The sequence below is a fragment of the Clostridium sp. DL1XJH146 genome, from assembly GCF_054819755.1.
Genome location: NZ_JBTVVN010000006.1, coordinates 57,672 through 115,342 on the forward strand (window position 1 = coordinate 57,672; position 57,671 = coordinate 115,342).

Consider the following 57,671-nt stretch of genomic DNA (forward strand, 5'->3'; position numbering starts at 1 on the left):
AATATTACAAGGAATTCACCTTTTTTTACATTTAAGTCTACACCATTAACTGCAATTTTTTCAACTACTTCATCTTTCATATACTTAAAAACCACATTTTGACACTCTACCATATAACCTGCCATATTTACCCCTCAATTTCTAATTATATAATAATAGGGACTAAGCTATAATTAATTAATCCCTATTGCTTATATTTTATAAAAATCTAAACTAATTCTAATATTACTACTTCCGCTCCATCGCCTCTTCTAGGTCCTTTTCTGATAATTCTAGTGTATCCACCGTTTCTATCAGCATATTTTGGTCCTATATTAGAAAATAGTTCTTCAACTACTTCTTTTTCAGTAATAAAAGCAAGAGCCTGTCTTCTAGAATGAAGATCTCCCGCTTTAGCAAGAGTAATCATTTTATCAGCTAAAACTCTAGTTTCCTTCGCTCTTGTAATAGTAGTTTCAATTCTACCACTCTTCAAAAAGCTAGTTGTTAGATTTCTTAGCATAGCTCTTCTTTGGTCAGTTGGAAGACCCAACTTACGTTGCTTAGCCATTTTTGCAGCCTCCTTTACTCATCGGATTTCTTAAGTCCTAAGGTTAAAGCCTCTAGTTTTTGTTGTACTTCTTCTAATGACTTCTTACCTAAGTTTCTAACCTTCATCATATCGTCCATAGACTTCTCAGTTAGCTCTTGAACTGTATTTATTCCAGCTCTTTTTAAACAATTATAACTTCTTACAGAAAGATCTAGTTCCTCTATTGTCATCTCTAAAACTTTTTCTTTCTGATCGTCTTCTTTTTCTATCATAATTTCAACATCATTTGCATTATCAGTTAAAGTCATGAATAACTTAAAGTGCTCTATAAGTATTTTTGCAGATAAACTAATTGTTTCTTCAGGCAGCATAGTCCCATTAGTCCATACTTCTAAAGTCAGTTTATCATAGTCAGTTATCTGACCTACTCTTGTGTTCTCAACCGTAAAATTAACTTTTTTAACAGGTGTATAAATAGAATCTACAGCGATAGTTCCTATTGACATATCATCTTTTTTGTTCTTAGTCTGGGAAACATAACCTCTTCCTTTGGAAACGTTAAGTTCCATATATAACTTTCCATCGTCATCTATAGTTGCAATATGTAGATCCTTATTAATAACTTCTACAGTTCCATCAGTAGTTATGTCACCTGCTGTAACTACTTTTGGCCCTTGCACATCTATATATACAGTGGTAGATCCTTCTTCAGACATTTTCATAGATAAGCCTTTAATGTTTAGTATTATTTCACTAACATCTTCTTTAACACCTTTTACAGTTGAAAACTCGTGTAGAACACCGTCTATTTTTATTGAATTGGCAGCCGCTCCAGGTAAAGAAGATAAAAGTATTCTTCTAAGAGCATTTCCTAAAGTAATACCATATCCTCTTTCTAATGGTTCTATGATAAATTTACCATATATTCCATCTTCTGTAGCTTCAACTAATTCAATTTTGGGTTTTTCTATTTCTAACATACGAACCCTCCCTTATAGATTATTCTAATACTTAAGGGCAGCTGTTTCCATCCTATTACCTATTATTTACTATATAACTCAACAATTAATGTTTCGTTAACTGGTACATCTATATCGCTTCTTTGAGGTTCAGTAACTACTTTACCTTCAAAAGTTGCAACGTCTCCTGCTAACCAGTTTGGTAATGTTTTTGGATTATCAGCAAATACCTTGAATTTTTCTAATGATCTACTTTTATCACGAACTGAGACAACATCACCCATTTTTACTTGGTAAGATGCAATATCAACTTTCTTTCCGTTTACAAGGAAATGTCCATGATTAACTAATTGTCTAGCTTCTGTTCTAGATGCTCCGTAACCAAGTCTATAAGCTACGTTATCTAATCTCATTTCTAAAAGTCTAAGTAGGTTTTCACCTGTTATACCTTTCATTTTCTCAGCATTTCCATAGTATTTTCTAAATTGCTTTTCTAAAACACCATAAATTCTTCTTGCTTTTTGTTTTTCTCTTAATTGAACACCATAGTTAGAAACTTTTTTTCTACCTTGACCGTGTTGGCCTGGTGCGTATCCTCTTCTTGCAAATGCACATTTATCTGTATAGCATCTATCTCCTTTAAGAAATAGTTTTAATCCTTCTCTTCTGCACTGTCTGCATTTTGCGCCAGTATCTCTAGCCATTAAGTAACACCTCCTGCTTCTATAAAATTATACTCTTCTTCTCTTTGGTGGTCTGCAACCATTATGAGGAATTGGAGTAACATCTTTAATTAATGTTATTTCAAGTCCTGCTGCTTGTAAAGATCTTATTGCAGCTTCTCTACCTGCACCTGGTCCTTTAACATATACGTCAACACTTTTTAGGCCATGTTCCATTGCTGCTGCTGCTGCTGTTTCAGCTGCCATTTGTGCTGCAAATGGAGTGCTTTTTCTAGACCCTCTAAAGCCTAAAGCACCTGCACTCGACCAAGCTAACGCGTTTCCATTAGGATCAGTTAAAGTTACAATAGAGTTATTAAAAGTTGATTTGATGTGTGCAGCACCATGTTCAACATTTTTTTTCTCTTTTCTTCTTCTGCCTCTTTTAACTTTTTTAGCTTTCGCCATTGATCATCCCTCCTTATTTCTTCTTGTTAGCCATTGTTTTTTTAGGACCTTTTCTTGTTCTTGCATTAGTTTTAGTCTTTTGTCCTCTTACAGGAAGACCTTTTCTATGTCTTATCCCTCTATAACAACCAATTTCCTTAAGTCTCTTTATATCAAGAGCAATTTTTCTTCTTAAGTCACCTTCAACTGTCATACTCTTTGTTATTGCACTTCTTAAAGCCCCAACTTCTTCTTCTGTTAAGTCTTTTACTCTAGTATCAGGGTTAACTCCTGTTTCTTTTAATATTTTACGAGAACTAGACATTCCAATTCCGTAAATATAAGTTAAACCTACTTCTACTCTTTTGCCTTTTGGCAGGTCTGTACCAGCTATTCTAGCCATTAGATATTGCACCTCCTGTTAAATAGACTATTTATATATAGCAGCCGCTGTTATTTCCTTTTTACCCTATATATCATATTTCAAATAAGCTAAATTATCAATAACAATCACTAATTAGCCTTGTTTTTGCTTATGTTTCGGATTTTCACAAATAACCATAACTTTGCCTTTTCTTTTAATTACTTTACATTTTTCACACATAGGTTTTACTGATGGTCTTACTTTCATGGTAACCCTCCTTATTATTTAGATCTCCATGTTATTCTACCTCTTGTTAAATCATAAGGAGATAGTTCAACTGTTACTTTATCACCAGGTAGAATTCTTATATAGTTCATTCTTAATTTTCCTGAAACATGGGCTAAAATTGTCTGCCCACTCTCTAGTTGAACTTGGAACATGGCATTAGGTAAAGCTTCTAAAACTGAACCTTGCATTTCAATTACATCGTCTTTTGACATAAGGCTCTATTCCTCCTTATTAACATCTCTATTTTTAAAATATTTCTTGATTTTTGCATTGTTTATCTTTTCTCCACACATAAGTGACCGTTTTATTTCTTCAGCGTACTCATCTGTCAATTCTAAATGTTTTAGTTTTTTCTTCTTAGGGTTTTCTAGTTTTCTTATATCGCCATCTGCAATATACACGTAACTTTCATTTTGTACATCTACTATTAGAAATTGTTTACCTTCATCTCTACCTGCTATAGAATTTACAACCCTACCTATTAATTTGTCATTGTTCAAAAATGTCACCTCAATAAATATTTTTACAGTCTGTATGTGTAAATAGATTCAAATAATCACCTATTAATCATTATAGCCATTATTCTCAATCCATATTCCTACAAATTTCCTCAAATACTTTTTCAATTTGTCTATTTCCATCAACTTTTAATAAAGTTTCTTCATTAAGATAATAATTAACCAAAGGAGCTGTTTGCTTTTCATAAACATCCAATCTATCTTTAACTGTTTCTTCATTATCATCTTTTCTCTGAATGATTTCAGAACCACACAAATCGCATTTGCCTTGTACTTTTGTAGGATTAAACTTCACATGATAACTTGCACCGCAGTTAGGACATACTCTTCTACCAGTCATCCTATCAACAATCAAATCCATTGGTACATCGATCAATAATGCAAAATCTATTTTATTTTGTTTATTCTTTAAATACTTATCTAAAGCTTCAGCTTGATCTACAGTTCTAGGAAAACCATCTAAAAGAAATCCATCGACACAATCATCATTAGATAATCGATCTTCCACAATTTTAATTGTTAGTTCGTCAGGAACAAGTAGTCCTTTATCTAAGTAATTTTTTGCTTCTACACCTAATTGTGTTTTCTCTTTAATGTTTTTTCTAAATATATCCCCTGTTGAAATATGCGGGATAGAATATCTTTTGCTTATTAATTTTGCTTGAGTTCCTTTTCCAGCTCCTGGAGGACCTAATAAAATTATATTCACTCAAATCATCTCCATATATTATTATTTTAAGAAGCCTTTATAGTGTCTCATAACAAGTTGAGACTCTATTGTTCTCATAAAATCTAACGCAACTCCAACTTCAATTAACAAAGCAGTTCCTCCGAATGAAATACTCGTAAAAGGAGTAAAATTTTGAACTGCCATAGGTGTTAAAGCTATGAACGCAGCAAAAATACCTCCTAATATAGAAACTTTTAGTAAAACTTTTTCTATAAATTTAGCTGTAGGTTCTCCCGGTCTTATGCCAGGTATAAAACCTGCAGATTTATGTATATTCTCTGCCATTTCATCTGGTTTAAATGTAACTTCAGTGTAAAACCAAGTAAAGAATATAACTAGAAAACAATATACTGCTACATAAAGCCAAGACCCATATTTAAACGGACTAAAAGAACTCATTTCTATCCATTTAGAAACTGCACTATCAGGGAAAAACGAACTAATAGTTGCTGGAGCTTGCATTACTGACATAGCAAATATTATTGCTATAATTGCAGATGAATTCATATTGATAGGTATATGAGTTGATCTACCTCCATACCCACCACCATTTGAACCTCTTGCTGCATATTGTATTGGAATTCTTCGTTCAGCTAGTGTTGCAACTATAACCATTAAGAAAACAAGTAATGAAAATCCAACAAGCAAAGCAATATTTACAATATTAACTTGCCCTGTTTCTTGAAGATTGAATATATTCAGTACTGTTTGAGGCAATCTTGAAATTATATTAACAAAAATAATTAATGATATCCCGTTCCCAATGCCTTTAACTGTAATTTGGTCACCAAGCCAAATTAAAAACACAGTTGAAGTAGTCAAAGTAAGCATAATTAAAAATATATCCATTTTTGTTGTGTATGGAACAGCCCCTGTACTACTAATTAAAGCATAAGTACCAAAAGATTGAGCTACTGCAATAATTACCGCAGCGTATCTTGTATATTTAGATATCTTTTTCCTACCTTCTTCCCCTTCTTTAGATAATTGCTCTAAATAAGGGATAGCAATAGTTAATAAATTAAAAATAATCGATGCATTAATATATGGAATTACTCCCATAGCAAAAATACTAAAATTACTTAAAGCTCCACCGGACATTAAATCATAAAAAGAGAATAATGTTCCTTCCTGTGAAAGATTAACTAATGACTTGGCATCCACACCAGGTACAGGAATATGATTTCCTAACCTGATTATGGCTACCATAAATATAGTGAATAGAATTCTATTTCTAAGTTCCGGTACCTTCCATGCATTGCGTAAGGTTGACATCATAATTAAATCACCTCTACTTTTCCTCCAGCAGCCTCGATTTTTTCAACGGCTCCCTTTGTAAATTTAGTAGCTTTAATAGTTAATTTTCTCTCTATTTCTCCGTTACCTAGTATCTTAACACCATCTTTAAGCTTACTTACAACACCAGTTTCTTTTAAAAGTTGTGGTGTAACTTCAGTACCATCTTCAAAGATGTTTAATCTATTTACATTAACTTCAACAAATTGCTTTGCAAAAATGTTAGTGAATCCTCTTTTAGGAAGTCTTCTATATAAAGGCATTTGACCACCCTCAAATCCAGGTCTAACTCCGCCACCTGATCTAGAATTTTGTCCATCTTGACCTTTTCCAGCAGTTTTACCTAAACCTGAACCTGTTCCTCTACCAACTCTTTTTTTAGCTTTTCTTGATCCTGTAGCAGGTTTTAATTCATGAAGTTTCATAAGTCATTTCACCTCCTCTTACTCTTCTACTTCTTCCACTTGTACCATATAGCAAACTTTGTTTATCATTCCTCTTATCTGTGGAGTATCAGTATGAACAACTGATCCGCCTATCTTTCTTAATCCAAGAGCTTTAATTGTCGCTACGTGGTCTTTCTTTCTACCTATAGTACTCTTTGTTTGAGTAACTTTTAGCTTAGCCAAGGTGATCCCTCCTAACCTAATATCTCTTCTATTGATTTTCCTCTTAATTTAGCTATATCTTCTATAGTTCTTAATTCACTTAATCCATTGATTGTTGCACTTACCATATTCTTAGGATTATTTGATCCTAGAGATTTAGCTCTAACATCTTTAACCCCCGCAAGTTCAAGCACTGCTCTAACAGGACCACCTGCGATAACTCCAGTACCTTCTGGTGCTGGCATAATTAATATATCTGATTTGCTAAATTTACCATGTATTCTATGTGGAACTGTATTTTCAACCATAGCAACTGATACTAGGTGTTTTTTAGCATCTTCAATACCTTTTCTTATAGCTTCAGGTATTTCTGCAGCTTTTCCAGTTCCAACTCCAACGTGTCCGTCTTCGTCTCCTACAACTACAAGCGCTGTAAATCTAAAGTTTCTACCGCCTTTAACAACTTTAGCAACTCTGTTTATATAAACAACTTTTTCTTTTAGATTCAGCGTGTTAGGATCTATTCTCATTGTCTTTCCTCCTTCTATTAGAATTGTAGACCAGCTTCTCTAGCACCTTCTGCAAGTTCTTGTATTCTACCGTGATATACGTATCCACCTCTGTCAAATACAACTGTGTCAATCCCTTTTTCTAGTGCTTTTTTAGCAACAGCAGTACCTACAATTTTAGCAGCTGCTTTATTGCTTCCTACTCCTTCAAATCCTTTTTCAACTGAAGAAGCTGCTACTAATGTTGTTCCGTTTACATCATCTATAACTTGTGCATAAATGTTTTTTTCACTTCTATAAACAGCTAGTCTTGGTCTCTCAGGAGTTCCAGTGATTTTCTTACGAACTCTTAAATGACGTTTTTTTCTAGACTTGTTTTTATCAGCTTTCTTAAACAATTGAATCACTCCTTTCTACGAGGCTTTATTACTTACCAGTTTTTCCTTCTTTACGTCTGATATGTTCACCTTGATATCTAATTCCTTTTCCTTTATAAGGTTCAGGTTTTCTCCAAACTCTTATATTAGCAGCTACAGAACCAACCAATTCTTTATCTATACCTTTAACGATAATTTTTGTTGTTTCTGGAACTTCAAACTGAATGCCTTCTACAGCTTTCACTTCTACTGGATGAGAATAACCAAGGCTAAGTCCTAAATCTTTTCCTTTAAGTTGTGCTCTATAACCAACTCCAACTAATTCTAGAACTTTTTCATATCCTTTAGATACTCCTGTAACCATATTGAACAAAAGTGCTCTTGTTAATCCGTGTAACGCTCTATGTTCTTTTACATCACTAGGTCTCTTAATTAGAACTTCTTTTTCATTTAATTCTATTATCATATCTTCATGCATTTTCTTTACAAGTTGGCCTTTAGGCCCTTTAACTGTAACAACGTTGTCTGGTGTTACATCAACTGTTACACCAGCAGGTATTTCTATTGGAAGTCTACCTACTCTTGACATTCTTACACCTCCTATTCGTCTTAATTACCATACGTAACAGATAACTTCTCCACCTAATGTAAGGTTTCTTGCTTCTTTATCTGTAACAATACCTTTTGAAGTAGATATCACTGCAATTCCTAGTCCATTTAATACGTGTGGTATATTATCCTTTTTGCAGTAAACTCTTAGTCCAGGTTTTGAAATTCTTTTAAGCCCTGTAATTACTCTATCATTCTCGCTTGTATATTTCATTGTAAGTCTTAACATACTTACAGATCCATCTTGATACTCTTGTATGTTTTTGATATATCCTTCTTTTAAAAGAATGTCTGCGATTGCCTTTTTAACGTTCGAAGACGGTAATTCAACAACCTCATGTTTCACAACATTTGCATTTCTGATACGAGTTAGCATATCCGCGATAGGGTCAGTCATAACCATTTATTGTGCCTCCTTTCAACTCTATATTACCAACTTGCTTTTCTACAGCCTGGTATTTCACCTTTATAAGCTAGATTTCTAAAGCAAATTCTGCATATTCCATATTTTTTAAGTACAGAGTGTGGTCTTCCACAAATTCTGCATCTAGTATAAGCTCTTGTCTTATATTTTGGTTCTTTACTCCATTTTTCAATCATTGCTTTACGAGCCACTTAACATTCCCTCCTTATTTCTGAGCAAACGGCATTCCAAGGTATCTTAATAATTCTCTTGCCTCTTCATCAGTTTGAGCAGTAGTTACAAAAATAACGTCCATACCTCTAACTTTATCCACCTTATCATATTCTATCTCAGGGAATATGATTTGCTCTTTTAAACCTAATGCATAGTTTCCTCTTCCGTCAAAAGCTTTTGCAGAAACTCCTCTGAAGTCTCTAACTCTTGGAAGGGCAACGTTCATTAATCTATCAGCAAATTCATACATTTTTACTTTTCTCAATGTAACTTTCATTCCAATTGGCATACCTTCTCTTAACTTGAAGTTAGCAACTGATTTTTTTGCTCTAGTTAATATTGGTTTTTGACCTGCAATGATTATTAAATCATTCATAGCAGTTTCAAGTACTTTTGAATTATCTTTAGCTTCGCCTACACCCATATTAATAACTATTTTTTCTAGCTTAGGCACTTGCATAATGTTTTTATATTCAAACTTCTCCATTAAAGCTGGAACTACTTCTTTTTCGTACTTTTCTTGTAGTCTTGATATCATCTAGCATCCTCCTTTCAACAAAAGTTTATAGAATTTCGCCGCACTTTTTACATACTCTAACTTTTGTACCGTCTTCTAGCAATTTCTTGCTAATTCTTGTTGCACTTTTACATTTATTACAATATAACATAACTTTTGAACTATTAATCGCAGCCTCTTGTTTAACAATTCCACCTTGCATATTATCCTTGCTAGGCTTAACATGCTTTGTTACTATACTAACTCCTTCTACAAGCACTTTACTTGCATTTGGATATACTTTTAAGACTTTGCCAGTTTTCCCAGAATCTTTTCCAGAAACAACTATAACAGTGTCATCTTTTTTTACGTGAATCTTAGCCAATGCAGCCACCTCCCTCTAAAGAACTTCTGGTGCCAATGATAATATTTTATTGAATTCTTTATCTTTTTCTCTTAATTCTCTAGCTATTGGCCCAAAGATACGAGTACCTCTTGGTTGTTTATCTGGTTTTATGATAACAGCTGCGTTATCATCAAACTTTATATATGAACCATCTTTTCTTCTTACGCCTCTTTTGGATCTAACGATAACAGCTTTAATTACTTCACCTTTCTTAACAACTCCGCCTGGTGTTGCACTTTTAACTGAAGCAACTATTGTATCTCCGATGTTACCATACTTTCGCTTAGATCCACCTAAAACTCTAATACACATAATTTCTTTAGCGCCTGAATTATCTGCAACTCTTAAACGAGTTTGTGGTTGAATCATTCAAATGACCTCCTTCCAATCATATAACTATTTAGCTTTCTCAAGTACTTTTACAAGTCTCCATCTTTTATCTTTAGATATAGGTCTTGTTTCCATAATTTGAACAATGTCGTTGATACCAGCTTCGTTGTTTTCATCATGAGCCTTATATTTTTTTGATTTATTCATTGTTTTTCCATATAATGGATGTCTAACCTTATCTTCAACAAGAACAACTACAGACTTTTCCATTTTATCTGAAACAACTTTTCCAATTCTAACTTTTCTGTTTCCTCTCTCCACAGGTAAACCTCCTTCCGCATACTACTATTGATTAATCTTTAACTCTTGTTCACGTAGTATTGTTTTTACTTGTGCTATAGATACTTTAACTTGTTTAATTCTCATTGGATTTTCCAATTGACCGGTAGCAAGTTGAAATCTTAAGTTAAATAACTCAGCTTTCAAATCATTCATTTTAACTTGAAGCTCTTGAGGTGAACTTTGTCTTAATTCTTTTACTTCATTAGTTCTCATTTGCTTCACCACCCATTTCTTCAAAGTCTTTTCTTGTAACAAACTTCGTCTTCATAGGAAGTTTGTGTTGCGCAAGTCTCATTGCTTCTCTTGCTACTTCTTCAGGAACTCCAGACAATTCAAATAACACTCTGCCTGGTTTAACAACAGCCACCCAGTATTCTGGTGAACCTTTACCAGAACCCATACGAGTTTCTGCTGGTTTTTTTGTTACTGGTTTATCAGGGAAAATTTTTATCCAAAGTTTTCCCCCTCTTTTGATATATCTATTTATTGCTATTCTGGCAGCTTCTATTTGGTTACTTGTAACCCATGCTGGCTCCATAGCTTGAATAGCATAATCACCGTAAGCTATAAAGTTACCTCTAGTAGCTTTACCCTTCATTCTACCACGTGATACTTTACGACGTTTAACTCTTTTTGGCATTAACATAGCTAGTAGTTCCTCCTTCCCTTTGGCTAATAACTATTGGTTCACTTGTTCTTTAACTACTTTTCTAGTTGGAAGAACTTCTCCGTTATATACCCAAACTTTTACACCTATTTTACCGTAAGTAGTATTTGCTTCTGCAAATCCATAATCAATATCTGCTCTTAAAGTTTGCAGAGGTATTGTACCTTCATTGTAAGATTCAGTTCTTGCTATTTCAGCTCCACCAATTCTTCCAGCACAAGCAGTTTTAACACCTAGTGCTCCTGCTCTCATTCCTCTTTGTATAGTTTGTTTCATAGCTCTTCTAAAAGAAATTCTTTTTTCTAATTGTTGGGCTATACTTTCAGCCATTAATTGAGCGTTAGCTTCTGGCTTTTTAACTTCTACTATGTTGATAATAACATTTTTATCTTTAACAACATTTGTAGATATTTTTTGTTTTAATTCTTCTATCCCTTTTCCACCTTTACCAATTACCATACCAGGTTTAGCAGTGTGGATATTAAGCTTAATTCTCTTTGGTGTTCTTTCTATTTCAATTTTAGAAATACCAGCAGCATAAGAATTTTTCTTTACGAATTTTCTAATTCTGTTGTCTTCTACAAGATTGTCTGCAAATTTGTCTTTGTTAGCGTACCATTTTGCATCCCAACCTTTAATAACTCCAACTCTCAAGCCGTGCGGATGTACTTTTTGTCCCACTATATTTACCTCCTTTATGCTCTTTCTTTAACTACTACTGTTATGTGACTTGATCTCTTCAATATCTGATATGCTCTGCCTTGCGCACGAGGTCTCCATCTTTTTAGTGTAGGTCCTTGGTTAGCATATGCTTCACTAACATACAACTTACTTAGATCAAGATTAGCATTATTTTCTGCATTAGCTACAGCTGATTTCAAAACCTTACCCACTTCAACAGCAGCTGTTTTTGGAGTGTATTTCAATATAGCAATAGCTTCACTTGCACTTTTTCCTCTAATTAACTCAAGAACAACCCCAACTTTTCTTGAAGACATTCTCACGTATTTAGCTGTTGCTCTAGCTTCCATATATGGTCCTCCTTCCTTGCTATCTTACTTTTGATTTTTTCTCTGATTTTACGTGTCCTTTAAAAGTTCTTGTCAAAACGAATTCGCCTAATTTGTGTCCAACCATATCTTCTGTTATATAAACCGGAAGATGTCTTCTTCCATCATGTACTGCAATTGTATGCCCTAACATTTGTGGAAAAATAGTTGAGCTTCTTGACCAACTTTTAATAACTTTCTTTTCTTTGTTCGCATTCATAGCTTCAATCTTTTTCATTAAAGACTCCGCAACGTAAGGTCCTTTTTTAAGTGATCTACCCACTAGTTAGTCCTCCTTTCAATACTTTTGTATTTTTTATAAATACTTAAGCTTGTTATCTTAATTATTTCTTATTTCTCTTTTTGACAATCATCTTGTCAGAATATTTTTTATTCTTTCTAGTCTTGTATCCAAGTGCAGGTTTACCCCATGGTGTAACAGGACCTGGACGACCTATTGGAGATTTACCTTCACCACCACCATGTGGGTGATCGTTAGGGTTCATTACAGAACCTCTGACTGTTGGTCTGAAACCCATATGTCTAGTTCTTCCAGCTTTACCAATTTTGATAATGTCATTTGTTAAGTTTGATACAGTTCCTATTGTAGCTCTACATTCAAGTCTAACATATCTCATTTCTCCACTTGGTAATCTTAAAGTAGCATAACTTCCTTCTTTAGCCATAAGCTGTGCTGAAGTACCTGCCGCTCTTACTAACTGTCCACCTTTACCAGCTTGTAACTCTATATTATGAATTACTGTACCTACTGGTATATTCTTGATTGGTAATGCATTACCAATTTTAATGTCTGCATCTGGACCTGATACTATCTCAGTACCAACTGTTAATCCTACTGGTGCTAGTATGTATCTCTTTTCTCCATCTGCGTATGATAAAAGTGCAATGTATGCTGTTCTATTTGGGTCATACTCTATAGTAGCAACTTTTGCTGGCACTCCATCTTTATTTCTTTTGAAATCAATAATTCTATATTTCCTCTTAGCACCGCCGCCTCTGTGACGTACAGTGATTTTACCTTGTGAGTTTCTACCTGCTTTACTCTTTAGTGCAACTAACAAGGATTTTTCTGGCTTATCTGTTGTTATTTCTTCGAACGTAGCCATCGTCATATTTCTTCTAGATGGTGTAGTCGGTCTAAACTTTTTAACTGCCATTTTAAATTCCCTCCTTCGTCAAGCTTTTCTGGCACACAACCAATATCTGCTCTTATTACATTCCTTCGAAGAATTCGATAGATTTGCTGTCCGCTGTTAATTTAACTATTGCTTTTTTATAATCAGCTTTCTTACCTATATGAACTCCAACTCTTTTCATTTTTCCTTGTGTTCTAACTGTGTTGACTTTATCAACTTTAACTTCAAATATCTCTTCTACAGCTTTTTTAACCTGGTCTTTTCTAGCATGGATATCAACGATAAAGGTGTATTTCTTGTCAGCCATGTCATTCATAGACTTTTCAGTTATAACTGGTCTTCTAATAATATCGTAATTAGAAAATTTCATTATGCATACACCTCCTCAATTTTTTCAATCGCTTCTTTAGTTACGATTAGATTTTCACACTTTAAAATATCATAAACATTTATGTTGTTTACTGGTATTATATCTGCACCTTGAATGTTTCTTACAGATTTATAAACATTCTCGTTTGATTCAGCAACAACTATTAAAGGTTTTTTCACTTTTAACGCCTCTATCATAGCTATCATTTCTTTAGTCTTTGGAATTTCAACTGTTAATTCATCTAATACTACCATTAAGTTATCTGCAACTTTGCTAGATAACACTGACTTCATAGCTGTCCTTCTCATTGACTTTGGAGTTACTGTTCTGTAACTTCTTGGTTTTGGTGCAAATACAATTCCACCATGTATCCATTGTGGTGCTCTTGTAGAACCTTGTCTTGCTCTACCAGTTCCTTTTTGTCTCCAAGGCTTCTTTCCACCTCCAGAAACTTCAGATCTAGTTTTAGTTGATTGATTTCCTTGTCTTTTATTTGCTAATTGAGCAACTACCACTTGATGTACAGCGTGTTCTTTTATTTCAGCTGCAAATACAGTTTCATTTAACTCAACTTCACCAACTTTACTTCCTTGTTTGTTTAGTAAATCTAATACTGGCATCGTATGTCCTCCTTTCTAAAGAATCTCTAAGCTTTTACAGAATCTCTTATAACAACGTAACCTCTTTTAGGTCCAGGTATTCCGCCTTTAATTAGAATTAAGTTCTTTTCAGGCATAACTTTAACTACTTCTAAATTTAATACAGTTGTATTTCTTGCGCCCATATGTCCTGGCATTCTTTTGTTCTTAAATGTTCTTGATGGATCAGATGCAGCACCTGCTGATCCTACTACTCTGTGAGATTTCGAACCGTGAGACATAGGTCCTCTTTGCATATTCCATCTTTTAATTGTTCCTTGGAAGCCTTTTCCCTTAGATACTCCAGAAACATCAATTTTATCTCCAGCTACAAAAACATCAGCTTTAATTTCACTGCCTATTTCATAAGAATCAACTTCATCGAATTTGAATTCTTTAATGATTCTTTTAGGTGAAACGCCTGCTTTGTCAAATTGACCTTTAACTGGTTTAGTAACTAACTTTTCTCTAATATCTTCGTATCCTACTTTAACTGAGTTATATCCATCGTTATCTACTGATTTTTTCTGGATAATTGAGCAAGGACCTGCTGACACTACAGTAACAGGTACTACTTTACCTTCTTCAGTAAATATTTGAGTCATACCTAGTTTTCTACCTATGATTGCTTTTTTCAATGTTGCACCTCCCTATTTATTAGCGGACCATAATTATGATCATAACAAACATTTTACATTAATTATAGTTTGATTTCTATATCTACCCCTGCAGGTAAATCAAGTCTCATCAATGCATCTACAGTCTTTGGTGAAGGACTTAAGATATCGATAAGTCTTTTGTGTGTTCTGATTTCAAACTGTTCCCTAGAATCTTTATATTTGTGTGTAGCTCTTAAGATTGTAATAACATCTTTTTCAGTTGGTAACGGTACTGGACCAGCAACTTTCGCTCCAGTGTTTTTAGCAGTTTCTACAATTTTTTCAGCTGAACGATCTAAAATATTATGATCAAACGCCTTTAATCTAATTCTGATTTTTTGACTTGCCATTGATTATTCCCTCCTTTTCGTACTCTTCTAAAATATCTAATTCGGTACTCATGTAAACTCAACCGGGTGTTTCTTATTTAAAACACACCAACATCTTGTTTGTACCGATCGCTTGATTTAAAATCAAACTTGCTCAACAAGAATTACCGGGTAATCCCGCAACCTCTTGTATCTACGCCATTCCATATCACAACTCTTATATTGTAATACATTTTAACTTTCATTGCAAGAGAAATTTATTTTTTTTTTAATAATTTATAATTGTTTCATTTTAATAAAAAAAGCTATATATAATTCTATTTTTAATCCATAATTAAAATGAGATTTCTTTAGTAAACAACTCTTAAAAATACATGTTCAATTTCCTATTCAAATTACTTTTCTTTTCACACTTCACACTATTACAATGTAACTTAAATCCATAAAAAAAGACCAGGCAACCGCCTAGTCTTTATTTATTATTTCAATATTATTCTATAATAGTAGTAACAACACCAGAACCTACAGTTCTTCCACCTTCTCTGATGGCAAATCTTAAGTTATCTTCCATTGCTACTGGCATTATTAATTCTACTGTCATATCAATATGGTCACCAGGCATTACCATTTCTACGCCTTCTGGTAAGTTGATTGATCCTGTTACGTCTGTTGTTCTGAAGTAAAATTGTGGTCTGTATCCGTTAAAAAATGGTGTGTGTCTTCCACCTTCTTCTTTTTTAAGTACATATACTTGACCTACAAATTTCTTGTGTGGTGTTACTGTTCCTGGCTTAGAAATTACTTGGCCTCTTTCTATGTCAGCTCTTTGTACTCCTCTTAATAATGCTCCGATGTTATCTCCTGCCATTGCTTCATCTAACATCTTTCTGAACATTTCTACTCCAGTACATGTAGTTTTTCTTGTTTCTTCATGAATTCCTACGATTTCTACTTCGTCTCCTACGTGCAACACGCCTCTTTCTAATCTTCCTGTTGCAACTGTTCCTCTACCTGTAATTGTGAATACATCCTCTACTGGCATTAAGAATGGTTGGTCTGTAGCTCTTTCTGGTGTTGGTATGAATTCATCTACTGCATCCATTAATTGTCCTATGCATTTAGTTTTTTCTGGATTATCTAAGTTTTCTATTACTTCTAAAGCTGATCCAGTTATTACTGGGCATTCATCTCCATCAAATCCATATTCACTTAGTAATTCCCTTACTTCCATTTCTACTAACTCAAGTAATTCTTCATCATCTACTTGGTCTGATTTGTTCAAGAATACTACTATGTGGTTAACACCTACTCTTGATGCCAATAGTATGTGTTCTCTTGTTTGTGGCATTGGACCATCTGCTGCTGATACAACTAAGATAGCTCCATCCATTTGTGCTGCTCCTGTAATCATGTTCTTTACATAATCAGCGTGTCCAGGACAATCAACATGCGCATAGTGTCTTGCATCTGTTTCGTACTCTACGTGTGCTGTATTGATTGTAATTCCTCTTTCTTTTTCTTCTGGTGCTTTGTCAATTTGATCGTATTTTTGTGCTGTTGCTTTTCCATCTTTTGCAAGCACCAATGTGATTGCCGCTGTTAATGTTGTCTTACCATGGTCAACGTGACCTATTGTTCCGATGTTTACATGTGGTTTTGTTCTTTCAAACTTTGCTCTTGCCATAATAATATCCTCCTAACTTTCCTATAAAGTTTATTTTTTATTTTATTAATATTTTATTTTTCTTTTAATACTTTTTCTTGAATACTCTTTGGAACTTCTTCATAATTTGCAAATTCCATTGAATAAACTCCTCTTCCTTGAGTTCTTGATCTTAATGTTGTAGCATAACCAAACATTTCAGATAAAGGTACATAAGATTTAATTACTTGAGCTCCTGATTGTGCTTCCATTCCTTCAATTCTACCTCTTCTTGAATTAATGTCTCCTATAACGTCACCCATATATTCTTCTGGAACAACTACTTCAACTTTCATAACAGGCTCTAATAAAACTGGGTCAGCTTTTGCCATACCATTTTTAAATGCCATAGAACCTGCAACTTTGAAGGCCATTTCAGATGAATCGACATCATGGTAAGAACCATCAAAACATTTAACTTTAAAGTTTATAACCGGATATCCTCCAATTATACCACTTTGACATGCTTGTTTTATTCCATTATCAACAGCTGGAACATATTCTCTTGGAATAGATCCACCAACAGTCGCATTTTCAAACTCATATTCACCTACATGAGGTATAAGTTCAATCCAACAGTGTCCATATTGTCCACGTCCACCAGATTGTCTTACAAACTTACCTTCAGCTGTAACTTGTTTTCTAATACTTTCTTTGTATGCAACTTGTGGCTTACCAACATTACATTCAACTTTAAATTCTCTTTGTAATCTATCAACGATGATTTCTAAGTGAAGCTCACCCATACCTTCAATGATAGTTTGACCTGTATCTTGGTCTGTGAAAGTTCTAAATGTTGGATCCTCTTCAGCAAGTTTAGCTAAAGCGATACCCATCTTTTCTTGACCAGCTTTTGTTTTTGGCTCAATAGCAACAGAAATAACCGGCTCTGGGAAATCCATACTCTCTAATATTACTTGGTTATCTGAATCACACAAAGTATCTCCAGTAGTTGTATTTTTAAGACCTATAATAGCTCCTAACTCACCAGCATAAAGTTCTTCTACTTCTTCTCTGTGATTAGAGTGCATTTTAACAAGTCTTCCAATTCTCTCTTTCTTACCTTTAGTAGAGTTTACTACATAACTACCACTTTTCATAATACCAGAGTAAATTCTTGTAAATGCAAGTTTACCAACAAATGGGTCAGTAGCAATTTTAAATGCTAGCGCTGCCATTGGTTGATCATCATCAGCTATTCTTTCTGTTTCTTCACCATCAAGAGTTACCCCTTTAATTGCTGGTATATCGAGTGGTGATGGCATATAGTCAACAACAGCATCAAGTAATTGTTGAACCCCTTTATTCTTGTAAGCTGTTCCACATAATACAGGTACTACGTGGTTTGCTATAGTTGCAGCTCTTAAAGCAACTTTTAATTCTTCTTGTGTTATTTCTTCACCTTCAAGGTATTTCATCATTAATTCTTCATCATTCTCTACAATAGCCTCTACCATAGCTGCTCTATATTCTTCAGCTTGGTCAACTAAGTCAGCAGGAATTTCAGTTTCATGATACTCTGTTCCTAATTTATCATCAAAAAGTATTGCTTTATTTGTAATCAAATCAACATGTCCTTGATAATAATCTTCTTTACCGATAGGTATTGCTATTGGTACTGCATTAGCTTTCAATCTTTCTCTCATCATTCCAACAGCTCTGAAGAAATCAGCGCCTATAATGTCCATTTTGTTAACGAAAGCCATTCTAGGTACTCCGTACTTGTCTGCCTGTCTCCAAACTGTTTCAGATTGAGGTTCAACCCCACCCTTAGCACAGAAAACTGCAACTGATCCATCAAGAACTCTAAGCGATCTTTCAACCTCCACTGTAAAGTCTACGTGTCCAGGTGTATCTATAATGTTTATTTGATGATCTTTCCAAATACATGTTGTTGCTGCAGAAGTAATTGTAATACCTCTTTCTTGTTCTTGAACCATCCAGTCCATAGTTGCTGCACCTTCATGAACTTCACCTATTTTGTGAGTCAATCCAGTATAATATAATACACGCTCAGTAGTAGTAGTTTTACCTGCATCAATATGAGCCATTATACCAATATTACGAAATCTTTTCAAAGGTTCTCTTCTTGCCACTTAAATTTCCTCCTCTCGTTTTAACTTACGATATTATGTGTTTTCCTATAGAATTTTCAATCGGAGAAAACTGTTTTGGATAACCAAAACAGTTTTATTTTAAATATATTAGTATCTATAGTGAGCAAAAGCTTTATTAGCCTCAGCCATTTTATGAACATCTTCTCTCTTTTTAACAGCAGATCCAGTATTATTAGCCGCATCCATTAACTCTCCAGCTAATCTAAGTCTCATATACTTATCGCCTCTTTTTTGAGCTGCTATTGTTATCCATCTAATTCCTAAAGTCTGTCTTCTTTCAGTTCTAACCTCAATAGGTACTTGATAGTTTGCACCACCAATTCTTCTAGATTTAACTTCTAGAACTGGCATTACATTGTTCATAGCCTCTTCAAATACTTCCATTGCATCTTTACCAGTTTTCTCAGCCATTATTTCAAATGCATCATAAACAATTTTTTGAGCTAAACCTTTTTTTCCATCTTGCATTATCTGATTTATCAACTTAGAAACAACTTTACTGTTGAATTTAGGATCAGGTAATACTTCTCTTTTAGGTGTTTTTCCTTTTCTTGGCACTTTTCTTCCCTCCTTAACTATTACATTTAAATCACAGGTACTCGGCTTTCGCCGCAAAATGCTCTCTTCTGCAGTTCTTATCTATATAAAATGCCGAAGAAATAGCATTTATTCCTCTAATTATTTTTTCTTTGGTCTCTTTGCACCGTATTTAGATCTTGCTTGCATTCTGTTAGCAACACCCGCACAGTCTAGAGCTCCTCTTACTATGTGGTATCTTACACCGGGAAGGTCTTTTACCCTTCCTCCTCTGATTAAAACAACACTATGTTCTTGTAGGTTGTGTCCTTCTCCACCTATATAGGCACTTACTTCAAAACCGTTTGTTAATCTAACTCTTGCTACTTTTCTTAATGCAGAGTTCGGTTTTTTAGGAGTAGTAGTTTTAACAACTGTACACACTCCTCTTTTTTGAGGACTTTGTTTTAATGCAGGAGAAGCTGATTTAGTAGGTATGCTTTTCCTTCCTTTTCTTACCAATTGGTTAATTGTTGGCATTTTTGCACCTCCTTAATATAAACTATATATAGAAATATAATTTCTTACTATTTTTTTAGTATGCAGGCTACAGCTGCGCCAATATCAATTCCACACAAGCTTCCTAATTCATCCTTTGTGCATACCTTATAGATACTAATATTCATTTTGTCTGCTAAATTAGTTATAGGCTCAGTAATATGTATATCTGCATCTTCAGCGATATACACTTCAGCGACATTGTCTTCACTCAACGCTTTTAGGCCTTGCTTATATCCAACAACTTTTTTGCCTTCAAGGCGTTTTATCACTGTATTTCCCTCCTCAACATAAATACATTAGAGACAAAACTCTTGCTTTGTCTCTAACATAAGCACACAAACGTTATTTTAACATTATACTATTCTAATGTCAATTAATTAAAATTGCAAATCTAAACTTTCTTCCATTTCTAAATCCGTTTGTTTATTTTCAGTATTAAGTTTAACAGATCTGTATTTCATCATACCTGTACCCGCTGGTATAAGTTTACCAATTAAAACATTTTCTTTCAATCCAATCAATCCATCGACTTTACCTTTAATAGCGGCATCAGTCAAAACTCTAGTAGTTTCTTGGAAAGAAGCAGCAGATAAGAAAGAATCTGTAGCTAAAGAAGCTTTCGTTATTCCCAAAAGAACAACTTTACCATCTGCAGGCTCAAGATTGTTTTCTATAGCCTCTTCATTTTGCCTATTGAAATCGAATATATCAACCAATGTTCCTGGAAGCATTTTTGTGTCACCACAATCTTCAATTTTAATTTTCCTTGTCATCTGTCTTACTACAACTTCAAGATGCTTATCATTTATATCAACACCTTGTAATCTATAAACTTTCTGCACTTCTGATAATAAATAATTTTTAACTTCTTGTGCTCCTTTAATCCGCAATAGATCATGAGGATTAATTGAACCGTGAGTTATTTCACCACCAGCTTTTATTGTTGCTCCATCTTGAACAGATAATTTACTACCAAATGGAATTTCATAAATTCTCTCTTCTCCATCTCCTGTAATTACATGCACAATTTTCTTTCTTTTTGATTCTTCTATCTTTACTAAACCATCAACCTCTGAAATAATTGCCAAACCTTTTGGTTTTCTAGCTTCAAATAATTCTTCAACCCTTGGAAGACCCTGAGTAATATCTGCTCCAGCAACTCCTCCTGTATGGAAGGTTCTCATTGTAAGTTGAGTACCAGGTTCACCAATTGACTGTGCTGCGATTATGCCTACAGCTTCTCCCATATTTATTTTTCTAGCTGTCGCCATATTCATGCCATAACATTTAGCACAAACACCAAATTTTGCTTTACAAGTAAATACAGATCTAATATTAACTGTTTCTACACCAGCATCATCAATTTTATGGGCTAATTGAGATTCTATATAACTTCCACTTTTAGCTAATACTTCACCTGTTTTTGGATGTAATATATCTTCTGCAATGTATCTTCCTGTTAATCGTTCACTAAGAGGTTCTATTACCTCTTTACCTACTTTAATAGCTGAAACTTCATACCCTTCCTCTGTACCGCAGTCTTCTTCTCTAACAATTACATCTTGACTAACATCAACAAGCCTTCTTGTTAAATATCCAGAGTCAGCTGTTTTTAATGCTGTATCTGCGTTACCTTTTCTAGCTCCATGTGTAGAGATAAAGTACTCCAATACGTCTAATCCTTCTCTAAAAGAAGATTTAATAGGAATTTCCAATATTTTACCTGACGGACTAGCCATAAGACCCCTCATACCCGCAAGTTGCTTAATTTGAGATCTCGACCCTCTGGCTCCCGAATCAGCCATCATAAATATAGGATTAAACCTATCCAAGGTATCCATAAGAGCATCAGCAACTTTGTCAGTTGTATCAGTCCAATTCTCTATTACTCTCTCATATCTTTCATCATCAGAAATAAAGCCTCTTCTATATAATTTTTGGATTTTTTCTATTTCTTGTTCAGTTTTCTCCAAAAGAGCTTTTTTCTCCTTTGGAACTGTCATATCAGAAACCGATATTGTTATAGCTCCAATTGATGAATAGTGAAATCCTTTTGCTTTAATGTTATCTAGCATAATCGATGTTTCTGTAGGTCCATATCTATCATAACATTTATTTATAATTATTCCCAAATTCTTCTTGCTTACCAAAAAATCTATTTCTAACGAAAATAAATTTTCTTCCTTGCTTCTATCAACAAAGCCCAAATCTTGTGGTATAGATTCATTAAATATTATCTTACCTGGTGTAGCATCAATTATGCCTTGTCTTAACTCTCCATCTATTTCTTTTTCTACTCTAACCTTAATTTTAGCGTGTATACTTACAGCTCCAACTTGATATGCCATCAACACTTCTTGTGGATTAGAAAATATTTTTCCTTCTCCATTTTCTCCATCTTTATCAAGTGTTAAATAATAGGATCCCAAAACCATATCCTGAGTTGGAATACAAACTGGCTTTCCATCTGAAGGTTTAAGTATATTATTTGCTGCTAGCATTAAAAATCTAGCTTCTGCTTGAGCCTCAACTGACAAAGGAACGTGAACAGCCATTTGGTCACCATCAAAGTCAGCATTATACGCAGTACATACCAATGGATGTAATTTTATTGCCTTACCTTCAACAAGAATAGGTTGGAATGCTTGAATCCCTAGCCTATGAAGTGTCGGTGCACGATTTAATAATACAGGATGGTCTTCAATTACTTTTTCTAGTACATCCCATACTTGTTCATTAAATCTTTCAACCATTCTCTTTGCACTTTTAATATTATGTGTTATACCTTTTTCAACTAGTTCTTTCATAACAAATGGTTTAAATAATTCAAGAGCCATCTTCTTTGGTAATCCACATTGATACATTTTCAAGTCAGGACCAACTACGATAACTGAACGTCCTGAGTAGTCAACACGCTTACCAAGTAAGTTTTGTCTGAATCTACCTTGTTTACCCTTAAGCATATCTGAAAGTGATTTTAGAGGTCTATTTCCCGGTCCTGTAACAGGTCTTCCCCTTCTTCCATTGTCGATCAATGCATCTACAGCTTCTTGAAGCATTCTTTTTTCATTCCGAACTATAATGTCTGGAGCTCCAAGATCTAGTAGTTTTTTTAATCTATTATTTCTATTAATTACTCTTCTATATAAATCATTCAAATCAGATGTAGCAAATCTTCCCCCATCAAGTTGAACCATCGGTCTCAAATCTGGTGGAATTACTGGTATAACATCAATAATCATCCATTGAGGTTTATTAGTAGATTGTCTAAAAGATTCAACTACTTCAAGCCTTCTTATTAATCTTACTTTTTTCTGACCTGTACTTGTTTTATAACTCTCTCTTAATTCTACTGCCATTTTTTCTAAATCAATGTCTTGAAGCAATTTTTTCACTGCTTCTGCACCCATTTCAGCATCAAAACTGCCATAACCATACTTATCAATATTATCCCTATACTCTTTCTCACTCAATAATTGTTTTTTAAGCAATGGTGTTTCCTTAGGGTCTAATACAATATAAGATGCAAAGTATAGTACCTTTTCTAAAGATCTTGGTGACATATCCATCAAAAGACCCATTCGTGAAGGAATACCTTTAAAGTACCATATATGAGATACTGGTGCAGCCAATTCAATATGACCCATTCTTTCACGTCTAACTTTTGATTTTGTAACTTCAACTCCACATCTGTCACAAACTATTCCTTTATATCTTACCCTTTTATATTTACCACAATGACATTCCCAATCTTTAATCGGTCCAAAAATCTTCTCACAAAACAAACCATCCCTTTCAGGTTTAAGTGTTCTGTAGTTAATTGTTTCTGGCTTTTTGACTTCTCCTCTAGACCATTCTCTTATCTCTTCCGGAGAAGCAAGGCCTATTTGCATTGCATCAAAATTATTTAATTCTATCAAGGGTACAGCCTCCCTCCAAATTAGTGTTCATCATTAAAATCTTCAAGATTAAATTGATCTTCAAAATCATCAAGCTTCAAATCATCTAGGTTAAGTTTCAAGTCAACTTCCTCGTCTTTTTCTTCCTCTTCTTCATCTTCATTTTCAGAATCTTTTACAACATCAATTTCCGGTATTATAGCAGCTTTTGCTTTGCCATCTTCTTGACCTTCTATATTGATATCGAGATTAACTAAATCATCATCCGTTTCCTTAATTTCAAGTTCCTCGTTATCATCAGATAATACCTTTACATCAAGACATAGTGATTGGAGTTCTTTAATCAATACTTTAAATGACTCAGGTATACCCGGTTCAGGAATATTCTCCCCTTTAACTATTGATTCATATGTTTTAACCCTTCCTACAACATCATCTGACTTAACAGTCAAAATTTCTTGTAGAGTATGCGCTGCTCCATATGCTTCTAAAGCCCAAACTTCCATCTCACCAAATCTTTGCCCACCAAATTGAGCTTTTCCACCCAACGGTTGCTGTGTAACTAATGAATAAGGTCCTGTTGATCTCGCATGAATTTTATCATCAACCAAATGGTGTAATTTTAAAATATACATATATCCTACAGTAACTCTATTATCAAAGGGTTCTCCAGTTCTTCCATCATAAAGGACAGTTTTTCCATCCTTGTTATAACCAGCTTTAACAAGCAATTCAACTATCTCTGGTTCTAAAGCCCCATCAAATACTGGTGTGGCAATATGCCAACCTAGTTCGCTAGCAGCCCATCCTAAATGGACTTCAAGAACCTGCCCAATATTCATACGAGAAGGTACTCCTAAAGGATTTAAGCATATTTGTAACGGTCTACCATCAGGTAAAAACGGCATATCTTCTTCTGGTAAAATTCTAGAAATTACACCTTTATTACCATGTCTTCCAGCCATTTTGTCTCCAACTGAAATTTTTCTCTTTTGAGCTATATAACATCTTACTAATTCATTAACTCCAGGTGGTAGTTCATCTCCATTCTCTCTTCTGAAAATTTTAACGTCTACTATAATTCCTGACTGTCCATGAGGTGCTCTTAACGAAGTATCCCTTACTTCTCTTGCCTTTTCACCAAATATAGCTCTCAAAAGTCTTTCTTCGGCTGTAAGCTCAGTTTCTCCTTTAGGAGTTACTTTTCCTACAAGAATATCTCCAGAACTTATTTCTGCACCTGGTCTTATTATTCCATTTTCATCTATATTCTTAAGTGCATCTTCCCCTACATTAGGAATATCTCTTGTAATTTCTTCCGGCCCAAGTTTAGTATCTCTAGCTTCTGCCTCATACTCTTCTATGTGTACAGATGTAAATACATCCTCTTTAACCAATTGTTCAGATACAAGCATAGCATCCTCATAATTGTAACCTTCCCAAGTAATAAAGCCCATTCTAATATTCTTACCAAGAGCAATTTCGCCTAACTCAGTTGAAGGTCCATCAGCAAGTACATCGCCTTTTTTAACTATTTCATTTTTATTAACTATAGGTTTTTGATTTATACATGTACCTTGGTTTGATCTTTTAAATTTAAGTAATTTGTATTTATCAATGCCATTATCTTTATCTCTTCTAATTCTAATTTCATCTCCACTAACATAAACTACAGTACCTGCATTTTCTGCTTTCGGTAAAACTCCTGAATCAGCAGCTGCTTGATACTCAATTCCAGTTCCTACAACCGGCGAACTAGCCTTCAATAGCGGAACTGCCTGTCGTTGCATGTTCGCTCCCATAAGAGCACGTGAAGCATCATCATTTTCTAAGAAAGGTATCATTGCTGTAGCAACAGAAACAATTTGTCTTGGAGATACATCCATCAAATCAACCTTGTTTTTACTAACAACTAAGATATCTTCTAAATGTCTTACTGTTATATTGTCATCTACAAAATTGCCTTCATCATCTAATGGTTCTTTAGCTTGTGCTACTAGATAGTTATCCTCTTCATCTGCTGTCATATATACCATCTTGCTTGTAACTCTACCAGCTTTTTTATCTACTAACCTATATGGTGTTTCAATAAACCCATATTCATTTACTCTAGCATAAGAAGCCAATGAGTTAATCAATCCTATGTTAGGTCCCTCTGGTGTCTCTATAGGACACATTCTTCCATAGTGAGAGTGATGAACGTCACGAACATCAAATCCAGCTCTTTCTCTTGATAATCCACCTGGTCCTAAGGCTGATAACCTTCTCTTATTTGCAAGTTCAGACAACGGATTAGTTTGATCCATAAATTGCGAAAGTTGAGAACTTCCAAAAAACTCTTTTATAGCTGAAGTAACAGGTCTTATATTTATTAAGTTTTGAGGAGTAACAGCTTCTTGGTCTTGAATAGTCATTCTTTCCTTAACTACCCTTTCCATCCTTGATAATCCTATTCTAAATTGGTTTTGAAGTAATTCTCCTACAGATCTCAACCTTCTGTTACCCAAATGGTCTATGTCGTCAACATAACCTACATTATATGCTAAATTCAATTCATAACTTATAGTTGCTATCATATCATCTTTAACAATGTGTTTTGGTATTAATTCGTGTATTCTCTTTTTAATTTCTTCTTTAATCGCTTCTTCTCCACTGCAATTATTTAATATTTCTTTAAGTACAGGGTAGAATACTTTTTCTCTTATGTGAAGCCCATCTATGTCAAAATCAACAAAATCTTCTATGTCAACAAAATTATTTCCTATAACTACTATTTCAACATCTTCTACTTGAATAATAACTGAATTAATTCCAGCCTTAGTTATATCTTCTGCTTTTTCTCTATCAATGATTTCTCCAGCATTTACAAGTATCTCTCCTGTATCAGGATGTATTACATCTTCCTTTGCTGTCTTATTGAGTATCCTATGGAATATAGATAGTTTTTTATTAAATTTATATCTACCTACTCTAGACAAATCATATCTTTTTGCATCAAAGAACAACGAATTTATTAAAGATAAAGCACTGTCAACTGTAGGTGGTTCACCCGGTCTTAATCTCTTATAAATTTCTATTAACGCTTCTTCTTTAGTTTTTGTATTATCTTTTTCTATACTTGCTTTCAATCTTTTCTCTTCACCAAATAAATCAATAAGCTCAATATCGCTTCCTGTTTCCATTATAGCTCTTGCTAATGTGGTAATAGGTAATTTTCTTGTTTTATCAATTCTTACGTAAATTATACCATTAGAATCCGTTTCATACTCAAGCCAAGCTCCTCTATTAGGTATAACTGTAGCAGAAAATAGTTTCACTCCATTTTTATCTACAGTATAGTTATAATAAGAACCAGGAGATCTTACTAATTGGCTCACAATAACCCTCTCTGCACCATTAATTATAAAAGTACCTTGAGGTGTCATCAATGGAAATTCTCCCATAAATACTTCTTGCTCTTTAACTTCACCAGTCTCTTTGTTTAGTAATCTAACTTTAACTTTCAACGGCGCTGAATATGTAGTATCTCTTTCCTTACATTCCTCAATCGAATACTTACTATTATCTTTTTCAAGTATATGATCTACGAATTCCAGTACCAAGTTACCTGTGTAATCTTGAATAGAATTAATGTCATCAAAAACTTCAATTAACCCCTCTTCCCAAAACCACTTGTAAGAATTCAATTGAATTTCAATCAAATTAGGAATAGGGCACACTTCTTTTACTTTGGAAAAACTCATTCTTGTACGCTTACCATTTTGAATAGGATGTACCATTAAATTTTCACCCCTCATTAAAAAGTAACAAAAATTAATCACGAATCATTAATACTAAAATTTTATACTAGTATTAAATTTGTCATTCTAATATTATGCCCAATTTTACCTATAAAATTCAACTAATGTTAAATTTTATAAATTAAATTGCCACGTTTATGCAATTTATTATGATACCATAACATATTAATGTTGTCAATATTTTTTTATCATAATTTAAAAAAAAGGCACGCAAAGTGCTCGTGCCTTTTTATATAAAAATTTCTTTTTATTTATTTTATTTCAACTGAAGCCCCTGCTTCTTCTAACTTAGCTTTCATTTCTTCAGCAGCTTCTTTTGCTACAGCTTCTTTAACATTTTTTGGAGCACCGTCAACTAATTCTTTTGCTTCTTTTAATCCTAAACCAGTAAGTTCTCTTACTGCTTTAATTACTTTAATTTTTTGAGAACCTGCACCAGTTAATACTACGTCAAATTCAGTTTTTTCTTCAGCAACAGCAGCTCCTGCTCCTGCAGCAGGCATTGCAGCCATAGCCATAGGTGCTTGTGCACTTACACCAAATTCTTCTTCTAAAGCTTTTACTAACTCAGATAATTCTAATACTGTAAGACTCTTAACTTCTTCGATTAAATTCATAACTTTTTCACTTGCCATTTTTTTCATTCCTCCAATTAATTAATCATAATTTTATGCTTCTTGTTTTTCCTTGATTGCATTTAATGCGCAAACTAAATTTCTCATGTTTCCTTGAAGTACATTTACAAATCCTGAAATCGGAGCATTTAAGCCACCAAGAACTTGTGCGATAAGTACTTCTCTTGATGGTAATGATGCAAGACTCTTAACGCCATCTTCATCTATCACTTTACCATCTACAAGACCAGCTTTTAATTCTAGCTTCTTATGTTCTTTAGCAAATTCACTAAGAAGTTTTGCCGGTGCAACAGGATCTTCATATCCAAAGGCTATAGATATCGGTCCTACTAGATAATCATCTAATCCTTTTATTCCTAATTCATTACAAGCTAATCTAACAAGTTTATTTTTATAAACTTTATATTCAACGCCAGCTTCTCTACTTATTTTTCTAAGTTGTGTATCTTCCTCAACGTTTAATCCTTGATAGTCTGCAAGAATAAATGATTGTGCTTTTTCTAGCTTTTCTCTGATTTCTTGAACCTTTGCTTCTTTTAACTGCCTGTTATTGCTAGCCACTACGCCACCTCCTTACCTATAAATAAAGCCTCTTCGTAGACGTACGAAGAGGCATAATATTCTTAATTAAGAACTATTATCTCCTCGGCAGGTAGGATATACCGTTATGCTTTCGCACCCACTATCTACGGAAACTTCTTATTCAGTTTAAAACCTAGTTAATTATATCAGTTCTTTTTCTTAATGTCAAGATTAATCTAACACTTTTGTTGGGTTTATTTTAATTCCTGGACCCATTGTGCTTGAAAGTGATACAGATTTAATATATTGACCCTTAGCTGCAGATGGTTTAGCTTTAACTATAGCTTCCATTAAAGCTGCATAGTTTTGAGCTAACTTCTCTTCATCAAAAGATTTTTTTCCAATTGGAGCGTGAATAATAGCAGTTTTATCAACTCTATATTCAACCTTACCAGCTTTAATCTCTGCAATAGCTTTAGCAACATCAAAAGTAACTGTACCTGATTTTGGGTTTGGCATTAATCCTTTTGGTCCAAGAACTCTACCTAATCTACCAACTACACCCATCATATCCGGAGTAGCAACTACAACGTCAAATTCAAACCAATTTTCCTTTTGAATTTTTTGAAGATATTCATCTGCCCCTACATAGTCTGCCCCTGCTTCTTGAGCTTCCTTTACTTTATCGCCTTTTGCAAATACTAAAACCCTTACTGTTTTACCAGTTCCATTAGGTAATACAACTGCACCTCTAACCTGTTGGTCAGCGTGTCTTGGGTCAACACCCAATCTTGCATGCAATTCAATTGTTTCATCAAATTTAGCTCTAGCAGTTTTTAAAACTAATTCTACAGCTTCTTTTGGTGTGTATAAAACATTTTTATCTACTAATTTTGAACTTTCTTGATAATTCTTGCCTCTTTTTGCCATATTCTTTTCCTCCTTGTGGTTTTTACGGTTTTTACCTCCCACTAAATTACATGAATTACTCTTCTACAGTAACTCCCATACTTCTAGCAGTTCCTGCTATCATACTCATAGCAGTTTCTAATGAACCTGCATTTAAGTCAGGCATTTTAACTGTTGCAATTTCTTTTAATTGATCCTTAGTTAACTTACCAACCTTTGTTCTGTTAGGCTCACCTGAACCGCTCTTTAATCCAATAGCTTTTTTGATTAAAACAGCTGCTGGTGGAGTTTTTAGAATAAAGCTAAAAGTTCTATCCTTGTATACTGAGATAATTACTGGAATAGTCATACCTGCTTGATTTGCAGTTTTAGCATTGTATTCTTTACAGAATTGCATAATATTTACACCGTGTTGTCCTAAAGCTGGACCTACAGGTGGTGCTGGAGTTGCCTTCCCAGCTGGAAGTTGAAGTTTAATAACTCCTACTGCTTCTTTTGCCATAATTATACCTCCTATGTGGTAATACGGGTTTACCCCTCCCACTTATCGAGACTATAGTCTCAAAGTAGGTTATCTGATTTTTTCAATCTGATTATATTCAAGTTCAACAGGGGTTTCCCTGCCAAACATGTTAACAAATGCTTTTATTTTTCTTTTCTCAACATTAATTTCTTTAATAACTGCTTCGAAGTTTTCCAAAGGGCCACCGATAACTTTAATTATCTCGCCAACTTCAACATCTATTTCAACTTGTTTTTCGCTTATACCCATATTTCTAATTTCATCTTCAGTTAATGGCACAGGTTTCGAACCAGGACCAACAAATCCTGTACAGCCTCTAGTATTTCTAACAACATACCATGTATCATCATTCATAACCATTTTTATAAAAACATAACCTGGAAACAACTTCTTCATAGTAACTTTTTGCTTGCCATCTTTAACTTCTATATGTTCTTCCATAGGGACTTGAATATCAGGAATCAAATCATGAAGTCCTCTGTTTTCTATTACTTTTTCAATATTAACTTTTACTTTATTTTCATACCCAGAATAGGTATGCACTACAAACCATTTTGCTCTTTCAGTCATATAATCAGGGGTGAATTGTGCTCAACCCTACCTCCCTTTCTTTATTGAAATATCACTCTAAATAAAGTGCTCAACATGAAGTCCATTATTCCTATAATAATAGCACTAACGACACAAAAAACTAAAACAATTGTAGTGGATTTCTTTATTTCTTCCTTTGATGGCCATGTAATTCTTTTTGTCTCTGCTTTTAAGTCTCTTAGAAATCCAAATATATTTAATGATGAGCTTTTTTTATTCTTACCAATGTTCTCACTTGCAGCCATCTTTTCACATCCTTAAAATTATTATTATTTAGTTTCCTTGTGTAATGTGTGCTTGTGGCAGAATTTGCAATACTTATTCATTTCTATTCTTTCAGGGTTATTTTTTTTATTTTTCATAGTATTGTAATTTCTTTGTTTACATTCTGTACATGCTAATGTAACTTTTACTCTCACTATATCCACCTCCTGCTATTGCATACACACATAGCGCGTCTGCATACTAAAATTAATCAACAAAAATAAACGTTACTCAAAAAATTTAACACAACTTAACATCTATGTCAACAATAAAATAGCCTAATGGCCTTTTAAATAGGACTAAGTTACAAACTTAGTCCTATTTAAAAGTTAAGTCATTATAAATATCATCTATTCTATAATAGTAGTAACAACACCAGAACCTACAGTTCTTCCACCTTCTCTGATGGCAAATCTTAAGTTATCTTCCATTGCTACTGGCATTATTAATTCTACTGTCATATCAATATGGTCACCAGGCATTACCATTTCTACGCCTTCTGGTAAGTTGATTGATCCTGTTACGTCTGTTGTTCTGAAGTAAAATTGTGGTCTGTATCCGTTAAAAAATGGTGTGTGTCTTCCACCTTCTTCTTTTTTAAGTACATATACTTGACCTACAAATTTCTTGTGTGGTGTTACTGTTCCTGGCTTAGAAATTACTTGGCCTCTTTCTATGTCAGCTCTTTGTACTCCTCTTAATAATGCTCCGATGTTATCTCCTGCCATTGCTTCATCTAACATCTTTCTGAACATTTCTACTCCAGTACATGTAGTTTTTCTTGTTTCTTCATGAATTCCTACGATTTCTACTTCGTCTCCTACGTGCAACACGCCTCTTTCTAATCTTCCTGTTGCAACTGTTCCTCTACCTGTAATTGTGAATACATCCTCTACTGGCATTAAGAATGGTTGGTCTGTAGCTCTTTCTGGTGTTGGTATGAATTCATCTACTGCATCCATTAATTGTCCTATGCATTTAGTTTTTTCTGGATTATCTAAGTTTTCTATTACTTCTAAAGCTGATCCAGTTATTACTGGGCATTCATCTCCATCAAATCCATATTCACTTAGTAATTCCCTTACTTCCATTTCTACTAACTCAAGTAATTCTTCATCATCTACTTGGTCTGATTTGTTCAAGAATACTACTATGTGGTTAACACCTACTCTTGATGCCAATAGTATGTGTTCTCTTGTTTGTGGCATTGGACCATCTGCTGCTGATACAACTAAGATAGCTCCATCCATTTGTGCTGCTCCTGTAATCATGTTCTTTACATAATCAGCGTGTCCAGGACAATCAACATGCGCATAGTGTCTTGCATCTGTTTCGTACTCTACGTGTGCTGTATTGATTGTAATTCCTCTTTCTTTTTCTTCTGGTGCTTTGTCAATTTGATCGTATTTTTGTGCTGTTGCTTTTCCATCTTTTGCAAGCACCAATGTGATTGCCGCTGTTAATGTTGTCTTACCATGGTCAACGTGACCTATTGTTCCGATGTTTACATGTGGTTTTGTTCTTTCAAACTTTGCTCTTGCCATAATAATATCCTCCTAACTTTCCTATAAAGTTTATTTTTAGACCCGTTTTCGTAAACTCACCCACGTGTATGCAATTTAAATTGCACGTGAAATTGGAGCCCACGACCGGGCTTGAACCGGCGACCTCCACCTTACCAAGGTGACGCTCTGCCTGCTGAGCTACATGGGCACAATTCTATTAAAACAGGAAACGGATCTTCAACCTGCTCTTTTGAATAGAGTAAACCAATTACAAATTCACAACTATCACAAAATGTGCCTTCAGCTATATACCAATTATAAATTTTACTATTTTAAAATTTCTTTGTCAATATTTTTTATTCTTTATTTAAACATTTTTCTAATTTTCTTTTAACTCTTTGAAGCGCATTATCGATAGATTTAGCTTGTCTATCTAAATCGCAAGCAATTTCTTGATACGATTTACCTTGCAGATAGTACCCTAAAACCTCCAGTTCCAAGCTTGACAGTGATTTCATAATTTCCTTTTCAATTTTGGAAACTTCTTCTCTGCTTATTATTAACTCTTCAGGATCAGATATTTTAACTGTAGCTAAAACATCTAATAATGTTCTATCTGATTCCTCGTCATATATAGGTTTATTTAGCGAAATATATGTATTTAAAGGTATATGCTTTTGCCTTGTAGCTGTCTTGATTGCCGTAATTATTTGTCTTGTTATACATAACTCTGCAAAAGCTTTAAAAGAACTCAATTTATCCATTTTAAAGTCTCTTACAGCTTTGTATAATCCTATCATACCTTCTTGATATATATCTTCTCTATCTGCTCCAATCAAGAAATATGACTTTGATTTAGCTTTAACAAAATTTTTATATTTATTAATCAAATACTCCTCAGCATAAGCATCTCCATTTTTTGCTTCAATAGCGATTTCTTCATCAGGCATATTGTCATAATTACGATTTGTTGAAGTAAGATTATGATCTTTTTTACTAAGATTTTCTGATTTTTGAGACAAAATATCTCCTCCAAATAAATTATACATAGTATAAATTTTACCATTTTTATATAACAATTATACATTATTGACAATTAAGGAGTCAAGAAATTATTTACTTCTTCTTATTTTTTCTAGCTTATTCGCTATTTCACTGTCAATTCTCTCATGAAGAAAATTTTTACTTTTCGTTTCACTTTTTTTAGTTTGTTTTTTTATGATTTTCTTAGTTTTCAATACTTCATGATAAAATTCTAAACTAGGAACTCTTGTAGCACCTCTTTGAAAAATTAACTGCTGCTCTAATGAATCATTCGTTACAACGCTAACATCAACTTTTCTACCAATTTTACTGATATATTTTTCAATAAAACTATCGGCAGTCTCGCCTTCTTTAGTAAATACAATATGTATATTACCAATTTTGTCAACCTTTTCTAAACTACCGTGAACGAGATGCGCATCAAAAACTATAAACATTTTTACACCTTTATACGATGAATAATCTTGAAGATTATCTATCAATTCAGCTCTTGCCATTTCAAAACTAAAATCCTTGGTTTTTTTTAAACCTGGCCAGCAGTTTATAACATTATACCCATCCACAAACACATACTTCATTTTTTCAGCCCCTATTTTTCAAGTTTTTGCTTAAGAACTTCATACATCATTATCCCTGCTGCTACCGAAGCATTTAACGATGTAATTTCACCTACCATCGGTATTTTCACTAATTTATCACATTTTGTTTTAGTTAATTTTGATATTCCTTTACCTTCGCTACCTATAACTAACGCAATTGGTCCAGTCAATTTTGATTCATAACAATATTCTGTACCTTCCATATCAGCACCAAAAACCCATAAACCCTTGTCTTTCAAAGTATCGATTGCTACATTTATATTAGCGACTTTTGCTATCTTCATATGTTCAACTGCTCCCACAGAACTTTTATACACCGTTGATGTAACTCCCACATTTCTTCTCTTAGGAATTATAATGCCATGAGCTCCGCTTATTTCTGCCGTTCTTATTATTGCTCCAAAGTTATGGGGATCCTCTATTTCATCAAGAACAATAACAAATGGGTCCTCTTCTTTTTTTCTTGCTTCTTCCATAATTTCTTCTATTTCAAAATATTTATAAGGAGTAGTTTGAAGTATAACTCCTTGATGTGCTTCAGTCTGAGACATAAAATCAAGTTTTTTTCTTTCAACTTCTTTAACTACTATTCCTTTTTCCTTAGCAATAGCCCTTATTTTTGTAATAGAGCCACTCACACTTCCTTTTGCTACGTATAACTGTTCCACTGTTTTTTCTGACTTTAAAGCTTCGATAACAGCATTTCTACCTTCAATAAGATCTTCTCTTACCTCTTTAGTGGAAATTTTTTCATCATTTTTATATTTCTTTTCAGAATTTTTATCAAAATTTTTCTTAAATGATTTATTTTTATCGTAACTTTTTTCGTTATTTCTTTCTCCTGTTTTGTTATTTCTAAAATTATTATTTTTATTATCTCTATTTCTATTTGCCATTGTTTTAACGCTCTCTTTCTTAAAATTATATTTAAATTTTTTAAAATTTTACGATTATTTATTATAATTAATATCTATTATAGAATTATATCACACACTTGTTAATTTGGTTGTAAATTCAATAATTTCCTTCGATTTTTACTATTCCCTACATAACACTACTTTATAATCTCAAAAATTATATTTTAAACAATATAATTTTTTATCGGAATTTTTCTCTCATTTCTGATTGACTACCACACGAAAGTTTTCCTTCTTTGCATTTACCAAATACACAGGACGGAAGTGCATTTTCATATAGAACATTAGACTTCTTTCTTAAAATCATCAGCTTTTTCGTTGCTAACTCTCTAATCTCCCATTGTGCATTCATGCATGTTCTTTCTGCTAACATTTCAGTATCTATCCTTGCATTTGTTGAAATAATAAATTTAATTTGGTCACAATTCAAAATAAATGGATATGCTTTATCTTGACCATATTTTTCAAAAACATATACTCTAAATTTTTTATATTCATCTGTTAACTTATAATATTCATTGAAAAAAATAGATTTTTCAATACTCTTTGGTACAACAATAGGTCTGTCTTTTTTTATTATAATATTATCCAAATCTTCTCTATGATTTTGAGAAAGCCTATGTCTAATTTGTTGATGATAAGTTACCATACTGCACATCATTCCAAAGGTTGTTCTAGCTTGTTCAGCTATACTATCATGTCCATACCCTAAAACTCTTTCAACAACCCCTTCTGCTTTATCTATGGCTTCTTCTCCCCATTTAATCAATGTTTCTGATACGGTTCTTGCCTGTGTACTAGTTAAAGCACCTAGTCCTACTTTTAAATCTATATTTTCAAAACAATTTAATAAAACCATATTTTTTTCATGATTGATCTTATCCATATCTTTTGTGTATAAACTCTGAATAATGTCTTTATCTTTACCTCCATCATAAGAATTCGGAAGCAAATGAGCCAATTTATTTGGTAAAATTTTAGATATTTCTTCTCTTAATTCAGTAAAAATACTTAAATATCGCTTGTCATTAATAAGCAAAAATAACTCATAAAGTTTGTCGCCAGTCATAGCTACACAAACATTAGTTTTAGTAGCTAAAGGTAAAATATACCGTGCGTCCTCAATTGGTATCTCATACTTATAATTATTTATTTTGGGTCTGCCTTTAAAATTTCCATCTTTCATCTGAGACATTGTTTCGTATAATTTAAATAATTTCTCCGTTAATTCTTTTGCTTTTTTATTATCCTCATCATCCAATACAGGTAATTTGTACGAATCCTCTTTCATTGTTACATATCTTTGACTTTGCTGTACATAGGAATCTTTTAGTTCACATAATAATGTACTTTGTATTCTATCTATTCCTTCTGCAACAAAAGATATATTTGTAGTTTTTAAAATCTCTTTAATTGTTTTTTCATCTAAGTATTTGATTTTATTTTTTTCTATCAAAAGCTCAACTTTATCTAATCCTGTATGCTCAAAATTTGAAATTCTCATATATTTCTTAACCTCCTAAATATGCCATCAACCCATTTTATAAATGTACGTTCCTTTATTCCACCAGCTGCAATTATAGCTTCATCTAGCAAAAATGATATTTTTTTTCATGTCAATAATTCTTTTAATCTTAATTTATTTTTATATCTCTTTATCTTTAATAACTAAACTCATTATGTAATTCAATCGCTCTTGCTGTTCTGTTAAATATAGATACCCAATAAGGGCTTCAAATCCAGTAGCTGATTTGTAATCCCTAACTGTTGCATTTTTAGGTATTGAACCCGACTTGCAATTTCTTGCTCTTTTAAAGATAGACAGCTCTTCTTCCGATAATTCCTCCATTATTTTCATCATTACTTCTGATTGTGCACTTGCTTTCACAAAAGAAGTAGCTATTTTATGTAATTTATTAACAGAAAACTCTCTTTTTTCATCCACTAAATAAGTTCTTATAAACAAATCAAAAACCGTATCTCCTACATAGGCTAAAACCAACGGATTAAGAAATTTTGCATCTTTTTCATTAAATTTTTCTTTAAATTTATTAAATTCCATTTTTTTCTCCAACTATTTATTTTATTCACATGCCAAAATATAGAATTCCCAATTCATTCATTGCTTTATCCCTACATTAATTAGTAAATCGGTAAATATTTTCCTAAGGAACAAATCAAATTCATAATTACTAATCTATATACTAACTTTCATTATACTTTATTTTGCAATAGTTAGGCAATAAATAATATAATTCTATTCTATTTAATTTATTGTCTATGTTTTAGAATACTGTTAATATTAAAACTTTTCCTAAGTAAATTAATTTAGTCCAAAAATAATTCTTCACTACGTAAAAAAAGAGCATATTCACGCTCTTTTTATTTCACTACTTTCCATCTGACACCTTGTGGGGTATCCTCTAATACAATATTTTTTTCTTTAAGTATATCTCTAATTTCATCTGCTTTTGCCCAATTCTTCTCTAATCTAGCTTTTTGCCTTTGTTCAATTAACTTCTCTATTTCATCGTTTATCTCACCTTTTGTTGTCTCTTGTAACAGTGTAAGTGGAGACCCTAAATCTTTTATTAAAGAAAGAATCTTATTGACTAATTCTTTTGAATTTATTCCACTTACATTAGTATTTACATCTTTTATTAAATCAAACATAATCGAAATAGCATCTGCAGTATTAAAATCATCATCCATCTTAGCTATGAAATTTTCTTTATATTTTAAAAGGGAATTAAAATATACCTCTTCCTCTTGCACTATTTTATCAATTTGCGATTCTTCAAGAAGATTTTCAAGATTAGAAATTGCATTATAAAGCCTTTCAAGAGAAGCTTTAGCACTCTCTAATAAGTCACGACTAAAATTCAAAGGTGTTCTATAATGAGCTGAAAGCATAAATAATCTTATTACCTCAGCATCATATTGTTCTAGTATTTCTCTTGCAGTAAAAAAATTATTAAGAGATTTTGACATTTTTTTATTGTCTATATTCAAAAAAGCAGAATGCATCCAGTAGTTAGCAAAAGTCTTACCACTTTTAGCTTCACTCTGTGCAATCTCATTTTCATGGTGTGGGAATTTCAAATCTACTCCCCCTGCATGAATATCAATTGTATCTCCTAATATTTTTCCTGCCATACATGAACATTCAATATGCCATCCAGGTCTTCCCATACCCCATGGACTATTCCAAGCAGGTTCCTCTGGTTTTTGACTTTTCCATATTGCAAAATCTGTTGGGTTCTTTTTTCTCTCATCTACTTTAATTCTTGCTCCAGCTTGTAGGTCTTCTAGACTTTGACCTGCCAACTTACCATATTGCGGAAATTTACTAGTGCTAAAATAGACATCGCCATCAACCTCATAAGCATAGCCCTTATCTTCTAATTCTTTTACAAACTTAATTATATCCCCTATATAGTCTGTAGCTTTAGGGTTAAAAGTTGCTCTCTTTATTTTCAGCGCATCTGCATCTTTATAGTACTCATCTATATATCTTTTACCAAGCTGTTTTACTGTAATTCCTTCTGTATTTGCTTTCTTTATCATCTTATCATCAATATCTGTAAAGTTTTGAACATAATTTACTTTATACCCTCTATATTCTAAGTATCTTCTAACAGTATCAAAAACCACAAAAGTCCTTGCATTACCTATATGGAAAAAATTATAAACTGTAGGACCACAAACATACATGTTCACTTCGTCCTTGTTCAAAGGTATAAACTCTTCTTTTTGTCTTGTCAATGAATTAAATATTTTCACTTTAAGACCTCCCTTATCTTAAAATATCTATCTCATACCCTCTATTTTTTAGTTCGTTCAATATACTGTATGACTGTTCTCTGGATTCTGTTTCTATCTCAAATGTTACAGTTGCATATTCTAATCCTTTTTCTTCCCATGTTTTTTCCTGTCTAACCTTAATAATGTTAGCACCTAAAGACCCTAATGTAGTTATAAAGTACCCTAGCTGTCCCATTTTATCCTTAATATCAACATTGAAACTAATTCGTCTTTTAGTTAGAATTAATTGTCTGTCAATTATTTTAGAAACCATGGCTATATCTATATTACCTCCACTTATCAAAGACACTACTTTTTTACCTCTATAATCCACTTTACCAGAAAGTAGTGCAGCTAAAGAAACAGCTCCTGCTCCTTCCGCCATCAGTTTACCTCTTTCTAAAAGGAGATAAATAGCATGTGCAATGTCATCTTCTGAAACAGTTACTATTTTATCCACATATTTTTTTATATATTGAAAGTTTAAATTTCCGATTTTCCTTACAGAAATCCCATCCGCTAGAGATTTAACCCCCGGAAGAGTTATTATTTCACCTTTTTCAAAAGACATTTTGCCAGAGGGAATCACTTCAGGTTCTACCCCAACTATCTTTATATTACTATTTATTGCCTTTGCAGCAGCTGCCACTCCTGATATAAGTCCTCCACCACCTATAGGTATCAACAATACATCAGCCGTAGGTAGATCTCTTAATATTTCTAGTCCAATGGTCCCCTGGCCCGCAATTACATCTTCATCATCAAAGGGATGGACAAAAGTTGCATCCGTTTCCTTTTTGATTTCCATAGCCTTTTCAAAACACTCATCGTAAACTTCCCCATATTTTACAACAGTAGCTCCATATCCAATAGTAGCCTGAACTTTTGCTAGTGGTGCTGTAACAGGCATGACAATAGTGGATTTAATATTAAAACTGCTTGCTGCATATGCTACTCCTTGAGCATGATTCCCAGCCGAAGATGCAATAACACCTTTATTTCTTTCATCATCACTCAAATTATAAATTTTATTATACGCACCTCGTAATTTAAAAGAACCTGTTTTTTGTTTATTTTCACATTTAAAATATACTTCATTACCTGTGATTTTTGAAAATGTACCAGAATAAATAAGAGGTGTTTTTCTGGCTATATGCTTCAATACTTCTTTTGCTTTCTCAATTTCTTCTAATCCTATATTCATTTTCACACCTCTTCATTATATTCCTTATTTATATATTAATTCTTTATCCAATTACAATTTCATATTGTTATCAGCAAATTCTTCTCTTACTTTACCTAAAGCATCTTCAATTGCAATTTCTGTTTTTTCAGCTTCTTTTCTTAATTTATATTCAACCTTACCCTCAGTTACACCTCTGCCGACAGTAATTCTTATTGGTAATCCAATTAAATCAGCATCCTTAAATTTAACCCCCGGTCTCTCATTTCTATCATCTAATAAAACTTCTACTCCGGCTTCTTTAAGTTCATTATATATTTTCAAAGCAACTTCCATCTGCTTTTCATCCTTTACTTTAACAGGAACAACTACAACATGATAAGGAGCAACAGCTAATGGCCATATTATACCATCTTCATCGTTGTTTTGCTCAATAACAGTAGCCATCGTTCTGTTAACACCTATTCCATAACAACCCATTACAAATGGCTTTAATTTTCCATCTTCATCTGTAAAGTTAGCTCCCATAGCTTCAGAATACTTAGTTCCAAGCTTAAATATGTGACCTACCTCTATTCCTCTTGCTATGGTAATACTACTACCACATTTTGGACAAGTATCATCTTTAGTTACATTTCTATAGTCTCCAATTGTTCCATCAAAATCTTTTTTATAGTTAACATTAACATAATGGTATCCAGTATGGTTTGCCCCTACAATAAAATTGTACATCTCAGTAACTTCAATATCAATAAAAGTTTCATCTACTTTTAATCCTATTGGGCCTGCAAATCCAATTCCAGCACTAGTGGCTTCAAATACTTCTTCTTCATTAGCCATTTCAAAATCAACGACTCCACCTATTGCATTTTTAACCTTTGTTTCATTAACATCTCTATCTCCTCTTACTAGAACAGCAACTATTTTTTCATCTGCTCTAAATATCAACGTCTTCACAAATTTCTTAGATGTTGTATTAAAGAAGTCAACTAGGTCATCAATTGTTTTTACATTTGGTGTTTCAATTTCCTCATAGTCTTTATATTCTTCTTTTTCAGCCATTTCAGCTGTAGAAGGCGCTTTCTCCATATTAGCAGCATATCCACATTCATTACAGAATACAACCTCATCCTCACCGATTTCTGATTTAACCATAAATTCAGCTGATGCACTTCCACCTATAGCTCCTGAATCAGCTTCAACTGCTGAAGTTTTAAGTCCACATCTTTCAAAAACTTTTACATAAGCATCATACATTTTATCATATGAAGCATTCAATCCCTCATAATCTCTATCAAAACTATATGCATCTTTCATTATGAATTCTCTTGATCTCATTACTCCAAATCTTGGTCTTCTTTCATCTCTATATTTAGTTTGAATTTGATACAGATTAATTGGCATTTGTTTATAAGATTTTATTTCACCTCTAGCTATTTCTGTAAAAACTTCTTCATGTGTAGGCCCTAAACAAAATTCTCTACTGCTCCTATCATGAAATCTAAATAATTCTGGACCATAAGCATACCATCTTCCTGATTCTTCCCATAATTCTGCTGGTACCATAGCTGATGCTAAGAATTCTTGTGCTCCAGTAGCATCCATTTCTTCTCTAATTATATTTTCAACCTTCTTTAAACTTCTTAACCCAAAAGGTAATGTATTATACACTCCTGATGCAAGTTTTCTAATGATCCCCGCCCTCAACATTAATTGGTGACTTGCAATTTCAGCCTCAGCTGGAATTTCTCTTTTTGTTATAATTAACATATCTTTCATTTTCATATTGTTTCCTCCTAAATTATTATAGATTATACCTAAAAATGTTTAACTATTGTTTTTATATTAAATATTATTAACTATTTTTTTATTGCATAGGAAAAGGAAAATATATTTCCTTATACATAAAAAAACCCACCCTATATTAGGGCGAGTTTATCGCGGTACCACCTAAATTATTTCTTAATTTCATAACGGAATATCCGGTAGGTTTTGCCTACTGCTCAAAAGCAGGTTCGAAGCTATAGAAAATCTTTCAGCCTATGGATTTTCTCTCTTTAAGTTACGCCTCTACTATTCTTTATCAACGCATAATATATAATTTTATAAAGTAATTATACTTACATCTATATTTCATGTCAATATATTCTTACTATTAAGTATTATTTCTCCTAGCTGCAAATCTTCTGGTGTAGTTATTTTAATATTATTATAGCTTCCTGGGTAAACATAAACCTTATGTCCACAGGCTTCTACAACAGCTGTGTCATCAGTTACAATAATTTTTGATTTATTAATTTTTCTATGAGATTCTAAAATTGTTTTATACTGAAAACATTGTGGAGTTTGAATACAAACTAACTCATCCCTAACCAAAGTTTTACTACCAAATCCATCTGTATTAACCACCTTGATAGTATCTTTAGGTCTCACTCCACAAGCAGCGGCTTTATATTTTTTTGCATACTCTATTCCATTACTTATTATATCCTTACTTACGAAAGGTCTTGCTCCATCATGGATTAAGACAACATCTTTTTCTTCTACTTGGGCTGCATTTAATCCATTAACAACAGAACTTTGGCGTGTATCTCCTCCAAAAATAATATTACTAATCTTTTTAAATATATTAAAATCCACATTACTTTTAAAATATTCAAAATCCTCTTTTGCTAAAACCAGAACTATATCATCAATATCACTATTTTCTTCAAAACATCTAATAGTATGCCACAATATTGGCTTACCTTTAAGAAGCAAAAATTGTTTATTAATACTGGCATTCATTCTACTACCTCTACCTGCTGCCACTATTATTGCGCAATTTCTTCCCATAAAATATCTCCCTACTTTTTTTGCTTTGCAAAAATCATTCTACCTGCAGCAGTTTGCAATACCGAAGTTACAATTACATCCATTATTTCATTGATATGCCTTCTACCACCTTCAACAACAATCATTGTACCATCATCAAGATAAGCAATACCTTGCTCTTGCTCTTTACCATCCTTTATTATTTGGATAGTCATCTCTTCTCCTGGTAAAACTACAGGCTTAACAGCATTTGCTAATTCATTAATATTCAATACTGGAACTCCTTGAACTCCTGCTACTTTATTTAAATTATAGTCATTTGTTATAACCATACCATTCATTGTTTTGGCAAGCTTCAAAAGTTTACTATCAACTTCTTGAATTTCAGGAAAATCCTTGTCAGTTATAACTATTTCTAGTTTCAATTCCTTTTGCATCTTGTTTAAAATATCTAATCCTCTTCTACCTCTATTTCTCTTAAGACTATCCGATGAATCTGCAATATGTCTTAATTCATCTAAAACAAAATTAGGTATTATTAGAGCACCTTCTATAAATCCGGTCTGAGAGATATCTAAAACTCTACCATCAATAATAACTGACGTATCTAGAACTTTAGGAACTCCTTTACATTTTACAACTTTCTTTTCCTTTGAATTAGCTGTGTTCTTTCTTACACTAGGTAATATCTGAATTAATTCATCTTTCTTTCTTAAACCTATTTCTGCTCCTAGTGCAGCCATTATCAATGCTAGTATAATTCCTATAATGTTACCAATCACACCAAACTTAGAAAGTAAATTTACAAATAACAGTGAAATCAAAAGCCCTGCAATAGCCCCTAAAGTACCCATCAAAATTTCTTCACCGGACTTTTTTTGTATATTATCTTCAAAATAATTCATAATCTTTATAATTACAGAATTAATAAGTGGTGATAATAAATAAAAAATAAGACCAAATAGAATCGAAATAAAACCAATAAATAAAATTGTTAACCATCCCGAAGATTTGAAATACTCAAGCCTACTCAAAGTAATTAATACTTCTCCAACAAAATAACCCACAATAAGTCCTATTAAAGTAAATAATCCCTTTAACACTTTATTAAACATAATTCCCCTCCTTTCAAATATAATTATATCTATTATATCTAATAATAACAATATATAGTATCCACCATAGCTTTTCAACAAAAAAACACTTTATTAATAAATTATTTACCATTTTAAGTGAAATTTAATATAATAACTATGATTATACTTATAATTATAACCAATATTTAACTTTCAAATCCCCCTATCAATATTTAATATAATGCAATACTATATTAATAACACAATTCATTCTATTAATTAATAACTTAATTGACAAAATTGCACTAAACTAATTATAATTTTATTTAAGGAATTCTAATAATTTTCTCTGGATAAGGAGTTGATCCGGTAATAATGAAGGATGTAATTTTTGACGATTATCAAAACATAGTAAATGAAAGTCTTTTACGTCACAAAAGTATATTAGATATTATGACTAAGTTGCAAGAATCACAAAGCAGAATAAATCGAGCAGTCGCAAAATCAGTAACAAATTGCGGATGCATAAAAATAAAGGCTGAAAAACAAAATATTCCTAATGATGAGAACGCTCGTATAGAAGATTTGAAAGCTAGCTTTAATTCTCAAATTGAAGGTCAATTATGTGATAATTGCAGGGAAATTATAGAAAGAGAACTAGGAACAAATATGTTCTATATTGCTTCCTTATGTAATTCTCTAGATTTAAACCTATACGATATACTATTAAAAGAATATGACAAGATTAAAATTCTAGGGAAGTTTACTTTTAGATAAAATTTAAAGATTGTTATAGCACAAAACAACCTTATTTTGTGCTATTTTTATTTTATTATACCAAATACATTTTGGAATTATTTCAAACTAATACTGTTTATCAATAATGATTTGCTCTCTCAAATTTCTAAGACCATTTTTAATAGCTTTGGCTCTTGCTTCTCCAATACCATCTACCCTATCTAGTTCTTCATAAGAAGCTTCCATGACTGTTGTAAGTTTATTAAACTCATTAACCAGATTATCAATTACTGCAGAAGGTATTCTTGGTATTTTACTAAGCATTCTATACCCTCTAGGTGACACTATAGTATCCATTAGAGATTCACCTGAGTGCCCCATTAATTTTGAAATCACAACCTTATCTACTAGTTCATCAGAAGACATGTTTTGAATCTGAGAATATATCTTTTTATAATCCAAATTATCCTTATTATAATCTCTTATAAGAAAAATACCATCTTCTTCTACGGATTTAACTAATTCAATTAACTGCATAGATATTAATCTTCCTTCATTTCCAAGCTCAGAAATATACCTTTCTATTTCATCAACAATTCTCATTACCATTTCTGTTCTTTGTATCGCTGCAATTATATCAAACAAAGTAACTAAATCTTGAAATTCAAGTAAATTTAAATTTACTATCGCCCTATCTAGTACAGCAACATATTTCTCTAACGTTTGAAGAGCCTGATTAGCTCTAGCAAGAATAACACTACTATTTCTAAGTACATATTTAGTTGATTTATCATAAATTGTAATTATATTTCTTCTTTGTGATATTGCTATTACAAGGGCGCCTGTTTGTATAGCACATCTTTGTGCTGTTCTATGCCTTGTACCTGTTTCATAAGTTGGAATTGTAAAATCAGTTATTATTTGCGTATTTGCACATAATATTTTCTTAATATCACTACTTATGATAATAGCTCCATCCATCTTAGCTAATTCATAAATATAAGACGGACTGTACTCAGAATCTATCTTAAATCCGCCATCTACTACTTTAAGTATATCTTCTGTATCTCCTACAACAATAAGTCCACCAGTTTTAGCCCTCAAAATATTATCAAGACCTTCTCTTAGTGGAGTTCCTGGAGCTAATTTCTTTAATATTTCAATTAACTTTTCATCCTTTTTATCTCTCATGTTAAACCTCCTCTCACAGAGCATTACAATTCTTTTGATAAAATCTATATCTTTATACTACTAATATTGATTATAATTAAAGTTTTAATTAATTAATAATTCGCAATGAGCAATTTTATATGAAAATAATATGAAAATTTTAAAAATACTATCTAGTATTGAAAAATATTATAGTATCACATTATATACTATTAAAATTAAAAGCATTTGTTGACAACTTCTATTAAAGTTTCTACCGAAATTATATTTGCATTGCTATTTTTAATCTTTTCTCTATTTCTAGATGGTACAATAAAGCTCTGGAATCCCATTTTTAGTCCTTCATTAACTATCTTCTCACAATAGGCAACAGGTCTAACTTCACCTGTTAATCCAACTTCACCAATAACTATAGGCCTAGAATTTTTAAGTGGTGTACTCTTAATACTTGAAATCAAAGCTGCAGCTACACCTAAATCAGCATGTGTACCATCTATACTTAATCCTCCAACCACGTTAACATATACATCATATCCGTAAAAAGGTATTCTTAATTTTTTCTCAAGTACAGCTAATATTAAATTCAACCTAGAATTATCTATTCCTATCCCCGTTCTTCTTGGCATATTCAAATTAGTTTTTGTAACTAGCGCTTGTATCTCAACTAATATAGGTCTTGTTCCTTCAATAATACCAACTATAGCCGATCCTTCTCTTTTTTCTTCCCCTTCTTCTATGAATATTTGTGATGGATTGGATACCTCAACTAGACCCTCTCTTCTCATTTCAAATACACCTATCTCACTAGTTGTACCAAACCTATTCTTGTTTGTACGAAGAATTCTAAATTCTTGAGTCCTCTCTCCTTCAAAAGAAAGAACAGTATCTACCATATGCTCTAAAACTCTTGGCCCTGCTAATGAGCCTTGTTTAGTTACATGTGCAACTATAAAAAACGGAATATTACTTCCTTTTCCAATTCTCATTATATCATTTGCACAATCTCTAACTTGCGAAACACTTCCAGGTGCTGACCCCGATGCTTCTTTGTATAACGTTTGAATAGAATCAATTATAACAAATACAGGTTCTATTTCTCTTATAATACTTTCAATTTTTTCTAAATTAGTTTCAGAATATATAAATAAATCAGGTGATACTGCTCCTAATCTATCTCCTCTAATCTTTATTTGTTCTCCTGACTCTTCTCCTGACACATAAAGAACCTTACCCATTTTTTCAGAAATATAATGTGCAGTTTGAAGCAAAAGCGTTGATTTGCCAATACCTGGGGCACCTGAAATTAAAGTAAGAGACCCTTTTACAATTCCGCCTCCAAGTACTCTATCTAATTCTTTTATTCCCGTACTATACCTTTCGTATTCACCTGATCTTATTTCTGTAATACTTTTAGGCTTATTTTCACTAACTAGACCTCTAATTTTTTCTGTTTTAGGTCTTGCAACTTCTTCTACTGCAGTATTCCATTCAAGACAAGATGGACACTTACCAAACCATTTAACGCTCTGATACCCACACTGTTGACAAGTAAAAACCACTTTACTTTTAGCCAATAAGATACCCCCCCTTCTTTCAATTATCTACATATGATAATATTACAACACAAATCATAATGCAATATAAATTATAATGCATAATGCACAATGCACAATGCACAATGCACAATTGTGGATGATTTTCTTCCCTTTGGTCAGAAAATCTTTAATTGTTAAATCAATTGAGAAATTTTGCATAGCAAAACTTTCTTCAATTGTACCCCCTTTTAATGTTTTAACTGCACTTTGTTTTAATCTTTTAATCTTTTAATCTTTTTATGTTTTAATTTTTTAACTGCACTCTGCACTGTGAACTCTGCACTCTTATTTTTAAAAAACGCTCTGCAAACTTCACTCTTGTTTTAAAAAGAAGTACTTTATATTTTACAAAAGACTACCAACCTAAGTCAGTAGTCTACTTTTTTCCTTATTTTTTATTTATAGTAATAGTTGCTGGTAAAAACACTAATTTGTCATCTTTAACAGATGTAACTACTTTATCTCCTTTATTAATGTTACCTCTTAGTATTTCCTCAGACAAACTATCTTCCACCAACTTTGTAATTGTTCGTCTAAGAGGTCTTGCTCCATAAACAAGATCAAATCCTGATTTAGTTAAAAATTCTTCAGCCTGCTTATCAAAGGAAATAAATATATTTTGTTCTTTTAATCTCCTACTTACTTCTTCTAGCATAATCTTCACTATTTCCTTTAAATCTTTCTCTTGTAGAGAATGAAATACAATAATATCATCTATCCTATTTAAAAACTCAGGTCTAAAGGAACGCCTCAATTCATCCATAATATTATTTTTCATTTTCTCATATTCTGTTTCACTTTCATCATTACCTACAGAAAATCCAAGAGTTTTTTGTTTTTTTATAGTTGAAGCACCTACATTAGATGTCATAATAATTATTGTATTTCTAAAATTAATAGTTTTGCCTTTTCCATCTGTTAAACGACCGTCTTCTAAAATTTGAAGAAGTATATTAAATACTTCTGGATGTGCTTTTTCTATCTCATCAAACAAAATTACTGAATATGGTTTCCTTCTAACTTTTTCTGTTAATTGTCCACCTTCATCATAACCTACATATCCTGGAGGAGACCCTACCAATCTTGAAACAGCATGTTTTTCCATATACTCTGACATATCGATTCTAATCATATTATTCTCGTCGCCGAACATAGCTTCTGCTAGAGACTTTGATAGTTCTGTCTTACCTACTCCTGTAGGCCCTAAGAATATAAATGAACCTATAGGCCTCTTAGGGTCTTTTAGGCCAACTCTGGCTCTTCTTACCGCTCTTGCAATAGACTTAACAGCTTCCTCTTGCCCAACTACTCTTTTATGAAGAATTTTTTCTAGATTAAGCAATCTTTCTGTCTCTGATTGGGTAAGTTTTTCTACTGGCACATTAGTCCATTTAGCAACAACTTCAGCAATTTGCTCTTCTGAAACTATTTTAGTTTCTGTTTGACTTTGCTGTTTCCAATTCTTTTTATAATCCTCCAATTTTGTTCTCAATTCTTTACCTTTATCTCTCAAATTAGCTGCCTTTTCAAAATCCTGAACTGAAATTGCATTTTCTTTTTCATTTTCTATTTTCTGCAATTCCTCTTCAAGATTTTTCATATCAGGTGGTGCAGTTAAAGTTTGTATTCTAACTCTAGCCCCAGCTTCATCTATCAAATCAATTGCCTTATCTGGTAAATATCTATCTGTTATATATCTATCTGATAACTCTACTGCCGCTTTAACAGCTTCATCAGTTATTTTAACACTATGATGTGCCTCATACTTATCTCTTAATCCCATTAATATTTGAACTGATTCTTCTTTTGTAGGCTCACCTACAACAACTGGCTGAAATCTTCTTTCTAATGCAGTATCTTTTTCAATATGTTTTCTATATTCATCTATAGTTGTTGCTCCTATAGCTTGAATTTCTCCTCTTGCTAATGCAGGTTTTAAAATATTAGATGCATCTATAGCCCCTTCTGCTCCACCAGCTCCGATAATAGTATGAATCTCATCTATAAATAAGATCACATTACCAACTTCTCTAATCTCTTCCATAACTTTTTTTAATCTTTCTTCAAATTCACCTCTATATTTAGAACCCGCTACCATTGACGAAAGATCCAAAGTAACTACTCTCTTGTCCTTAAGTATTTCAGGAACAGAGCCACTAATTATCTTTTGAGCTAGCCCTTCTGCTATAGCTGTCTTACCTACTCCAGGATCTCCAATTAAACAAGGATTATTTTTTATTCTTCTGCATAAAATTTCTAAAACTCTTTCAGTTTCTTTGTCCCTACCTATAACAGGGTCTAATTTTTCTTCAAAAGCCATTTGAGTTAGATCTCTTCCGAATTTATTCAATGATGGAGTATCCATGCTATAGTTTTTTGACTTTTGCTGAGATTCTTGAGATATTTCCCCCGTAAAACTACCTAATAATTCTTTCTTTATTTTCTCAAAATCTGCTCCTAAATTACTTAAAATTGTATATGCTACTCCTTCTGCTTCTCCAATAAGCGCTAATAAAATATGCTCAGGTGCAATATGATTATGGCTTAAATTCCTAGCTTCAGTCCAACTTAATTCTAATAATCTTTTAGTTCTTGGAGTTAAAGGAATTTCATTTCTAGATAAACTAGCATCTCCCTTACCTTCAAATTCTTCTATTAATTTTTTAACGTTAGCTTCATTTATACCCATAGCAGTTAATATATTATCGCTTATACCTTTTTCTTTTAATATCCCAAGCAAAATATGCTCTGTCCCAACATACCCATGTTTAAAAAACTGCGCTTCTTCTTGTGCATAATATAAAACTTTTTGTGCTCTTTCAGTAAATCTTCCAAACATCATTATTCACACCTCCTGTAAATTAATTACCAATGCACAATGCACAATGCACAATGCACAATGCACAATTATCGATGATTCTCGTCTGATGCCGAGAATCTTTAATTTAATATATTCATTGATTTTGCTCCGTAAAATCTTCCTTTATTGCTAATTACTCTTTTGATAACTATGCTAATAATTTTTCTTTTACAATTTTAGCTCTTGCTAATTTTAATTCTTTTTCTGATAAATTTTCATTTTCTTGTTGGTTTACTCTTATTACTGAGGGCTGAACATCTATTAACAGTTCATTTAATTTAGTAACATCAACCCCATCTATTATCCCTAGTTGCAAGCCTATTCTTAAGTTTGACAATAAATCCAATGCTTCTTCATCACTTAAAAGAATAGCTGATTTTAATACCCCTAAAGACCTAAACACCCTATCTTCTAACTCATATCTCCTCTTTTTGTATAACCTTTCTCTTGATACCATTTCTTGATTTATTACCCCATTTATTACTGCAGTTAATTTTGCTATAATTTCACTTTCGCTAAGTCCTAAAGTTATTTGATTAGAAATTTGATAAAGCATACCTAGTGCCTTTGATCCTTCACCATACAATCCTCTAATTGTCATTCCAACTTGTGTTAAAGTATTAAACACTCCATTAATCTCTTTAGTCATTGTAAGCGCAGGTAAATGCAACATTGCCGATGCTCTTAATCCCGTCCCCAAATTTGTTGGACAAGTAGTCAAATAACCCAATTGTTCATCAAAAGCAAATTCTAACTTTTCTTCAAGCAAATCATCAATCTTATCAAGATATTCATATGTGTCCTTTAAATTAAATCCCCCTGTTATGCATTGTAACCTTAAATGGTCTTCTTCATTAATCATAATGCTTACAACTTCATCATTATCTATGATAAATGCCGCCTTACTTTTATTCTTTACCAAATTGCTACTAATTAAATGTTTTTCATAATAAGATTTATTAATATTATCGTTATTTTCCCAAAGATAATTAGTTTTATAAATATCTTTAAAACTATCATTTATATAGAATGCCTCTTCTATTTTATTAATAACTTCTTTAGAATTGTGTTCTTCTAATTTTCCTGGAAAAGGTATCTTTACTAGATTTCTAGCAAGTCTAATTCTACTACTGAGGACCACATTCTCATTTGAATTTTCAGCATATATCCAATTCTTCAAAACGCCGTCTCCTTTTCTATTCATCATTTTCTTTATCTCTTTTATCCACATTTTCTATATCTCTTATTTCATCTCTTATCTCTGCTGCTCTTTCATACTCTTCCAAATATATAGCCTTTTGTAATTCTTCTTTCAATCCACGCATTTTTTTTCTTTTTATTATAGCTTCTCCAGAAGATTTAGGTAACTTACCAATATGAGTAGTATTACCTTGTACTCCTTTAATAACATTCATTATAGTAGTATTGAAACTTGAATAACACTCACTACAACCAAATAATCCTTTTTCCTTAAATTCCCTGTATGTGGTACCACAATTCTCACATTTTAAATCAATTTCCGTTTTATTCTGAGCAGAGTGATTTACATAATCCATTAACCCACTTAAAATATTTTGAAAAGAGAATGGCGATATCATATCAATATCTGATCCAATATTAAAATCACCCATCTTTTCTGCACATGCCTTACAGATATTAAGTTCTTGTTTATCGCCATTTATAATTTTTGTAACATGAATAGTGGCTTCATTTTTGCCGCAAACTTCGCATAACATAAAATCACCTCTTTATTATTTTAACATATATGTTATTTATTGAAAAATACAGAAATCATCATTGCTTTCACTATAGATGCTCTTAATTCATTCTTATTCCCTGTAGCTACAACTAATGACCTATCATTTACTGCAGAGAGCATAATATTGCTTTCCCTTATATTTATGTGTCTATTATCTAATAAACTTTCTATAATTTTAAGTGCAGAATCATAGGTTATATTATCACCAACTTTTTCATTTATCAAAGAAAACAAAGGCTGATTATCGTCGTACTCTACTCTTCTTATGCGTATATAGCCCCCTCCACCTCTTCTACTTTCAACAAAATAGCCTTTTTCACTTGAAAATCTTGTTGAAAGCACGTAATTAATTTGTGATGGTGCACAACTAAAATAACAAGCTAACTCATTTCTTTGAATATCTAAAATATTTTTTTTATCATCTTTCATTAAAGATTTTATAAACACTTCTATTGAATCAGAAAGTTTTGCCAAAATATCACCTCTACTGACTTTGTCTTTCTTTGACCTTAGTATAATAATATAACTATTCTCTTTGTTTTTCAATGCATAACTTGTTAATTTTTATTTAACAATATTAATTATCTTGTAATTAATATTGTTAATATGTATATTCCTTCATTTTTTTATCCCTCGTGTTATAAAAATAAATTATATTTATACTATATTTTTATTGAAAGAGATTATTATAACCCTTATAATATAAGTATATGTATGAAAATTTATATTTTTTTGAATAAAGATTTATAATATCGGGAGGATATATATGAAAAAGAAAATAATCATCTCAACACTTTTAATATTTTTAATCGCTTTATTTGGAACCTACATTTATATGACCCCTGTCGATATAAACAAATCTTATACAGGAGTTATTTATTCTAACAATAAAGATACTACTAAAAATGTAAAGATAGATTTTAATGGTACATTAAGAAAAAACCCATTTTCATCTGATATAATAGTATCTGAAGTAAACTTTGATGATTTAACTTACCAAGTAGAATTTACCCAGAATTCATCAAAAGAATATGTTGGCTACCTATCAATTGATACTAAAGAAAAATATAACATTCTAGGTTCTATTGTTTTATCTAAAGATTTAGAAGAAATTTTTATAAGTTCTGACGATGTTAATAGCAAATATAAAGATATTTACTATGTTGTCTCACCCATAGAAAACAAAGAAAAAGTAGAGAAAGTTTTTTTTAACTATCTTTCACCACGCAAATAAATAAGCTCTAAAAAAGAAGATGGATTCCATCTTCTTTTTATTATAGATCTTTTACAAAATCCTATATTCTTATATTATTAAGCTCTTTTTTCATATCTGCATACCTAAAATTAGTATACAAATATTTATGGTCTACCCTAGAACGAATTATAGCTTCTTCACCTATAGTATTTCTATCATTTATATAATCTTCTATATCGTATGCACAAATAATATTTAATTGTATATTTTCTAAAGCTTCTGTTATCTTTTCTTCAAATTCCAAAAATTCATTCAAAGAAGCCACATTTATAAATGCTGAACATAACCCAATAACACAAGTCGTTTGATATCCTTGTTTTTTTGAATTTGAAGCTAGATTTTTAAAACCCACTTTAAATTGTTCATAATTCAATTTTGATAATTCAATCATATACCTTATATCTAAAAACTCTACATTGTTAATAGGGTATGAAAATTCCTTTTTTAAAATGCTTAATAGTTCATTATAATCACTATGGTCCATACATAATAATACTTTGCCATTGCTCTTTTGTGCTTCTTTTATCTTATATGCAATATTAACATATAGATGTTCTCTTCCATAATAATACAAAGCAGCATGTTTTCCTTTTAAACATTTAGTATCCATAGAAATTTCCTTCCATAAAATATTAATTTATTCTATATATATATTACTACATAAATTCACTTTTTTCAACTATTTCAGGAATAATTTACATTTTATGTATATTATTTTTTATTTTTCTTTTTTATATGTATTTTTTTCATCCAAATAGGTGTTTTCGAAGTGTCTTTTATATCACGTATAGATTCCATCCCCAAAGATGCCATATTTTTAGCTTTCAACCTTTTATCAGCTTCTTCCTCTAAAAGTGTTTTTAATAAAACAACAATAGGTACACCAACAAGCATTCCTGCCACTCCAAAAAGGATACCCCCTAATGTCACTGCAACAATTATCCAAAACGCACTAACTCCAACTGAATCACCGAGAATCATAGGTCCTAATATTAACCCATCAAACTGTTGTAATATAACTATTATAATTAAAACCCACACCATAACTATCGGTCCATTTAATAATGCAATAAGGCAAGCCGGAACAGCCCCTATTATAGGCCCAAAATAAGGAATCATATTTGATATACCAACTATAATTGCTATTATAGAAGCAAACGGTATTCTACAAATCAGCAATATAAAGAAACAAAGCACTCCAATAATTAAAGAATCTATAAATTTACCAATAAAAAACTTTGAAAATATTTCGTTGCTTTCTTTCATTACTTTATTTAAATAATCTGCATTATCATTTTTCAAAAATGCGTATGTTATTCTTTTAATTCTAGCAAGCAAATCATTTTTATCTACTAACATATAAATCGCAATTGTAAAACTAAGTATTATACTAACAACAGAAGAAGTTATTTTAAACGCATTAACTACTACTTGTTCTAATACTATTGAAGAAATACTAGCAATAGATTTTAGTATAGATTCAAGAGATGAATTTATATAATCAATAACAGCCAATAAATATTCATTATTTGTTTCCTTAATATATTTATTCGCAATATCAAAGTTCAAAGTAAAATTTTCAGGTATTTTATTTATAAGATCTGAAATATTAGAAACTATACTTGGAACTATAATTGCAAAAATCAACACAATTATTGCAATGAGTACTGCCACTGAAATTAAAATACCTAATCCTCTTTTTATTTTAAATCTCCTATTTAGATATCTTACAAAGGGGTCTATTAAATATGCAATTGCAAAAGCTATCACTATTGGGTCTAACATATCAAAAAAACCTTTTCTAAACCCTGATTGAAATAAAAACATAAGAGCAATTATAGTTATAATTAACATTCTCGTTATTTTCTTAAATATCAAATTCACTGTAGATTCTTCCATGTTACACCTCGTCCTTTATTATCTAATTAATGTCCATTTTATACTAAAATTATACCACATATAGATGAAAAAAAAGATAGGCTATACCTATCTTTAAAATTAATTTATTGTGAATTATCTAGCTTATATAAATAAATCTCTTTCCCCATTTTTTATTCTCTTAAGATTATTCTTAGTAAGCTCTTTAATATCTTCTCGTTCTATCTTTTCAACTTCTTGCGTTATAAATTTCTCGCCTTTATTAAATATTTCCGCATCTCCATAATCCAGTATAAATTCCATAAGTGTCATTAAAGCATTAGGATGACACACATTATGAATCTGCCCTGACTTAGCAAGACTCATAAATCTATCTCCAGTTCTTCCTTTTCTATAACAAGCTGTACAATAGCTAGGCAAATGTCCATCTTCTACTAACTCTTTAAGTACATCTAGAGGGCTTCTATGGTCTGCTAAATCAAATTGATTTATACTTCTCCCAAGAGTATCTTCTTCTTTGTATCCACCAACTCCTGTACAAGACCCAGCACTTATTTGAGACACTCCACGGTCCAATAGTTTTTTTCTCATTTCCGCTGATTCCCTAGTTGATAATATAATTCCTGTAAAAGGAACTGCAATTCTTATTATTGAAACTAATTTTTCAAACATATCATCATCTAATATATTAGGGAAATCTTCCAATCCCATTCCTTCCGCTTTTCTTAATCTAGGAACAGAAATAGTATGAAATCCAACACCATATTTTTCTTCTAAATGGTCATTATGAAGCATAAGTGCCAAAACTTCAAATTTATAATCAGAAAGTCCAAACAAAACGCCTCCGCCTACATCATCAATTCCACCTTCCATGGCTCTGTCAAAAGCAGTCAAATGATATTCATAATCTCCCTTTAAAGATTTAGGATGAACCTTTTCATAAGTTGGTTTGTGATAAGTTTCTTGGAATAATATATATGTTCCGATATTGGCGGCTTTTAATTTTTTATAGTTTTCTACTGTTGTCGCTGCTATATTAATATTTGCTCTTCTTATATTTCCATTTTCATTTTTAGTAGAATATACTGCCTCTATAGCATCTATAACATTATCTATAGTACAATTTACCGGGTCTTCTCCAAATTCTAGAGCAAGTCTCTTGTGTCCCATTTTCTCAAGTAGCATAACCTCTTGCTGAATCTCACTTCTATTCAATCTTTTTCTATTAAATTCATTATCTCTTTTATATCCACAATAAGTACAATTATTTACACAATAATCACTAATATATAAAGGTGCAAACACAACCACCCTATTACCATATATTCTTTGCTTTATTTCTCCTGCTATTTTAAACATTTCTTCCTTTTGGTCTGTATTTTCAATTTGAAGAAGAATTGCAATATCTTTATGCGTAAGTTTTTCACTGTTTTTTGCTTTTTCCAAAACCTTTTGAACGTCTTCCTCTGTAGCCTCTTTTGCATCATTTAGTAAATTATTAATATATTCGTGGTTTATAAACATTTTAATTCCTCCCCCAATTTATGTTATCTCCTCTAGCCATATCTACTTCAAATCCTGCACTATTTATCCTTCCCTCTATACAATTCCTACAGTGAGCTGCCTCATCACCTGTACATATTTTGCCATCATATAATGAATACTTCTCTCTCACATTTATAGGTGATAAATTTGGCATAACTACATTTGCTCCAACCTTTAGTGCCTTTTCCCTTCCCTTTGGATCTAGCGTCCCCATTGCTGTTGTAGAAGGCAGTAAGACTTCTGGAACTAACAATCTTGTTAATGAAAGCATCAACAAAGTTTTTTCTACAGTTCCACCTTTTTCATTTGCCAAAGCAGTATCCTTATGAGGTATAAATGGTCCAATACCTATCATATGAGGATATAATTTTTTAAGAAAAACTAAATCATTTACTAAATCTTCATTCTTTTGACCTGGTAATCCTACCATAAAACCAGCCCCTACTTGATAGCCAATTTTTTTCAAATTATATAAGCATTCAATTCTATTTTCAAAGGACATATTTGGATGAAACTTTCTATAAAGCTCTGGTGTTGCTGTTTCATGTCTTAATAAATATCTATCTGCACCCGCATTAAAATATTTCAAATACGAATCGTAACTCTTTTCACCAATAGAAAGAGTTATAGCTTTTTCGGGGAACCTCTCTTTTATAGCTTCTATAATTTCTACAATTTTATCATCAGTGTAATAAGGGTCTTCTCCCCCTTGAAGTACAAAAGTATTATACCCAAGTTTATCTCCATTTTCACAACAACTCATTATATCTTCTACAGTTAATCTATATCTATCCGCCAACTTATTTTCAGCTCTTATACCACAATACATACAATGCTGCTTACAATAATTTGTAAACTCTAAAAGTCCTCTCATGAATACTTTATTACTATAAAACTTTTGTGAAGTCTCT

At 32.3% G+C, this 57,671-nt stretch carries 69 protein-coding genes, 1 tRNA gene and 1 other annotated feature (2 of these 71 cut by a window edge); of the genes, 2 read left to right on the plus strand and 68 right to left on the minus strand.

Annotated elements, in window-relative coordinates; genetic code table 11:
* The 58 genes from ACVHXK_RS04510 to ACVHXK_RS04795 form a co-directional block, all read right to left on the minus strand.
* Positions 1 to 125, minus strand: the beginning of a protein-coding gene (locus ACVHXK_RS04510) for an energy-coupling factor transporter ATPase (protein ID WP_461205175.1). Its footprint begins 718 nt before the window's first position; only the first 125 of its 843 coding nucleotides appear in the window; the start codon lies at positions 123 to 125; the stop codon falls past the left edge of the window.
* 83 nt (positions 126 to 208) lie between these two features.
* A complete protein-coding gene (gene rplQ / locus ACVHXK_RS04515) occupies positions 209 to 550 on the minus strand; it encodes a 50S ribosomal protein L17 (RefSeq protein ID WP_461205176.1) in 342 nt (113 codons plus the stop codon).
* A 14-nt stretch (positions 551 to 564) separates the two neighbouring features.
* A complete protein-coding gene (locus tag ACVHXK_RS04520) occupies positions 565 to 1,512 on the minus strand; it encodes a DNA-directed RNA polymerase subunit alpha (RefSeq protein ID WP_461205177.1) in 948 nt (315 codons plus the stop codon).
* 62 nt (positions 1,513 to 1,574) lie between these two features.
* Positions 1,575 to 2,195 (minus strand): 30S ribosomal protein S4, encoded by a 621-nt coding sequence (rpsD, locus tag ACVHXK_RS04525; RefSeq protein WP_461205178.1) that lies wholly within the window; start codon positions 2,193 to 2,195, stop codon positions 1,575 to 1,577.
* A gap of 27 nt (positions 2,196 to 2,222) precedes the next feature.
* Entirely contained in the window at positions 2,223 to 2,621 is a 399-nt protein-coding gene (rpsK, locus tag ACVHXK_RS04530; protein ID WP_461205179.1) for a 30S ribosomal protein S11, read from the minus strand.
* 13 nt (positions 2,622 to 2,634) lie between these two features.
* Positions 2,635 to 3,003 (minus strand): 30S ribosomal protein S13, encoded by a 369-nt coding sequence (gene rpsM / locus ACVHXK_RS04535; RefSeq protein WP_461205180.1) that lies wholly within the window; start codon positions 3,001 to 3,003, stop codon positions 2,635 to 2,637.
* Positions 3,004 to 3,117: 114 nt separating this feature from the next.
* Positions 3,118 to 3,231 (minus strand): 50S ribosomal protein L36, encoded by a 114-nt coding sequence (rpmJ, locus tag ACVHXK_RS04540; protein ID WP_017753001.1) that lies wholly within the window; start codon positions 3,229 to 3,231, stop codon positions 3,118 to 3,120.
* Between the two features lie 14 nt (positions 3,232 to 3,245).
* Positions 3,246 to 3,464: a translation initiation factor IF-1 gene (gene infA, locus ACVHXK_RS04545; RefSeq protein WP_461205181.1), complete on the minus strand. Its 219-nt coding sequence runs from the start codon at positions 3,462 to 3,464 to the stop codon at positions 3,246 to 3,248.
* Positions 3,465 to 3,470: 6 nt separating this feature from the next.
* Entirely contained in the window at positions 3,471 to 3,752 is a 282-nt protein-coding gene (locus ACVHXK_RS04550; protein WP_461205182.1) for an RNA-binding protein, read from the minus strand.
* An 85-nt stretch (positions 3,753 to 3,837) separates the two neighbouring features.
* A complete protein-coding gene (locus ACVHXK_RS04555; protein ID WP_461205183.1) occupies positions 3,838 to 4,479 on the minus strand; it encodes an adenylate kinase in 642 nt (213 codons plus the stop codon).
* A gap of 21 nt (positions 4,480 to 4,500) precedes the next feature.
* The gene (gene secY, locus ACVHXK_RS04560) at positions 4,501 to 5,778 is read right to left on the minus strand and encodes a preprotein translocase subunit SecY (protein WP_461205184.1); all 1,278 of its coding nucleotides are present in this window, start codon (positions 5,776 to 5,778) and stop codon (positions 4,501 to 4,503) included.
* 2 nt (positions 5,779 to 5,780) lie between these two features.
* Positions 5,781 to 6,221, minus strand: coding sequence for a 50S ribosomal protein L15 (gene rplO / locus ACVHXK_RS04565; RefSeq protein WP_461205185.1), 441 nt, complete (start codon positions 6,219 to 6,221; stop codon positions 5,781 to 5,783).
* Between the two features lie 18 nt (positions 6,222 to 6,239).
* A complete protein-coding gene (gene rpmD / locus ACVHXK_RS04570) occupies positions 6,240 to 6,425 on the minus strand; it encodes a 50S ribosomal protein L30 (RefSeq protein WP_461205186.1) in 186 nt (61 codons plus the stop codon).
* Between the two features lie 11 nt (positions 6,426 to 6,436).
* On the minus strand, positions 6,437 to 6,934 hold the full coding sequence (rpsE, locus tag ACVHXK_RS04575; protein ID WP_461205187.1) for a 30S ribosomal protein S5: 498 nt from the start codon (positions 6,932 to 6,934) through the stop codon (positions 6,437 to 6,439).
* Between the two features lie 17 nt (positions 6,935 to 6,951).
* Entirely contained in the window at positions 6,952 to 7,311 is a 360-nt protein-coding gene (gene rplR / locus ACVHXK_RS04580) for a 50S ribosomal protein L18 (RefSeq protein WP_461205188.1), read from the minus strand.
* 28 nt (positions 7,312 to 7,339) lie between these two features.
* A complete protein-coding gene (rplF, locus tag ACVHXK_RS04585) occupies positions 7,340 to 7,879 on the minus strand; it encodes a 50S ribosomal protein L6 (protein ID WP_461205189.1) in 540 nt (179 codons plus the stop codon).
* Positions 7,880 to 7,903: 24 nt separating this feature from the next.
* Positions 7,904 to 8,302 (minus strand): 30S ribosomal protein S8, encoded by a 399-nt coding sequence (gene rpsH, locus ACVHXK_RS04590; RefSeq protein WP_461205190.1) that lies wholly within the window; start codon positions 8,300 to 8,302, stop codon positions 7,904 to 7,906.
* A gap of 26 nt (positions 8,303 to 8,328) precedes the next feature.
* On the minus strand, positions 8,329 to 8,514 hold the full coding sequence (locus tag ACVHXK_RS04595) for a type Z 30S ribosomal protein S14 (protein ID WP_461205191.1): 186 nt from the start codon (positions 8,512 to 8,514) through the stop codon (positions 8,329 to 8,331).
* Positions 8,515 to 8,528: 14 nt separating this feature from the next.
* Positions 8,529 to 9,074 (minus strand): 50S ribosomal protein L5, encoded by a 546-nt coding sequence (gene rplE / locus ACVHXK_RS04600; RefSeq protein WP_461205192.1) that lies wholly within the window; start codon positions 9,072 to 9,074, stop codon positions 8,529 to 8,531.
* Positions 9,075 to 9,099: 25 nt separating this feature from the next.
* The gene (rplX, locus tag ACVHXK_RS04605) at positions 9,100 to 9,417 is read right to left on the minus strand and encodes a 50S ribosomal protein L24 (protein WP_461205193.1); all 318 of its coding nucleotides are present in this window, start codon (positions 9,415 to 9,417) and stop codon (positions 9,100 to 9,102) included.
* Positions 9,418 to 9,432: 15 nt separating this feature from the next.
* Positions 9,433 to 9,807, minus strand: coding sequence for a 50S ribosomal protein L14 (gene rplN, locus ACVHXK_RS04610; protein ID WP_461205194.1), 375 nt, complete (start codon positions 9,805 to 9,807; stop codon positions 9,433 to 9,435).
* 27 nt (positions 9,808 to 9,834) lie between these two features.
* Positions 9,835 to 10,089, minus strand: a complete 255-nt coding sequence (gene rpsQ, locus ACVHXK_RS04615) for a 30S ribosomal protein S17 (protein ID WP_461205195.1) — start codon at positions 10,087 to 10,089, stop codon at positions 9,835 to 9,837.
* Between the two features lie 24 nt (positions 10,090 to 10,113).
* Complete coding sequence (gene rpmC / locus ACVHXK_RS04620; protein ID WP_461205196.1) at positions 10,114 to 10,323, minus strand: 50S ribosomal protein L29; 210 nt, start codon at positions 10,321 to 10,323, stop codon at positions 10,114 to 10,116.
* Complete coding sequence (gene rplP / locus ACVHXK_RS04625; RefSeq protein WP_461205197.1) at positions 10,313 to 10,756, minus strand: 50S ribosomal protein L16; 444 nt, start codon at positions 10,754 to 10,756, stop codon at positions 10,313 to 10,315. Before rplP ends, rpmC begins: the two co-directional genes overlap by 11 nt.
* Before the next feature lie 33 nt (positions 10,757 to 10,789).
* A complete protein-coding gene (rpsC, locus tag ACVHXK_RS04630) occupies positions 10,790 to 11,458 on the minus strand; it encodes a 30S ribosomal protein S3 (protein WP_461205198.1) in 669 nt (222 codons plus the stop codon).
* 14 nt (positions 11,459 to 11,472) lie between these two features.
* A complete protein-coding gene (rplV, locus tag ACVHXK_RS04635) occupies positions 11,473 to 11,808 on the minus strand; it encodes a 50S ribosomal protein L22 (RefSeq protein WP_461205199.1) in 336 nt (111 codons plus the stop codon).
* 19 nt (positions 11,809 to 11,827) lie between these two features.
* The gene (rpsS, locus tag ACVHXK_RS04640) at positions 11,828 to 12,109 is read right to left on the minus strand and encodes a 30S ribosomal protein S19 (RefSeq protein WP_461205200.1); all 282 of its coding nucleotides are present in this window, start codon (positions 12,107 to 12,109) and stop codon (positions 11,828 to 11,830) included.
* 61 nt (positions 12,110 to 12,170) lie between these two features.
* On the minus strand, positions 12,171 to 13,004 hold the full coding sequence (gene rplB / locus ACVHXK_RS04645; protein ID WP_461205201.1) for a 50S ribosomal protein L2: 834 nt from the start codon (positions 13,002 to 13,004) through the stop codon (positions 12,171 to 12,173).
* Between the two features lie 55 nt (positions 13,005 to 13,059).
* The gene (gene rplW, locus ACVHXK_RS04650) at positions 13,060 to 13,353 is read right to left on the minus strand and encodes a 50S ribosomal protein L23 (RefSeq protein ID WP_461205202.1); all 294 of its coding nucleotides are present in this window, start codon (positions 13,351 to 13,353) and stop codon (positions 13,060 to 13,062) included.
* On the minus strand, positions 13,353 to 13,973 hold the full coding sequence (rplD, locus tag ACVHXK_RS04655) for a 50S ribosomal protein L4 (protein WP_461205203.1): 621 nt from the start codon (positions 13,971 to 13,973) through the stop codon (positions 13,353 to 13,355). Before rplD ends, rplW begins: the two co-directional genes overlap by 1 nt.
* 26 nt (positions 13,974 to 13,999) lie before the next feature.
* Positions 14,000 to 14,629 (minus strand): 50S ribosomal protein L3, encoded by a 630-nt coding sequence (rplC, locus tag ACVHXK_RS04660; RefSeq protein WP_461205204.1) that lies wholly within the window; start codon positions 14,627 to 14,629, stop codon positions 14,000 to 14,002.
* A 62-nt stretch (positions 14,630 to 14,691) separates the two neighbouring features.
* A complete protein-coding gene (gene rpsJ, locus ACVHXK_RS04665) occupies positions 14,692 to 15,000 on the minus strand; it encodes a 30S ribosomal protein S10 (protein ID WP_461205205.1) in 309 nt (102 codons plus the stop codon).
* 469 nt (positions 15,001 to 15,469) lie between these two features.
* Positions 15,470 to 16,663 carry an elongation factor Tu gene (tuf, locus tag ACVHXK_RS04670; protein ID WP_461205206.1) on the minus strand — a complete coding sequence of 398 codons (1,194 nt, stop codon included), beginning with the start codon at positions 16,661 to 16,663 and terminating at the stop codon, positions 15,470 to 15,472.
* 53 nt (positions 16,664 to 16,716) lie between these two features.
* Entirely contained in the window at positions 16,717 to 18,777 is a 2,061-nt protein-coding gene (gene fusA, locus ACVHXK_RS04675) for an elongation factor G (RefSeq protein WP_461205207.1), read from the minus strand.
* Positions 18,778 to 18,885: 108 nt separating this feature from the next.
* Complete coding sequence (gene rpsG / locus ACVHXK_RS04680; protein WP_461205208.1) at positions 18,886 to 19,356, minus strand: 30S ribosomal protein S7; 471 nt, start codon at positions 19,354 to 19,356, stop codon at positions 18,886 to 18,888.
* A 120-nt stretch (positions 19,357 to 19,476) separates the two neighbouring features.
* A complete protein-coding gene (gene rpsL, locus ACVHXK_RS04685; protein WP_461205209.1) occupies positions 19,477 to 19,854 on the minus strand; it encodes a 30S ribosomal protein S12 in 378 nt (125 codons plus the stop codon).
* Positions 19,855 to 19,901: 47 nt separating this feature from the next.
* Complete coding sequence (locus ACVHXK_RS04690) at positions 19,902 to 20,144, minus strand: ribosomal L7Ae/L30e/S12e/Gadd45 family protein (RefSeq protein WP_461205210.1); 243 nt, start codon at positions 20,142 to 20,144, stop codon at positions 19,902 to 19,904.
* 108 nt (positions 20,145 to 20,252) lie between these two features.
* The gene (gene rpoC, locus ACVHXK_RS04695) at positions 20,253 to 23,795 is read right to left on the minus strand and encodes a DNA-directed RNA polymerase subunit beta' (RefSeq protein WP_461205211.1); all 3,543 of its coding nucleotides are present in this window, start codon (positions 23,793 to 23,795) and stop codon (positions 20,253 to 20,255) included.
* 20 nt (positions 23,796 to 23,815) lie between these two features.
* Complete coding sequence (rpoB, locus tag ACVHXK_RS04700) at positions 23,816 to 27,553, minus strand: DNA-directed RNA polymerase subunit beta (RefSeq protein WP_461205212.1); 3,738 nt, start codon at positions 27,551 to 27,553, stop codon at positions 23,816 to 23,818.
* A 272-nt stretch (positions 27,554 to 27,825) separates the two neighbouring features.
* On the minus strand, positions 27,826 to 28,209 hold the full coding sequence (rplL, locus tag ACVHXK_RS04705; RefSeq protein WP_461205213.1) for a 50S ribosomal protein L7/L12: 384 nt from the start codon (positions 28,207 to 28,209) through the stop codon (positions 27,826 to 27,828).
* A 33-nt stretch (positions 28,210 to 28,242) separates the two neighbouring features.
* Positions 28,243 to 28,770: a 50S ribosomal protein L10 gene (rplJ, locus tag ACVHXK_RS04710; protein WP_461205214.1), complete on the minus strand. Its 528-nt coding sequence runs from the start codon at positions 28,768 to 28,770 to the stop codon at positions 28,243 to 28,245.
* A gap of 12 nt (positions 28,771 to 28,782) precedes the next feature.
* Positions 28,783 to 28,919: a sequence feature (ribosomal protein L10 leader region), on the minus strand.
* 43 nt (positions 28,920 to 28,962) lie between these two features.
* Positions 28,963 to 29,661 carry a 50S ribosomal protein L1 gene (gene rplA / locus ACVHXK_RS04715; protein WP_461205215.1) on the minus strand — a complete coding sequence of 233 codons (699 nt, stop codon included), beginning with the start codon at positions 29,659 to 29,661 and terminating at the stop codon, positions 28,963 to 28,965.
* Between the two features lie 55 nt (positions 29,662 to 29,716).
* A complete protein-coding gene (gene rplK, locus ACVHXK_RS04720; RefSeq protein ID WP_461205216.1) occupies positions 29,717 to 30,142 on the minus strand; it encodes a 50S ribosomal protein L11 in 426 nt (141 codons plus the stop codon).
* A gap of 69 nt (positions 30,143 to 30,211) precedes the next feature.
* Positions 30,212 to 30,733: a transcription termination/antitermination protein NusG gene (gene nusG, locus ACVHXK_RS04725; protein WP_461205217.1), complete on the minus strand. Its 522-nt coding sequence runs from the start codon at positions 30,731 to 30,733 to the stop codon at positions 30,212 to 30,214.
* A 41-nt stretch (positions 30,734 to 30,774) separates the two neighbouring features.
* Positions 30,775 to 30,999, minus strand: coding sequence for a preprotein translocase subunit SecE (gene secE / locus ACVHXK_RS04730; protein WP_461205218.1), 225 nt, complete (start codon positions 30,997 to 30,999; stop codon positions 30,775 to 30,777).
* A 24-nt stretch (positions 31,000 to 31,023) separates the two neighbouring features.
* Positions 31,024 to 31,173 (minus strand): 50S ribosomal protein L33, encoded by a 150-nt coding sequence (rpmG, locus tag ACVHXK_RS04735; RefSeq protein ID WP_461205219.1) that lies wholly within the window; start codon positions 31,171 to 31,173, stop codon positions 31,024 to 31,026.
* A 195-nt stretch (positions 31,174 to 31,368) separates the two neighbouring features.
* Positions 31,369 to 32,562 carry an elongation factor Tu gene (gene tuf, locus ACVHXK_RS04740; RefSeq protein ID WP_461205206.1) on the minus strand — a complete coding sequence of 398 codons (1,194 nt, stop codon included), beginning with the start codon at positions 32,560 to 32,562 and terminating at the stop codon, positions 31,369 to 31,371.
* Between the two features lie 93 nt (positions 32,563 to 32,655).
* Positions 32,656 to 32,731 (minus strand) — tRNA-Thr (locus ACVHXK_RS04745).
* A 148-nt stretch (positions 32,732 to 32,879) separates the two neighbouring features.
* Entirely contained in the window at positions 32,880 to 33,545 is a 666-nt protein-coding gene (gene sigH, locus ACVHXK_RS04750; protein ID WP_461205220.1) for an RNA polymerase sporulation sigma factor SigH, read from the minus strand.
* A gap of 90 nt (positions 33,546 to 33,635) precedes the next feature.
* Positions 33,636 to 34,145, minus strand: coding sequence for an NYN domain-containing protein (locus ACVHXK_RS04755; RefSeq protein WP_461205221.1), 510 nt, complete (start codon positions 34,143 to 34,145; stop codon positions 33,636 to 33,638).
* An 11-nt stretch (positions 34,146 to 34,156) separates the two neighbouring features.
* Positions 34,157 to 35,062 carry a 23S rRNA (guanosine(2251)-2'-O)-methyltransferase RlmB gene (gene rlmB, locus ACVHXK_RS04760; protein WP_461205222.1) on the minus strand — a complete coding sequence of 302 codons (906 nt, stop codon included), beginning with the start codon at positions 35,060 to 35,062 and terminating at the stop codon, positions 34,157 to 34,159.
* A 202-nt stretch (positions 35,063 to 35,264) separates the two neighbouring features.
* Entirely contained in the window at positions 35,265 to 36,587 is a 1,323-nt protein-coding gene (locus ACVHXK_RS04765; RefSeq protein ID WP_461205223.1) for an FAD-dependent thymidylate synthase, read from the minus strand.
* Positions 36,588 to 36,728: 141 nt separating this feature from the next.
* The gene (locus tag ACVHXK_RS04770; RefSeq protein ID WP_461205224.1) at positions 36,729 to 37,145 is read right to left on the minus strand and encodes a Mini-ribonuclease 3; all 417 of its coding nucleotides are present in this window, start codon (positions 37,143 to 37,145) and stop codon (positions 36,729 to 36,731) included.
* Positions 37,146 to 37,465: 320 nt separating this feature from the next.
* Positions 37,466 to 38,866: a cysteine--tRNA ligase gene (gene cysS, locus ACVHXK_RS04775; protein ID WP_461205225.1), complete on the minus strand. Its 1,401-nt coding sequence runs from the start codon at positions 38,864 to 38,866 to the stop codon at positions 37,466 to 37,468.
* 13 nt (positions 38,867 to 38,879) lie between these two features.
* A complete protein-coding gene (gene ilvA / locus ACVHXK_RS04780) occupies positions 38,880 to 40,091 on the minus strand; it encodes a threonine ammonia-lyase (RefSeq protein WP_461205226.1) in 1,212 nt (403 codons plus the stop codon).
* A 51-nt stretch (positions 40,092 to 40,142) separates the two neighbouring features.
* A complete protein-coding gene (locus tag ACVHXK_RS04785) occupies positions 40,143 to 41,855 on the minus strand; it encodes a proline--tRNA ligase (protein ID WP_461205227.1) in 1,713 nt (570 codons plus the stop codon).
* 348 nt (positions 41,856 to 42,203) lie between these two features.
* Positions 42,204 to 42,905, minus strand: coding sequence for a 2-C-methyl-D-erythritol 4-phosphate cytidylyltransferase (gene ispD / locus ACVHXK_RS04790; protein WP_461205228.1), 702 nt, complete (start codon positions 42,903 to 42,905; stop codon positions 42,204 to 42,206).
* Between the two features lie 11 nt (positions 42,906 to 42,916).
* Positions 42,917 to 43,999: a PIN domain-containing protein gene (locus ACVHXK_RS04795; RefSeq protein WP_461205229.1), complete on the minus strand. Its 1,083-nt coding sequence runs from the start codon at positions 43,997 to 43,999 to the stop codon at positions 42,917 to 42,919.
* Between the two features lie 336 nt (positions 44,000 to 44,335).
* Between ACVHXK_RS04795 and ACVHXK_RS04800 the strand changes: the two genes are divergently transcribed.
* Positions 44,336 to 44,737 carry a nucleoside triphosphate pyrophosphohydrolase family protein gene (locus ACVHXK_RS04800; RefSeq protein ID WP_461205230.1) on the plus strand — a complete coding sequence of 134 codons (402 nt, stop codon included), beginning with the start codon at positions 44,336 to 44,338 and terminating at the stop codon, positions 44,735 to 44,737.
* A gap of 87 nt (positions 44,738 to 44,824) precedes the next feature.
* Here the strand turns inward: ACVHXK_RS04800 and disA are convergent, their stop codons facing one another.
* From disA to ACVHXK_RS04830, 6 genes are all read right to left on the minus strand, one after another.
* The gene (gene disA / locus ACVHXK_RS04805) at positions 44,825 to 45,889 is read right to left on the minus strand and encodes a DNA integrity scanning diadenylate cyclase DisA (RefSeq protein WP_461205231.1); all 1,065 of its coding nucleotides are present in this window, start codon (positions 45,887 to 45,889) and stop codon (positions 44,825 to 44,827) included.
* A 197-nt stretch (positions 45,890 to 46,086) separates the two neighbouring features.
* Positions 46,087 to 47,442, minus strand: coding sequence for a DNA repair protein RadA (radA, locus tag ACVHXK_RS04810; RefSeq protein WP_461205232.1), 1,356 nt, complete (start codon positions 47,440 to 47,442; stop codon positions 46,087 to 46,089).
* A gap of 409 nt (positions 47,443 to 47,851) precedes the next feature.
* The gene (locus tag ACVHXK_RS04815) at positions 47,852 to 50,305 is read right to left on the minus strand and encodes an ATP-dependent Clp protease ATP-binding subunit (RefSeq protein WP_461205233.1); all 2,454 of its coding nucleotides are present in this window, start codon (positions 50,303 to 50,305) and stop codon (positions 47,852 to 47,854) included.
* Positions 50,306 to 50,471: 166 nt separating this feature from the next.
* Positions 50,472 to 51,503 carry a protein arginine kinase gene (locus ACVHXK_RS04820; protein ID WP_461205253.1) on the minus strand — a complete coding sequence of 344 codons (1,032 nt, stop codon included), beginning with the start codon at positions 51,501 to 51,503 and terminating at the stop codon, positions 50,472 to 50,474.
* Positions 51,504 to 51,519: 16 nt separating this feature from the next.
* Complete coding sequence (locus ACVHXK_RS04825) at positions 51,520 to 52,059, minus strand: UvrB/UvrC motif-containing protein (protein WP_461205234.1); 540 nt, start codon at positions 52,057 to 52,059, stop codon at positions 51,520 to 51,522.
* Positions 52,060 to 52,091: 32 nt separating this feature from the next.
* Complete coding sequence (locus ACVHXK_RS04830; RefSeq protein ID WP_461205235.1) at positions 52,092 to 52,556, minus strand: CtsR family transcriptional regulator; 465 nt, start codon at positions 52,554 to 52,556, stop codon at positions 52,092 to 52,094.
* A gap of 292 nt (positions 52,557 to 52,848) precedes the next feature.
* Here ACVHXK_RS04830 and ACVHXK_RS04835 point away from each other — a divergent pair, with 292 nt between their 5' ends.
* Positions 52,849 to 53,316 carry a hypothetical protein gene (locus tag ACVHXK_RS04835; RefSeq protein WP_461205236.1) on the plus strand — a complete coding sequence of 156 codons (468 nt, stop codon included), beginning with the start codon at positions 52,849 to 52,851 and terminating at the stop codon, positions 53,314 to 53,316.
* A 61-nt stretch (positions 53,317 to 53,377) separates the two neighbouring features.
* Here ACVHXK_RS04835 and ACVHXK_RS04840 read toward each other — a convergent pair whose 3' ends face one another.
* The 4 genes from ACVHXK_RS04840 to hydE all read right to left on the minus strand — a co-directional run.
* On the minus strand, positions 53,378 to 53,947 hold the full coding sequence (locus ACVHXK_RS04840) for an MEDS domain-containing protein (protein ID WP_461205237.1): 570 nt from the start codon (positions 53,945 to 53,947) through the stop codon (positions 53,378 to 53,380).
* 101 nt (positions 53,948 to 54,048) lie between these two features.
* On the minus strand, positions 54,049 to 55,236 hold the full coding sequence (locus ACVHXK_RS04845) for an AI-2E family transporter (RefSeq protein ID WP_461205238.1): 1,188 nt from the start codon (positions 55,234 to 55,236) through the stop codon (positions 54,049 to 54,051).
* A gap of 123 nt (positions 55,237 to 55,359) precedes the next feature.
* Complete coding sequence (gene hydG / locus ACVHXK_RS04850) at positions 55,360 to 56,739, minus strand: [FeFe] hydrogenase H-cluster radical SAM maturase HydG (RefSeq protein ID WP_461205239.1); 1,380 nt, start codon at positions 56,737 to 56,739, stop codon at positions 55,360 to 55,362.
* Between the two features lies 1 nt (position 56,740).
* Positions 56,741 to 57,671: the 3' portion of a [FeFe] hydrogenase H-cluster radical SAM maturase HydE gene (gene hydE / locus ACVHXK_RS04855; protein ID WP_461205254.1), read on the minus strand. 116 nt of this gene lie beyond the right edge of the window; 931 of the gene's 1,047 nt are visible here — the last part of the coding sequence; its start codon lies off the right edge, out of view — the gene reads right to left on this strand; the stop codon is at positions 56,741 to 56,743.

Coding starts and splice junctions, on each gene's coding strand:
- rplQ (WP_461205176.1), bottom strand. CDS start 550: ATGGCTAAGCAACGTAAGTTGGGTCTTCCAACTGACCAAAGAAGAGCT.
- ACVHXK_RS04520 (WP_461205177.1), bottom strand. CDS start 1,512: ATGTTAGAAATAGAAAAACCCAAAATTGAATTAGTTGAAGCTACAGAA.
- rpsD (WP_461205178.1), bottom strand. CDS start 2,195: ATGGCTAGAGATACTGGCGCAAAATGCAGACAGTGCAGAAGAGAAGGA.
- rpsK (WP_461205179.1), bottom strand. CDS start 2,621: ATGGCGAAAGCTAAAAAAGTTAAAAGAGGCAGAAGAAGAAAAGAGAAA.
- rpsM (WP_461205180.1), bottom strand. CDS start 3,003: ATGGCTAGAATAGCTGGTACAGACCTGCCAAAAGGCAAAAGAGTAGAA.
- rpmJ (WP_017753001.1), bottom strand. CDS start 3,231: ATGAAAGTAAGACCATCAGTAAAACCTATGTGTGAAAAATGTAAAGTA.
- infA (WP_461205181.1), bottom strand. CDS start 3,464: ATGTCAAAAGACGATGTAATTGAAATGCAAGGTTCAGTTTTAGAAGCT.
- secY (WP_461205184.1), bottom strand. CDS start 5,778: ATGATGTCAACCTTACGCAATGCATGGAAGGTACCGGAACTTAGAAAT.
- rplO (WP_461205185.1), bottom strand. CDS start 6,221: ATGAAACTTCATGAATTAAAACCTGCTACAGGATCAAGAAAAGCTAAA.
- rpsE (WP_461205187.1), bottom strand. CDS start 6,934: ATGAGAATAGATCCTAACACGCTGAATCTAAAAGAAAAAGTTGTTTAT.
- rplF (WP_461205189.1), bottom strand. CDS start 7,879: ATGTCAAGAGTAGGTAGACTTCCAATAGAAATACCTGCTGGTGTAACA.
- rpsH (WP_461205190.1), bottom strand. CDS start 8,302: ATGGTTATGACTGACCCTATCGCGGATATGCTAACTCGTATCAGAAAT.
- rplE (WP_461205192.1), bottom strand. CDS start 9,074: ATGATATCAAGACTACAAGAAAAGTACGAAAAAGAAGTAGTTCCAGCT.
- rplN (WP_461205194.1), bottom strand. CDS start 9,807: ATGATTCAACCACAAACTCGTTTAAGAGTTGCAGATAATTCAGGCGCT.
- rpmC (WP_461205196.1), bottom strand. CDS start 10,323: ATGAGAACTAATGAAGTAAAAGAATTAAGACAAAGTTCACCTCAAGAG.
- rplP (WP_461205197.1), bottom strand. CDS start 10,756: ATGTTAATGCCAAAAAGAGTTAAACGTCGTAAAGTATCACGTGGTAGA.
- rplV (WP_461205199.1), bottom strand. CDS start 11,808: ATGGAAGCTAGAGCAACAGCTAAATACGTGAGAATGTCTTCAAGAAAA.
- rplB (WP_461205201.1), bottom strand. CDS start 13,004: ATGGCAGTTAAAAAGTTTAGACCGACTACACCATCTAGAAGAAATATG.
- rplW (WP_461205202.1), bottom strand. CDS start 13,353: ATGAAATTTTCTAATTACGATATTATTAGAAGACCAGTTATAACTGAA.
- rplD (WP_461205203.1), bottom strand. CDS start 13,973: ATGCCAGTATTAGATTTACTAAACAAACAAGGAAGTAAAGTTGGTGAA.
- rpsJ (WP_461205205.1), bottom strand. CDS start 15,000: ATGGCAAGTCAAAAAATCAGAATTAGATTAAAGGCGTTTGATCATAAT.
- tuf (WP_461205206.1), bottom strand. CDS start 16,663: ATGGCAAGAGCAAAGTTTGAAAGAACAAAACCACATGTAAACATCGGA.
- rpsL (WP_461205209.1), bottom strand. CDS start 19,854: ATGCCAACAATTAACCAATTGGTAAGAAAAGGAAGGAAAAGCATACCT.
- rpoB (WP_461205212.1), bottom strand. CDS start 27,553: ATGGTACATCCTATTCAAAATGGTAAGCGTACAAGAATGAGTTTTTCC.
- rplL (WP_461205213.1), bottom strand. CDS start 28,209: ATGGCAAGTGAAAAAGTTATGAATTTAATCGAAGAAGTTAAGAGTCTT.
- rplA (WP_461205215.1), bottom strand. CDS start 29,661: ATGGCAAAAAGAGGCAAGAATTATCAAGAAAGTTCAAAATTAGTAGAT.
- rplK (WP_461205216.1), bottom strand. CDS start 30,142: ATGGCAAAAGAAGCAGTAGGAGTTATTAAACTTCAACTTCCAGCTGGG.
- nusG (WP_461205217.1), bottom strand. CDS start 30,733: ATGACTGAAAGAGCAAAATGGTTTGTAGTGCATACCTATTCTGGGTAT.
- secE (WP_461205218.1), bottom strand. CDS start 30,999: ATGGCTGCAAGTGAGAACATTGGTAAGAATAAAAAAAGCTCATCATTA.
- tuf (WP_461205206.1), bottom strand. CDS start 32,562: ATGGCAAGAGCAAAGTTTGAAAGAACAAAACCACATGTAAACATCGGA.
- ACVHXK_RS04755 (WP_461205221.1), bottom strand. CDS start 34,145: ATGAAGTATGTGTTTGTGGATGGGTATAATGTTATAAACTGCTGGCCA.
- rlmB (WP_461205222.1), bottom strand. CDS start 35,062: ATGGCAAATAGAAATAGAGATAATAAAAATAATAATTTTAGAAATAAC.
- ACVHXK_RS04765 (WP_461205223.1), bottom strand. CDS start 36,587: ATGAGAATTTCAAATTTTGAGCATACAGGATTAGATAAAGTTGAGCTT.
- ACVHXK_RS04770 (WP_461205224.1), bottom strand. CDS start 37,145: ATGGAATTTAATAAATTTAAAGAAAAATTTAATGAAAAAGATGCAAAA.
- ilvA (WP_461205226.1), bottom strand. CDS start 40,091: ATGAATATAGGATTAGAAGAAATTGAGAAAGCAAAAGAAGTATTGAAG.
- ACVHXK_RS04785 (WP_461205227.1), bottom strand. CDS start 41,855: ATGAAAATGAAAGATATGTTAATTATAACAAAAAGAGAAATTCCAGCT.
- ispD (WP_461205228.1), bottom strand. CDS start 42,905: ATGGGAAGAAATTGCGCAATAATAGTGGCAGCAGGTAGAGGTAGTAGA.
- ACVHXK_RS04795 (WP_461205229.1), bottom strand. CDS start 43,999: ATGTTTAATAAAGTGTTAAAGGGATTATTTACTTTAATAGGACTTATT.
- ACVHXK_RS04800 (WP_461205230.1), top strand. CDS start 44,336: ATGAAGGATGTAATTTTTGACGATTATCAAAACATAGTAAATGAAAGT.
- disA (WP_461205231.1), bottom strand. CDS start 45,889: ATGAGAGATAAAAAGGATGAAAAGTTAATTGAAATATTAAAGAAATTA.
- ACVHXK_RS04815 (WP_461205233.1), bottom strand. CDS start 50,305: ATGATGTTTGGAAGATTTACTGAAAGAGCACAAAAAGTTTTATATTAT.
- ACVHXK_RS04825 (WP_461205234.1), bottom strand. CDS start 52,059: ATGTTATGCGAAGTTTGCGGCAAAAATGAAGCCACTATTCATGTTACA.
- ACVHXK_RS04835 (WP_461205236.1), top strand. CDS start 52,849: ATGAAAAAGAAAATAATCATCTCAACACTTTTAATATTTTTAATCGCT.
- ACVHXK_RS04840 (WP_461205237.1), bottom strand. CDS start 53,947: ATGGATACTAAATGTTTAAAAGGAAAACATGCTGCTTTGTATTATTAT.
- ACVHXK_RS04845 (WP_461205238.1), bottom strand. CDS start 55,236: ATGGAAGAATCTACAGTGAATTTGATATTTAAGAAAATAACGAGAATG.
- hydG (WP_461205239.1), bottom strand. CDS start 56,739: ATGTTTATAAACCACGAATATATTAATAATTTACTAAATGATGCAAAA.